The organism is Corallococcus carmarthensis (assembly GCF_003611695.1).
In the GTDB taxonomy this organism is placed as follows: Bacteria; Myxococcota; Myxococcia; order Myxococcales; family Myxococcaceae; genus Corallococcus; species Corallococcus carmarthensis.
Genome location: NZ_RAWE01000067.1, coordinates 1 through 44,421 on the forward strand (window position 1 = coordinate 1; position 44,421 = coordinate 44,421).

Sequence of the window (44,421 nt, forward strand, 5' to 3'; positions counted from 1 at the left end):
CCCTTCCCTCCCCGCCTCGCCCAAAAGCTTTGAAGCCGCGCAAAGCGGCCACACCTTCCGGGTGTGGCCCTCGCGGATCAGGTGGCGAAGCTAGGCACCCACCCCGGGACTGCCAACCGCCTCACCGTGGGAAAAACAGTGGAACTGCCCTCCAGAACGTCCACTGGTTGGCAACACCTCCGCCCACGACAGCGGAAGACTTCAGAATTTCGGAATCCGCAACGTCTTGCTGATCATCGCGCTGCCGCTGGCCACGTAGAGCAGCGCCAGCGGGTGCAGCTGGAGCGGACCCAGGTTCCACACCCCGCCCCACAGCGCGTCACCAATGCGGCCCTGCCACGTGGCCACCGCCAGCACCATCACCAGCAGCAGGCTGGTGGGGATGGGGGTGCCCTCGAAGTACTTCACCTTGCCGGTGCCGTCGGACAGCTCCGCGGAGGTGACGTTGAAGCGCGCCAGGCGGCTGATGCCGCACGCGACGAAGTAGAGCAGCGCCGCCACGTCCAGGTTGCCGCGCAGGCCCACCGCGAACGCCAGCGCCGCGGGCGCCATCCCGAAGGAGATGACGTCCGCCAGCGAGTCCAGGTCCGCGCCCAGCGGCGACTTGCGGAAGCGCCACCGCGCGATGCGGCCGTCCGCCACGTCCATCACCAGCGCCACCGGCATCAGGCAGAACGCCACCCACAGCCAGCGCATGTTGCCGGTCGCCAGCGCTTGCATGGCCGCCAGGATGGCTCCGGCCCCGGAGAAGCCGTTGCCGAGCGTGACGAAGTCCGCCAGCACGAAGGTGCGAATCATGGAGAAGTGGCGGCGCTGGCGGCGGGCCGCGGGCGGCGACGAGGGCTCGGGCGTCATGGCTCCCGTGTAACACACACCGTCTTTCCGGCTTTCCCAAACCCACGACGCGACGCATCCGGACGTTTCATCTCCGTGGAAAAGTCAAATCCCAGAAACATTGACCGGCGAATCGCCACCTTCCTAGTCTCCGGGCCGCCATGCCCGAGCACATCCCCGATAATTCTCCTCCTCGCGGAGGGTTCCGTGCTGTCCGGACCCGCCGTCTTTCTTTCTCCCTTCTCGCGTCCCTGGCGCTGGTTGCCAGCACCGGATGTGACGACGACAAAGAGATCGTCGACCCGAACCCGACGCCGTCCGCGCCGAAGTACACGGCGAAGATCAAGCGCACGTCGTACGGCATCCCGCACATCACCGCGGACAACTACGGCAGCCTGGGCTTCGGCCAGGGCTATGCCTTCGCGCAGGACCACGTCTGCACGCTGGCGGACCAGGTCCTGAAGGTGCGCAGCGAGCGCGCCCGCTACCTGGGCCAGGGCACGGGCAACAGGCACGTGGGCTCCGACCTGGCGTACCTGGCCATGGACGTGATGGGGCGCGCGCAGGCGGCCTTCCCCACGCTGTCCCAGGAAGTGCAGGACATGCTCACCGGCTACGCGGCCGGCTACAACAAGTACATCGCGGACACGGCCCCGGAGGCCCTCCCCGCCGAGTGCGCCAAGGCGGCGTGGGTGAAGCCCATCACCCCGGTGGACCTGCTGGCGTACAACACGGACCTGACGCTCATCGCGGGCATCAACGCGCTGGCGCTCACCATCCCTTCCGCCACGCCTCCCACCGTGAGCGCGCAGTCCGTGGACCCGAAGCAGGCCGCGCTGCGCCCCCAGCCGCCCTCGCTGGAGGAGCTCCAGAAGCTGAAGAACGCGGACTTCGGCAGCAACGGCTGGGCCATTGGCGGGGACCGCACCGACAACGGCAAGGGCATGGTGATGGCCAACCCGCACTTCCCCTGGGAAGGCGAGCTGCGCCTCTGGGAGAGCCAGCTCACCGTGCCGGGCCAGATGAACGTCTACGGCGTGGGCCTCATGGGCGTGCCGGCGGTGCTCATCGGCTTCAATGAGAACGTGGGCTGGACGCACACCTTCTCCGCCGGCCAGCGCGCGACCATCTACCAGCTGCAGCTCGTGCCGGGGAAGCCGACCGTCTACAAGTACGGCAACGAAGAGCGCGCCATGACCTCCAAGACCTTCACCATCCTGGTGAAGCTGTCGGAAGGGTCGCTGACGAACTACACGCAGACCGTCTACTTCAGCCACTACGGCCCGATGATGGCCATCCCGGACTCGTCGCTGCCGCAGGGCGTCCCCGCGGGCACGCTCGGCTGGAACAGCCAGACGGCGCTCACGCTGCGCGACGCGAACATCGACAACACCAAGTTCCTGGACCAGTTCCACGGCATGAACAAGGCCAAGTCCCTGGCCGAGTTCAAGGACGTCTACGCCACCCAGCAGGGCCTGCCCTGGGTGAACACGATGTACGCCGACAAGGAGGGCAACGCCTGGTACACGGACGCCACGCCCACGCCCAACCTCACCAAGGACGCGGCCGCGAAGTGGGCCACCGAGGCGACCACGCCCGGACTCACCGTCCCCTACCTCATCTACCAGGCCCTGGGCTTCGTGGCGCTCAACGGCAGCGACCCGGCCAATGAGTGGCAGGTGGAGCCGGGCTCGCGCAGCCCCGGCCTCGTGCCCTTCACCAAGGTGCCGCAGCTGGAGCGCAAGGACTTCGTCTTCAACGCGAACGACAGCTACTGGCTGGCCAACCCCGCCGCGCCCATCACCGGGTTCTCCCCGCTGCATGGCTTCGAGAAGGTGCCCCAGTCGCCGCGCACGCGCATGAACGCCAAGATCCTCACGGAGGTCTCCGCCACCGGCGCCTCCGGTCCGGACGGCAAGTTCACCTTCGAGGAGCTGAAGACGGCCGTGTTCAGCAACCGCAGCAGCATCGAGGAGCTGGTGCGCGCGGGCCTGGTGGAGCGCTGCACGGGCAAGACGACGGTGACCTACAAGGACACCACCGGCAAGGACAACGTCGTGGACATCAGCCAGGCGTGCGCGCTGCTGACCGCCTGGAGCGGCCGCTACGACGTGGACCAGAAGGGCGCGTTCGTGTTCCGCGAGTTCGTGGGCGCCTACCCCAGCCCGCAGCTGTTCAACGCGGGCCCGCTGTTCTCCGTCCCGTTCGACCCGGCCAACCCCATCGCCACGCCCAACACCCTGCCGGCCGCGCCCGCCACGGGTGATGACCCGGTGCTGGTGAAGCTGGCGCAGGCCGTGTTCACCATCAACCGCTCCGGCAACGCGCTGGACAAGACGCTGGGCCAGGTGCAGTTCACCACCCGCGCCGGCGCCCCCATCCCCCTGCAGGGCGGCATGGGCCGCGAGGGCGTCACCAACGTCGTGTCCTTCGGCGTCGCCCGGACCACGGTGTTCGACTTCGCCCAGCCCCACACGGCCACGTACAACACCAACACCCTGCTGGCCAAGGAGGGCTACCCCATCAACAACGGCAGCTCCTTCGTCATGGCGCTCCAGTTCACCGACGCGGGCCCCAACGCCAACGCCGTGCTGAGCTACAGCCAGTCCGGCGACCCGGCCTCCGCGCACTACGCGGACCAGACCCTGCTGTTCTCCCAGAAGCAGTGGCGCCCCATCCTCTTCACGGACGCGCAGATCGCCTCCGACAAGACCGCGGTGGAGACCACCGTCTCCGGCGGGTAGTCCTCACCGCCTGACAGCCTGAAGCCTCTCAAAGGCCCCGGGAGCCGCCGTGCTCCCGGGGCCTTCTTGTTTTCATTGGGATTCACCGTTGAAACTTGTCACAGGGAGCGGAATTCACAGACATGGCCGCCGGCCCCGGCGTCCGGGCCGAGCATCCTCCAGCGGACATCCAAGGGGGCCTCCGAGGCGAACTCACAGTCCGTGACGCCGTCAGTGATGTTCGGATGTGTCGTCTCAAGAATGTCAGCCTTCAGGGCTAGTTTCTTGACCGCGGCTGAAGAGCAGGATGTCCCTCAGGCCCAGGGAGAAAGCCCGGACGCGTACCGACCGGGACGGCCGCTGGGTCCGACACGAAGGAGTCGCGAACGCCATGGCACTTCCGGTCTACAAGACAGACGTCATCGACAAGGTGTTCTTCCTGCGCTGGGACGCTCCACCGACGCCGGAAGAGATTCAAGCGGTGTTCCAGAAGATGCAGGCCGCCTACCAGCAGCACCAGCAGCAGCCGCTGGTGCTCGTCACCATCGCGGGAGCGAAGTCCGCGGTCCCCAACAGCGAGCAGCGCCGGCACCTGTCCAACATGCTGTCGGACGCGCGGGCGCTGTTCTCGGAGATCCACGTCATCATCGAAGGCAACGAACTGCAGCACAACCTCCAGCGCGTCATCGTGTCGGGGATGCTCATCGTCACGCGCACGTATGACGATCAGTTCATCCGCGTGCACAAGAACGCGGACGGCGCGGCGGGCTTCATCGCCCGGCGGCTGGGAGTGGATGGAACGCAGGTGGTGAACGAAGCGCGGTCGCGCGGCGTGGTGATGTAAGTCCCCGGGGGGATTCGGGGGCCCTTCAAAGGGCCCCCGGCCCCGGAATGCAGCGCGCGGGCTTTTTCAGCCCCGGGCGCCCTGCCCCACCGGCCGGACCGGACGGGCGGCGCTGACGGAGCCGCGCACGTAGCGGTGGTCGAAGAGGTCCACGTAGAGGTACTCGGGCCAGGACACCATCGCGCGAGCCCCCAGCATCACGCCCCGCATGATTTCACTCACCATCAGCCCCGCGGCGGTGGTGGCGCCAATCACGCACGTGGGCGCGTGGCCCTTTCCCTGGTAGCAGGCGTCCATGTACTCCTGGAGCATGTAGCTGCCTAGGTGCGGGATGATCTTCGGCAGGTCGATGCGGCCGTCCGGGAGGATGAAGAGTTCCTCGTAGAGCGGCGCGTCCGGCTGGAAGACGTGGAGCGCGGCGCCAAAGCCCAGCATCAGCCCGGTCATGATGGGGATGCCCAGCTGGCGGCACGTCTGGTGGAGCGACTCCTTGGCGCGGGCGCCCGCGATGTCGATGACCTCCACCACGTAGTCCACCGGGGGCAGGCCGCCCAGGCCCTTGAGCACGTCCGCCACGTTGGCGTCGGTGATGCCCTCCTTCACCTTGTGCACGCGCAGGTCCGGATGGATGTCCCGGCACAGGCGCTCCACCACGTCCACCTTGTGCTGGCCCAGGGTGCTTTCGAAGCAGCCAATCTGCCGGTTGATGTTGTGGCGTTCGTAGACGTCGAAGTCCGCGAGCGTCAGGCAGCCGAAGCCCAGGCGCGTCAGGTCCACCGCGCACTGGCCGCCCGCGCCGCCCACGCCGGCGACGAGCACGTGGGTGCTGGCGAGCTTGTCCATGGTCTGCGGGTGGAGGACGCCCAGGTTGCGCTGGAAACGGGGGTTCACGTTCGTCATTGGAAGGGCTCCCTACTTGCGCATGCAGACGTAGAAGTTCTCGCCGTAGTAGTCGTCGCCGTCGGACACCAGCGCCTCGCTGAAGCCCACCTTCTTCAGCAGCTGGACGGCCTGGTCCGTGTCCAGGAAGGTGACCATCTCGTTGGGGTCCGTGGTGAGCTTCTGGGCGCAGGTGCGGTGGTGGTTCACCGCGCGCTGGAGGGACTCCGTCCACCGCCCCTGGGCCTCCCATTCCCGGATGGAGTTCTTCAGCACCTTCTCCAGGTCGGGCCGGGGGCGCTTGTTGCTCGTCATGCACAGCACGCCGCCGGGCTTCAGGTGCGTCCAGGCCTCGCGCAGCACCGCCTCCGGGTCGCGCACGTAGAAGAGGACGTTGTTCATCACCACCGCGTCCGCGCCCCCCTCCACCTCCGGGGGAAACACCGTCACGTCCCCGGGCAAGAGCGTCCAGCGCGCGCGCACGGCCTCCGGCTCCGTCGCGCGGCGGCGCACCGCCAGGGCGAGCATGGCCTGGTTGTTGTCGAAGCCGACGACGCGCTGGCCCCGGCGCACCAGCGGCTCGCTCACCAGCCCCGTGCCACACCCCGCGTCGATGACGTAGGCCCGCTCCCGGGTGTCCCGGAGGATCTTCTCGCGCTGCCGCTGGTAGCACGGCAGCTCGGGGATCATCTGATCGTAGCTGTGCGCGAAGTCATTCCAGATGTTGTCGACAAAGACGGTCTCGGGCATGGGTCCTCCCCCTCGCGGGGAGTCAGGGTGTGGCCTGGAGTTGTCCCCCGCTCCACCCCTCTCGGGCGATTGCCCCGCCGTCTTCCCCTATCATCCAGGACTTGCCTGTTTCAGATGTATGTGTTGGATTGAATGAACAAACACACCCTGGCGGGCCGGCGGGGATGTCCGTTCAGTCGCGGAGGACCCGCGCCATCCGTGGTGCGCATGTCTCAGCATTGAAGTACGCGGGGTGCCGCGTTATTTCACTCGGAGCGCGGCCGGAGCGGCTCTGGGTGGCCTTCACCGATGAAGCCTGCCCTGCGGGGCAACACCAACAAAATCAATGACTTGGGCCCTGGCGCGGAAGGTGCTCTTGGGGAGGCGTGCAGCGGAGGCGCCGGATGTCGTTCCCTGGCGCTTTCCTGCGTGGGGGACCCTCATGCGAGTCGAGGTCGGTATGCGTAGGACGTTGAGCCTGTGGGTGGTGATGGCGTTGTTCGTGGCACTGCGCGCGAATCCGGGGGAAGCGCGTGAAGAGACGTCTCAGGCGGAGCAGTGGACGCGCTCGCTGGTGTCGGCGGGCCTGGCGGCCTCCAGCGTGAAGCGGGAGGCGCTGGCCGGCGGACTGGCGCACTACACCTGGAAGGTGCGGGTGGGGACGGGGAAGTACGACGCCGTCACCGTGCACCGGGTGGTGCGTGAAGCCCGTCCCTGGATTCCGGCGCGCAGCAGCCGGGCCGTGTTCATGGTGCACGGGGACCTGTGGGGCTTCGTGCCCGCGTTCCTCACCAACACGTGCGTGTCCACGATGCCGGAGGACCGCTCGCTGGCGGCGTACCTGGCGAGCCAGGACGTGGACGTGTGGGGCCTGGACCTGCGCTGGGTGGGCGTGCCGGAGGCGGAGACGGACTTCCAGTTCATGGCGAACTGGAGCCTCCAGACGCACGTGAAGGACCTGGGCACGGGCCTGGCGCTGGCGGACGTCGTGCGGCGGCTGTCCGGCAATGGCGGCGAGGGCCGGATGTTCCTGCTGGGCTGGAGCCGGGGCGCCACCATCGGGTACGCGTACCTGGACGGGGAGGCGCAGCGTCCGCGCGCGCTGCGCCGGGTGGACGGCTTCGTGCCCATGGACATGCCGGTGCGCTTCGGGCCGGACGCGGCCCAGCAGCGGCAGTGGGCGTGCGAGCGGTACGAGGCGCTCCAGGCCGCCCGCGACGAGGGCCGCACGGAAGGCGGCCTGCTGGGGCCCGCGCCGGGGACGCCGGTGAAGCTCATTGGCCAGCTGGCGGCGCAGAACCCCAACGCGCCCTCCCCGCTCGCGACGCAGGGGGCCACGGGGCGGCCCCCGCCGACGAACCGGCAGTTCGCGGTCATCGCCGCCGGGGCCACCGCGGCCCTGCTCGCGCCGCTGCAGCCGCTGACGCCGGGCTACCACCTGGCCGGCAGCGTCCCGGACACCGCCGGTCTGCCGAACAAGACGGCCTACACGTCGGAGCCCACCCTGTTCGACTACCTCCGGTTGGCGGTCCCCTACCAGAGCCTCAACGAGGTGGTGGAGACAGAGGCGCAGCTGTGCGGCCTGGACGTGCCCTACGACGACCACCTGAAGGACGTGAAGGTGCCGGTGCTGTACATCGGCGCGGCGGGCGGCGTGGGCCGCTTCGGTGAGTACTCCACGCGCCTGCTGGGCAGCACGGACGTCACCCGCCTCATCGTGCGCAGCCGGCCGGAGGCGGAGCGCGCGCTGGACTTCGGCCACGCGGACCTGTTCCTCGCCCGGGACGCGCGCGTGCGCGTGTGGCAGCCCATCCTCCAGTGGCTGCAGGCCCACTGACGGGACGGGGCGGAGGGAGGGCTACTCCGCCTTCCACAGGCCGTGGCGCCGGGCCCGGCGGCCCAGCGTCACGGGGTCCATGCCCAGGGCCACGGCCGCGCGGCGCAGGACGCCGCCGTGGCGCTCCAGGGCCTCGCGGATGAGGTCGCGCTCCACCTGGTGGAGCCGGGCCCGGAGCGAGCCGTCCCCCGTGGGGTCCGCGCGGGGCACGGTGTTGTTGATGAGCGCGGGCGGCAGCAGGCGCCGGGTGAGCATCTCCCCGGGCCGCGACAGCAGCACCGCCCGCTCCACCACGTTGCGCAGCTCGCGCACGTTGCCCGGCCAGCCGTAGCCGTGCAGCACCTCGTCCGCGTCCGGGGCCACGCCCGTGGCGGAGCGCTTGAGGGTGCGGTTGAACTGCTCCACGAACGTCCGCGCCAGCTCCGGGATGTCCTCCGGGCGCTCGCGCAGGGGCGGGATGTCGATGGTGAAGCTGTTGAGCCGGTAGAAGAGGTCCGCGCGGAAGCGGCCGGTGCGCACCTCCTCCCCCAGGTCCCGGTTGCTCGCGGCCACCACGCGCACGTCCACGTGCCGCACCTGGGTGCCGCCCACCGGGCGGATGTCGCCCGTCTCCAGCACGCGCAGCAGCTTCGCCTGGAGGTTGGGCGTGGTGTTCTCAATCTCGTCCAGGAAGATGGTGCCGCCGTTGGCGAGCACGAAGAGGCCCGGGTGGTCCGACACCGCGCCGGTGAAGGCCCCCTTCACGTGGCCGAACAGCTCGCTCTCCAGCAGCGTCTCCGTGAGCGCGCCGCAGTCCTGCACGACGAGCGGCAGGTCCCCCCGGCCGGAGAGCCGGTGGAGGATGCGCGCCAGCACCTCCTTGCCGGTGCCCGTCTCCCCCTGCAGCAGCACCGCCACCCGGTGGGGGGCCACCAGGCGCACCATCTCCATCACCCGCTGCATGGGCGGACTGCGAAAGCCCACGTCCTCCGCGTGGCGGCCCGGGCCGCCCACCGGGGCCTGGGCCAGCGCGCGCTCGCGCATGAGGTTGCGCTCCAATTCCAGCGCCATGCGCCACTGCTCCGTGCGGAAGCCGTGCTCGCGCCCCGCCTGGAGCACCGCCTCGCGCATGGCGTCCGGGTCCGGCCACGCCCCCAGTGACCGGTAGATGCGGCCGGTGTTGAAGAGCGCCACCAGCCGCTCCGGAGCCGCCGGGGCGCAGTAGACGATGCGCGAGGCCAGGTCGCTGGGCGGCCCCGCGCCCGTGGGATCCACCTCCGCGCGCAACTCCGCCAGGGACTCCACCAGCGCGAGCGCCCGCGACTCGTCCTGGCCGCACACCAGGAGCGCCGCCATGTCACCACGCGTGAGCAGCGCGTGCACGTCCTCCACGGTGGCCGCGAAATGCGGTGTGGCCACGCCGTCCAGGGACTGACGCACCGCGCGTGACTCGTCATCCGAGGCGAAGGCGGCCACCACCTGCAGGTGGGACGTGGACAGGTAGCGCGCCAGCTTCACGCCGTCCGCCGCGTCGAAGGCGCCGAAGCTGATGCCCAGCGCCGCGACCGTGCCCCCGCCACTGGCGGTGTCATGGCGCCAGCGCACCGTGCCATGCACCCGCACGTGGGCGCCGGTGTCCGGCAGCGAGAAGGCCATCTCCACCGGCTCGTTCTCGTGCGGGCCCTCTGAAGGCCGGCGCGGCGTGGCGATGAGCCCGATGCCCGTCTCGCTGATGTTCACGGACCAGCAGCCATGCAGCGCCGGCTGGGTCACGACCTTCACGTACAACGGCTTGCGCTCGCTCCGAGCCACCTGCTCGGACCCGGAGCGCGTCATGGGGTGCGTCACTCGACCGGCCTCATGGCCGCGGCGCGGCGGGCTTCCTGGAAATCCACGGACATTTCGGGAGGGGTTTCTGCCTGATTCTCCCGTCATCGCAAGTCGGCGGCAAAGGGGGTGTCCGCCGGGCACGCCGCAAGTGGACACGGGTCCAAAATGCCCTGCCCGGAACGTGGGCTGGCGCGTCCCCACACCGAACCACAGCCCGCGGTGCGAACAGGCCGTGCTCCGGCGGTACGCATCCCACGCGACGGGCTGTATTGCTCATTCCGGCGGGTTGAAGGTTTTCAACCGGGACGTCTGAAATCAATGTCTGTCTTTCGGATTTGAACCTGCCCAGCATGCAGGCGGGCTCAACGTCGCTTGTGTTCGAAATAGAACTTCGCTATTCCGATTATCACCTTGGAGCACGGCAGGCTTTCCCCCTCTGCCGGATGGAGTACCCGAACACACGTCACGTTGTCTTTCTCCTCCCGTCGACACGGCCCTGTCGAACAGGTCCGGGAGCACGAGAGGGGATTGCCCCGCCGTAAAGCCAGACATCCCCCGGCCATGCCCCGTCTCCTGTCGTTGGAGCATGGCTTTTCATTGCCTGTCCTTTCCCCCTGGGTCAACCCCTTGAAGAAAACCCTCCTCCTGGTTGAAACGTTGTTCGTCCTGAGCGCCGTGGGTTGTGGCGCTCCGGATGGTTCCCTTCCGGTTGAAGACCGCCAGCCGTCGCTCGAGACGTCCGGCGAGGACCTCACCACCACCGGCTGCACACAGCTCACGCCCAGCGGCGTGAAGGCCAGCGGCGACGACGGCGCGGGCAGTGTCGCGGCGAACACGCTGGATGATCAGCTCACCACGCGCTGGAGCAGCCTGGGCAAGGGCCAGTGGATTGACTACGACCTGGGCGCCACCAAGGCCGTGGGCGCGGTGTCGGTGGCCTGGCACGAAGGCGCCACGCGGGCGAACACCTTCACCGTGTCCGTGTCGCCGGACGGCTACACGTATACGCAGGTGTACAGCGGCAAGAGCAAGGGCACGACCACCGCCGCGGAGACGTACAGCTTCACGTCGGTGAGCGCGCGCCGGGTGCGCATCACCGTGCAGGGCAACACCGTCAACGACTGGGCCAGCATCACGGAGGCGCGCCCGTGCTCCGGCACCACGACGACGCCGCCCCCCACCACCCCCAGCGGCATCATCTGGCGGGGCGACTTCGAGTCCGGCGACCGCAGCCAGTGGGACGGCACGCAGATGATGTCGGCGGACCGGCTGCAGGTGATTCCGTCGCCGGTGCGCGAGGGCGGCTTCGCGCTCAAGGCCACGGTGAAGCAGGGCGATGACCCCATCAACTCCAGCGGCAACCGCAATGAGATCTTCAAGCAGACGAAGGAGGCGACGGGCACCGAGTACTGGTACCGCTGGAGCACGCGCTTCGCGCCGGACTTCCCCAGCGTGAACACGTGGCAGCTCTTCACCCAGTGGCACCACGACGGGTGCTGCGGTTCACCGCCGGTGGAGTTCTACGTGTACGGCGAGGAGATGCGGCTCAACATCGGCGGTTCGCCGGGCACCATCGTCTGGCGCACGCCCCTGGTGCGCAACGCGTGGCATGACTTCATCTTCCACGTGAAGTGGTCGCCCAACGCCAGCGTGGGCTTCGTGGAGCTGTACTACGACGGCAACCTGGTGCTGCCCAAGCGCAACATCGCGACGCAGTACACCGGGCAGCTCAACTACCTGAAGATTGGCCTGTACCGGAACGACACCATCGCCCCGGTGGGCGTCGTCTACCACGACGGCTGGGTGATGGGCCGGACGAAGGACGACGTGCTGAACGCCAACTACCAGCTGAAGTGAAACACCGGCCGCGTGCCCCGGTAGGCGCCGGGGCACGCCCCGGGATAGGCTTTCAGGGCCCATCCCGAGGAGCCGTACCATGCGTCTGTGCGCCGCGCTGACCGCCGTATCCCTGCTGGCGTCCTGCACCACGACCTATGCCATTCCCAAGCCGGAGCTGGCGCGGCTGGATGGCTTCAGGGACGACAACGCGGCGCTGTTGAAGGAGCTGGGCGACGTGATGCTCAACCGCCCCAACGAGCGCCATCGCATGGTGCGGGACGTGGAGGGCAAGGCGCACCCGTTCAGCTCGGACACGCCGCTGGCGCTGGCGCGGGTCTCCGCCCAGGCTCAAGCGGAGTTCCAGCGCTTCATCGAAGTGGGCGTGGACGCCGACCGCTTCCGGGGCGTGCCGCTGGAGGGCTCCTCCTCCGGCGCCTCCGCGGCGCCGATCGAGGTGCCCCTGACGGAGGTGGACCACGCCCAGCTGCGCGAGTTCAGCCTGGGCAAGACGCTGCTGCTCACGGGCACCATCGGCGTCGTGTTGATGGGGTCGCTGGTGGCGGTGAGCATGCTCTTCAAGCCCACCACCGGCTCGGAAGATGACCGCCCGGGCGGCGTCATCGACCTGGGTCCCCAGCCCCGGGCGATCCCGGCGTCCTACTGACGCTGTTCGCTAGCGCGCGTCCGTGCGCTGGCGCAGCAGCCCTTCCTGGGCCACGGAGGCCACCAGCCGCCCGTCCCGGGTGAAGACGTGCCCGCGCGCCAGGCCGCGCGCGTTGCCGGCCCAGGGACTTTCGATGCTGTAGAGCAGCCAGTCGTTGACCTTCAGGTCGCCGTGGAACCACAGCGCGTGGTCCAGGCTGGCCATCTGGAAGCCCGGCTGGAGAAACGTCTGAGCGTGCGGCTGGAGCGCGGTGCCCAGCAGGTTGAAGTCGCTGGCGTACGCGAGCACGTACCGGTGCACCTGGGGCTCGTCCGGCATCGTCCCGTCGGCGCGGAACCAGACGTGCTTCACGGGCGGCTGGGCGGTGGGCTCGAAGGGGTCCACGTACGTCACCGGGCGCATTTCAATGGGCTTGGCGGAGAGGAACTTCTCCCGGTGCCGCTCCGACATCCGGCCCGCGTGGCGCCCCAGCAGCTCCAGGTCCGTGGGCAGGGATTCCGGCGGCGGCACGTCCGGCATGGTGGCCTGGTGCGTGAAGCCCGGCTCGTCACCCTGGAAGGACGCCATCAGCGTGAAGATGGGCTGCCCCTTCTGGATGGCCACCACGCGGCGGGTGGTGAAGCTGCCGCCGTCGCGCACGCGGTCCACGGTGTAGACGACGGGCAGGCCCGCATCCCCGGGACGCAGGAAGTAGCCGTGCAGCGAGTGCACCGTGCGCTGCGCCTCCACCGTCTGGCTGGCGGCGGACACGGACTGCCCCAGCACCTGCCCTCCGAAGAGCTGACGGAAGCCCAGGTCCTGGCTGGCGCCACGGAACAGGTTCTCCTCGATGGGCTCCAGCTTCAGGAGCCCCAACAGCTCGTCCAGCACCCGGCTCATGTACGTCCTCCCGTTTTGACGCACCTCGTCTCTACCCCAGCCCCGGGCCCCGGCGCGCGGGCCAATGTAGAGTGCGGCGCCTTTCTCCTCTGGAGGAGCCCATGGCCCCGCTTTCCCTGCCAGATGCCTTCCGGCGGCACCCGGCGGCCTGGGCCATGGCGGCCACGTTCGCGGCCAGCCTGCTCTTGCGCGGGCTGTATCTGGCGGGTTCGCCGGACCGGGACTGGCCCTTCTCCGTCTTCTTCGCGGGCGACGCGCGCTTCTTCCACACCGCCGCGGTGGACCTGGCGCGGGGCCGCGTGAGCCCGGCCGCCCTGCCCTACCACCCGCCCCTGTTCCCCGCGCTGTTGGGCTTCCTGTACCGGGTGATGGGAGCGCCCCAGGGCAGCGCGCTGCCGTACAAGCTGGCGCTCGCCTGTGTGGGGGCGGCCACGGTGGCCTTCTGTCAGGGCTTCTGGCGGCGCCTCCTGGGGTCAGCGTGGAGCCTGGTGGCGGCGGGGCTGTACGCCACGAGCTTCGGGTGGCTGGTGCTGTCCACCACGTACAGCAATGAAACACTGTCCGCGCTGTGGCTGTGTTTCACCTGCGCGCTGGTGCTGCGCATGGGTGGCGGGGTGCCGTCCTGGGCGCCGGTGCTGGGATTGGGCGCGGTGATGGGGTTGGGCACCCTCACCCGCGCGGAGCACCTGGGGCTGTGGCCCTTCCTGCTGGCGTATGCGTGGACCGCGCGCGAGCGCACCGGCGGCTGGAAGCCATGGGCCCTGCGCTGGGGCGCGGCGGTGGGCGTGTCCCTGCTGCTGCTCGTCCCTTCCGCGCTGCGCAACCTGGACACGATGCGCGAGCTGAACGCGCGGGCGCCGCACCTGGAGCCGCTGCCGGAGTGGGTGCCCGTCACCGTGTACGGGCCGCTCAACTTCGCGATGGCGAACCACGCGGGCGCCACCGGAGGCTTCACCCCGGCGCTGATCAACCAGGGCGGCAACAACGGCCAACTGGATGCGTCCCGCCCGGAGCACCGGCGCCTGCTGCTGCACGGCTACGCGGAGGGGCTGCGCTGGATGGTGGACGCGCCCGGGGACGCGGCCCGGCTCCTGTGGACGAAGCTGGACCTGTGGCTGGACGGCCTGCGCCTGGGCGTGGGCGTGTCGGACGTGCCCGGGGGCCTCACCGGAGAGCGCGCCCCGGTGGACGTGTTCGTCCCCGACGCCGGGTGGCTCAAATGGCCCCTGGCGGCGCTGCTCCTCGCCGGGATGCTGCTGTCGCTCAAGCCCGCGCACGCGCCCTTCCGGCTGCTGTCGCTGGTGGTGCTGCACCGGGTGCTCGTCACGCTCGCCTTCTTCGGCTACGCGCGCGGACTGCTCGTCGTCTTCCCCGCGCTCCTGCCGCTGCTGGTCCTGCCGCTGAAGGTCCTGGGCGAGCGCCACGCGGCCGTGGCCCGGAGGCTGCCCGCGCTCGCCGGGGCGCTGCTGCTGCTGCTGTGGGCGGAGGCCGCGTACGTCGCCACGCGCGAGACGCCCCGGCGCTTCATGGCCAGCGGCACCACCGACGCGGTGAACGGGAAGCTCATCCAGGACGACCGCGTCCGGCTCTGGCCCCAACCCTGAGCAGAAGCCCGGATGGAATACTGCGAGCGGATCAAAACGCTCCGCGAGTGGAATACCGGCCAGTGAACACTGCAAGTTCCTGATTTCGCTCTATTTCTTTAAATTCGAAGTTACTCAGGAATAACCGCAATTCATTTTTAAAAAGGGCCTGACCTAAGCAGGAGGCGCTCCGCCCCGGAGCCCGCCGGTCCCGTCCGGCGGCATCACCCGAGGAGACGTCCATGCGCCCCCTGCGGTCAGCGTTGTGTTGTCTTGCCCTCCTGGTGTCGTCCACGACGTACGCATTCCAACCTGCCCAGCCCGCGCAGCAGGGCGCGGTGGCGAAGAAGGCCTTCTTCAAGCCGGACCTGTACCTGCCCATCCAGAACGTGCCGCTGGAGAAGGCCCGCTCGTTGATGCCGCGCGCGGGCGCGGACAAGTGGGCGGGGTTCGTCACCCGCTTCGGCGGCAACGTGCAGGTGTACCTGGATCCGCTGTCCGGCATGCCCACGGGCATCCAGGGCAGCTTCCCGCTCATCCCCGGTGACGGCTTCCGCAACAACATCACCCTCGATGGCGTCCGGCAGGGCCTGGGCCGCTCGGTGGGCAGCGTGGACGAGTCGGTGGTGGGCGAGCTCGTCTTCAAGTTCGTCGCGGACCACCAGGACGCCATTGGCGTGGACCTGCTGCAGCTGGGCGCGCCGCGCGTGACGCAGGTGTCGGATTCGCTGTGGCAGGTGCACATCCCGCAGGTGGTGAACGGCGTGCCGGTGCGGCACGGCCGGCTGGCGGCCACCATCAGCCACGGCAACCTCGTCCTCCTGGGTACGGAGGCGTGGTCCAACGTGGCCATCGACCTGAAGCCCCGGTTCAGCGCGTCGCAGGCGCTGACGGCGGGCAGCACGTTCCTGGGCCAGACGCTGTCGCCCACCAGCCTGTGGCAGCCGCCCACGCTGGAGGTGGCGCCCTTCGCGCGCACGGGCGCGGCCTTCGGCCAGGGCTATGGCCACTCGCTGGTGTGGAGCTACGGCTTCTCCAACGCCGGTGAGAGCGAGCGCTGGAAGGTGACGGTGGACGCGAACTCCGGCGAGGTGCTCGCCGTGGAGGACGACAACCACTACTTCGACGCGCAGGTGAAGGGTGGCGTGTACCCGTCCACCAACATCGGCACCTGCACGTCGAAGGAGACGTGCGGCACGATGCAGCCCAACTCCCCCATGCCGTGGGCGAACACCGGCTTCGCGTCGCCCAACAACTTCACCGACGGCGCGGGCATCTACAACTACAGCTCTGGCACGGTCAACACGACGCTCGCGGGCAAGTACGTGAAGATCGCCGACAGCTGCGGCGCCATCAACGTGAGCTCCGCCACGGGCACGCTGGACCTGGGCGGCGTGAACAACGACCACGACTGCACGGTGCCCGCGGGCACGTCCGCCGGCAACACGCCGGCGGCGCGCTCCAGCTTCTATGAGCTGAACAAGATCAAGGAGGTGGCCCGCGGCTGGCTGCCCTCCAACACCTGGCTGCAGGGCCAGCTCACGTCCAACGTGAACCTGGCCAGCACGTGCAACGCGTTCTGGAACGGCAGCACCGTGAACTTCTACAAGTCCGGTGGCGGCTGCCGGAACACCGGTGAGATTGGCGCGGTGTTCGACCACGAGTGGGGCCACGGCATGGACAACTTCGACGCCAACGGCTCGCTCTCCAACTCCAGCGAAGGCTACGCGGACATCGCGGGCATCCTGCGCCTGCAGACGTCCTGCGTGGGCTACGGCTTCTTCCAGACGACGAACACGGGCTGCGGCCTCACGCCGGACGGCACGGGCTACAACCAGCAGGAGGCCCAGGTCGCGGGCCAGTCGTGGTGCAACCTGCGCTGCTCCGGCGTGCGCGACGCGGACTGGGCGGCGAGCGCGCCGAACATCCCGGCCACCCCGCAGAACTTCACCTGCCCGATGTGCTCGTCCGGCTCCGGCCCGTGCAGCAAGCAGGTGCACTGCGCCGCGTCCCCCGTGCGTCAGGCTGCGTGGGACCTGGTGACGCGCGACCTCACCGCCGCGCCCTTCAACTACAACTCCAACGACGCGTTCCTGCTGGGCAACAAGCTCTTCTACCAGGGCTCCGGCAACATCGGCACGTGGCACGCCTGCAACTGCACCGCCGGCACGTCCGACGGCTGCGGCGCGACGAACGGCTACATGCAGTGGCTGGCCGCGGACGACGACAACGGCAACCTGGCGGACGGCACGCCGCACATGACGGCCATCTACGCCGCCTACAACCGCCACAACATCGCCTGCTCCACGCCCGCGCCCACCAACGGCGGCTGCGCGGCGGGCCCCACGGCGGCCCCCACCACCACGGCCACCCCGGGCGACAGCCAGGTGAGCCTGTCGTGGACGGCGTCCGCGGGCGCCAACCAGTACTGGGTGATGAAGACGGAGGGCTTCGCGGGCTGTGACTTCGGCAAGGCGCGCGTCGCCACCGTCACCGGCACCAGCTACACGGACCCGGAGGTCGCCAACGGCCGCCAGTACTGCTACTCGGTCGTCCCCGCGAGCAGCAACGCGTGCTTCGGCCAGGCGTCCGCCTGCACCTGCACCACGCCCACCTGCGCGGCGCCCGGCGCGCCCACGCTGTCCACCCCCTCCTCCGGCGCCACCGGCGTGGAGCTGCTCGCGGTGCTGGACTGGGCGGACGTGACGGGCGTGTCCGGCTACGAGGTCCAGGTGGCCACCGACAGCGCGTTCACCAACGTGGTGCGCAGCGCGAACTCGCTGGTCGCCAGCACCTGGACGGTGTCCCCGGGCCTGACGGCCAACACGGCCTACTACTGGCGCGTGCGCGCGCTCAACTCGTGCGGCGGCACCAGTGCCTGGACCGCGGCGAGCAGCTTCACCACGCGCGGCTGCGTGAACCTGGCGGCCCCCACGCTGACGGCCCCCGCCAACGCGGCCACGGGCGTCGCCCTGGCCCCGGCGCTGGACTGGTCCGACGTGACGAACGCGTCCGCGTATGACGTGCAGGTGGCCACCGACAGCGCGTTCACCAACGTGGTGCGCAGCGCCACCGGCCTGTCCTCGAGCGCGTGGAACGTGACGCCCGGCCTGTCCAACCTCACGTCGTACTACTGGCGTGCGCGGGCCACCGACAGCTGCGGCGCGAGCGCGTACAGCTCCGCCTTCAGCTTCACCACCACCAACGTGTGCACGCCCACCGTGGCCACGTACAACGCGAACCTGCGCACCCCCGCCTGCGGCTCCGTGTGCGGCTGCGACACCGGCCCCACGCTGGTCAACGGGCGCGGCACGTTGTCCGGCGGCGTGGAACCCAACCAGCCCAACACGCTGGGCGGCACCTGCGCGGACGGCTCCACCGGCACCTACCACTCGGATGAGAGCATCGACCGCATCGTGCTCAAGACGGTGGACCAGGGCATCATCACCCCGGGCAAGCAGCTCACCGTGGACGTGACGGTGTGGTGCTACGGCACCAGCGACCAGCTGGACCTGTACTACTCGACGAACACCGCCACGCCGTCGTGGACGGCCATCAGCACCGGCCAGGCCTGCACCGCGGTGGGGCTGAAGACGTTCTCCTTCCCCGTCACCGTGGGCGCCACCACCGGCCAGCACGCCGTGCGCGCGCAGTTCCGCTTCAGCAGCACCGCCACCAGCGCGTGCGTGTCCGGCAGCTACAACGACCGTGACGACCTGGTGTTCAGCGTCAGCTCCGCGGTGGCCGCCAACCCCACCGCCCCGTCCGCGAAGCAGGTGCGGGGCCGGGCCCTGACGGCGCGCTAGTTCCACCGCGCGTCCCGCCGTTCCATGGGGGCTCCCGGGTCATCCCGGGGGCCCCCGTGCCTTTTCTGGGCCTCACCAGGTGAACACGACGGACGGCGCCGAGCGCTTCGCCGGCCCGTGGTGGACCATCTCGATGTTGTTGCCGTCCGGATCCAGCACGAAGGCCGCGTAGTAACCCGGGTGGTACTGGCGCTCTCCGGGCGCCCCGTTGTCGCGGCCTCCCGCGGCCAGCGCCGCCTGGTGGAAGCGGTGCACCATCTCCCGGTCCTTCGCCTGGAAGGCCAGGTGCACGCGCGCGGTGGGTTCGCGGTCGTTGCTGAGGAAGAGCTCGTCCGCGGCGAGGTGCCGCTCACTCTCGTTGAAGACCGGGATGCCCAGCACCTCCAGCACCGCGCGGTAGAAGCGCTTGCTCGCCTCCAGGTCCCGGACCTGGAGGTGAACGTGGTCGAACATGCGGCCGTGGTGCAGTTCCATGGTCTGCCTCCCGTGATTTCGCTGTTGCGTGTCTGTCCAACAACCAGCGGACCGGCGACCTTCAGAACGGCAATTCCCGCATGTCAAGGCGCACCCGCCCGGGAAGTCGCGAAAGCGGCAACAACCCTCCACAAAAGCGCGGGCACCTGGCGGCGGGACGACGCAGCTTCATGCGATAGTCCGCGCCACTTCGCTGTTCTTGCCTTCAGGAGGGTGCCGCGATGTTCATCGAAATCATCGTCCTGCCCCGTGAAGACGACGACCGGTCCCCGAAGCGTCGCCCGGCCAGGGCCTCCGCCAAGGCGTCCCCCCCGGCTCCGGAGAAACGCGGCCGGGCGGAGCTGGCCCAGGCGTGGCGTGACGAGGGCAAGGCCTTCCACGGCGCCGTCCTGGAGTTCATCAAGGCCCAGCACCTGCTGGGCGCGGTGAAGTGGATGAGCGAGCCGGGCCTGCTGCCCCAGGTGACGCTCGTCGCCTCGGACCGCGTGCTGGAGAAGCTCCAGTCGGAGCCCCGCTTCGCGGCTGGCCGCTCGCTGTCCATGACCCTGCAGACCTGAAGTCCCGCCGCCCCCCTTCACGGCGGCCTCCCCTTCCCCACTTTCTCGAAACCTGTTCGTGACACCGCGTGAGCCCTTCCGCGGTGCGCCGTGGCGTGGCCCGGGTGCGTCATCGTTGGCGGAAAAACCTGTCTCATCCTGTTTCACGATGCTGTCCGCCTTGACGGCCTCGTCTTGAATTCCACAGGATGCGCCCCCAACCCACGAGGTCTGGACACCCGGTCCGGACCGGACGTGGAAAGTCCCCGCCGTGCCTCCCGTCAGTGCGCCCCTCGCCTGGAATCGGAGCGGAACATGCGTTTGAAGAGATTGGCCCCCGTCGTCGTGTCGCTGTGTTGCGCCACCGCTTCCGCCGAACAGCCGCGTGACAAGGAGGTCTACATCACCATCGGTTCGGAGGCGGTGACGACGGTGCGCTCGTCGTTCCGCGCTTCGGCCGGGCCCGCGCCCACGCTGGTGCGCGAGGCGAACGGGGTGAGCGTGCTCAAGCTCACCGAGTCGCAGCTGGGCGACGTGTCCTCCATCATGCATGACCAGTATCACCGCTGCGCGGGCTTCATGGCGCACGACACGCAGGAGGCGGCGCTCGCGGCGCTCACGCCCACGCAGCCCACGCAGTCGCTGGTGAGCTACACGCTGGACAACGCGGCGGTGGTCAACGGGCTGTTCTCCGGCCTGCAGGAGGCCAGCCTCCGCGGCACCATCACCCAGCTGGCCAGCTACACGAACCGCTACTACAACAACTCCACGGGCGGCACGCAGGCGGCCAGCTGGCTGAAGAGCGCCTGGGAGTCCTACGCCACCGGCCGCAGCGACGTGAGCGTGCAGCTGTACACGCACTCGGGCTGGACCCAGCCCTCCGTCATCGCGACCATCACCGGCACCGTCTACCCGGACGAGGTGGTGGTGATTGGCGGCCACCTGGACTCCATCAACATCACCGTCGGCTCCTCCAGCCGGCCCACCGCGACGGCGCCGGGCGCGGATGACGACGCCTCCGGTGTCGCCACGCTGTCGGAGGTGTTCCGCGTGGCCATGGCGAAGGGCTACAAGCCGGCGCGCACGGTGAAGTTCATGGCGTACGCGGCGGAAGAGGTGGGCCTGTACGGCTCGCAGGCCATCGCGCAGGCGTACAAGACCGCGGGCACCAACGTGGTGGGCGTGCTCCAGCTGGACATGACCAACTACCGCGGCTCCACGTGGGAGGTGACGCTCGTCACGGACAACACCAACGCGGCGCAGAACACGTTCCTGGGCAACCTCATCGACACGTACACGGGCTACACGCGCACCAACATCACGTGCGGCTACGGGTGCTCGGACCACGCGTCGTGGACCGCGCAGGGCTACCCGGCGTCCATCCCGTTCGAAGCGCAGATGAACAACGACAACCCCAACATCCACACGGCCAACGACACGCTGGCCAACAGCACGAACGGCGACGCCAGCAACGCGCTGAAGTTCGCGCGCATCGGCGCCGCGTACCTGGCGGAGCTGGGCAAGGGCACCCTCCCGGGCCAGCCCTCGGACACCACGGCCCCCACCGTGGCGCTCACCGCCCCGGCGAGCGGCGCGACGGTGAACGGCACCACCAGCATCACCGCGACGGCCAGCGACAACGTGGGCATCAGCAAGGTGGAGTTCCTGGTGGATGGCGCGGTGAAGGGCACGGTCTTCTCCTCGCCGTACAGCTACGCGTGGGACAGCCGCACGGTGGCCAACGGCAGCCACACGGTGACGGCGAAGGCGCACGACAGCGCGGGCAACAACACCACCGCGACGGCGCGCACGGTGACGGTGGCCAACGTGTCCACGTCCGGCACCTACGACACCACGCTCAAGACGGTGCGGTGCACGGCGGCGGCGGCCACCTGCGACAGCGGCACGCTCTTCAACGGCCGCGGCTCCATGGGCCCGGAGGTGAACACGCCCAACACGCTGCGCGGCACGTGCGGCGACGGCAGCGAAGGCACCTACCGGAGCGATGAGTCCGTGGAGGCCGTCAAGGTGTCCACCGTGGACGGCTCCAACTTCGCCGCGGGCAAGCAGGTGAAGGTGGAGGCCACGGTCTGGGCCTACGCCAGCCCGTCGTCGGACCGGCTGGACCTGTACTACACGGCCAACGCCACCGCGACGACGCCCGTCTGGACGCTGCTCACCACCCTCACCCCGGCGGCCGCGGGCTCCCAGACGCTGTCCACCACGTACACGCTGCCCTCCGGCACCGCCCAGGCCGTGCGCGCGCAGTTCCGCTACGGCACCGGCAGCCCGGGCAGCGCGTGCGTCTCCAACAGCTACAACGACCGCGACGACCTGGTGTTCGCCGTCCAGTGAGCCTCACGGCGGTGACGTGAATTGAAGCGGAGGGGATCCGGGGCGTTCACCCGGGTCCCCTTCGTGTTTCAGGCCGCCTGGAGCCCTTCGATGGGCAGCTCCACCACGAAGGTGGAGCCCAGGCCCGGCTTGCTGTCCACGGTGATGCGGCCGCCGTGCGCCTCCACCACCTGCCGGGCAATCCACAGCCCCAGGCCCAGGCCGCCGTAGTTGCGGCCGGGCACCGCGCGCTCGAAGCGCTCGAAGATGCGCGCGCGGTCCTCCTCGCTGATGCCAATGCCCTGGTCGCGCACGGTGAGGCGCGCGGTGCCGTCCTCGGCGGCCACGCACACCGCGATGGGGCGGCCCTGGCCGTACTTCGCCGCGTTCGCCAGCAGGTTCGTCACCACCTGGTCGATGCGCTGCTTGTCATACCGGCCGACGAGCGGCGTGCCCGCGTCCAGCGTCACCGTCACGCCCATCTTCTCCACCTCGTCGCGCAGCCGGGCCACCGCCCTGCCCACCACGGCGGTGAGGTCCACGTCGTTCAGGTCCAACGCCAGCCGGCCCGTGGTGAGCTGCGACACGTCCAGCAGCGTCTCCATCAGCGCGTGCAGCCGCTGCACCTGCCGGCCGGCGGACTCCAGCGGGCTCTTCGCGCGGCCCAGCGCCTCGTCCCCCAGGCTGCGCTCCAGCCGCTCCAGGTGCAGGCGGAAGGCGGCCAGCGGCGTCTTGAGCTCGTGGCTCGCCACCGCCAGGAAGTCGTCCCGGGCCTGGAGGCTCTCGCGCAGCGACTGGGCGAGCAGCTCCTGGCGCAGGGTTTCGCGGCGCATGCGCGACAGCTCCAGCATGGAGCGCACGCGCGCCACCAGCTCCCGCGCGCTGAAGGGCTTCACCAGGTAGTCGTCCGCGCCCGCCTCCAGCCCCTCCACCGCGGACTCCTCCCCGGCGCGGGCGGACAGCATCACCACGGGGACGGCGCGCGTGGACGGCATCTCGCGCAGGGCGCGCAGGAGGCCGAAGCCGCCCAGCCGGGGCATCATCACGTCCGTCAGCACCAGCTCCGGCGGCTGCGCGCGCGCGGCCGCCAGCGCGGCCTGACCGTCCGTGGCCAGCGTCACGTCGAACGACGGGGACAGCACGCGGTCCACGTACTCGCGCATGTCCGCGTTGTCGTCCACCACCAGCACGCGGGCCCGGGGCGCGTCCCTGTCCCCTCCTTCCGCCAGCGGTGACGCGGCTTCCAGCGCGCGGGGCGCGGGCTCCGCGTCCGACCAGCGCTCGGCCTCCTGGAGGAAGGGGCGCACGCCCGGGGCGGTGGACTGCCGCTGGCGCGAAGCCTGGAGGCGGTCCGCGGGCAGGTGCGCATGGCCCCGGGGAATGCGGACGGTGAAGGTGGTGCCCCTGTCCTCCTCGCTCTCCACGGCCACGTCGCCCCCGTGCAGCGCCACCAGCTCGCGCACCAGCGCCAGCCCGATGCCGGTGCCTTCGTGGGTGCGGCTTCGCGCGTTGCGCACGCGGTGGAAGCGCTCGAAGAGGTGGGGCAGCTCCGCCGCGGGGATGCCCGTGCCCGTGTCGGTGACGCGCAGGAGGACGTCGTGGCCCCGGACCTCCTGCCGCACGACGATGCCGCCGTGGAAGGTGAACTTGAGGGCGTTGGAGAGCAGGTTGAAGACAACCTTCTCCCACATCTGCCGGTCCACGTAGACGGGCTCCGGCAGCTCGCCGCACTCCACGCGGAAGGACAGGCCGGTGCGCTCGATGGCGGAGCGGAAGTGGCCGGTGAGGTCGCGGGTGAAGACGGCCAGGTCGGTGGGCTCGAAGCTGGAGTCGATGCGGCCCGCCTCCAGCCGGCTGAAGTCCAGGAGCGTGTTCACCAGCCGCAGCAGGCGGCCCGCGTTGCGGTGCACGAGCTCCAGGTCCTTGCGCGCGCCTTCCGTCACCGGCACCTGCGCGAGCACGTCCTCCAGCGGCCCCAGCATCAGCGTGAGCGGCGTGCGGAACTCGTGGGAGATGTTGTGGAAGAAGGCCGTCTTCGCCCGGTCCAGCTCCGCCAGCGCCTCCGCCCGCTGGCGCTCCTCCTCGTAGGCGCGCGCGTTGCGCAGCGACACCGCCACCTGCGCGCTCAGCAGTTCGGAGAAGGAGGCGTGCCCCTCGTCGAAGGCGCGGTTGGGGGACAGCGCGGTGACCAGCACTCCCAGCGGCGCGGCCGTGCCCGCCCCGGCGAGCGGCTGGAGGAGGAGCGTTCCCACCGAGTCCCCGAAGGGGCCGCCCTCGAGGGCCAGGAGCGCCTCCAGACCGTCGCGCAGCACCCGCTCGCCTTCGAGCGCGCGCAGGTACGGGGCCGCCTCCCGCGAGTCCACGTCCAGCAGGACGGTCTTCGGGCTCAGCGGCCCACCGCGCTCGATGCCCACGGCCCCGCACAGCGTCAGCGACCGGCCATCCTCCGAGCACAGGTAGATGAGCGCGCACGGCACGTCCAGCGGATGATCCGCCAGGGCCTTCGCCAGGTCACCGCACGTCTTCGTCACGCTGCGCGTGTCCGACGCCTGGGCGGACAGGTCGCGCAACAGCCGCATGCGCCGCTCGCTCAGCACCCGCGGCGTCACCTCCGCGCACACCGCGAGCATGCCGCCGATGGCGCCCGTGTCGTCGTAGGCGGGCGCGTGGCTGACGTCGAAGTAGGACTCCTCGCGGTAGCCGCTGCGGTTGAGGAGCAGCCGGAGCGCGGGCACCCAGCTGGCGACGCCCGTCGTCATCGCCTCCCGCACCAGCGGCTCCAGCGAATCCCACGCCTCCGCCAGCGTGCCGCGGATGTCCGTGCCCAGCGCGGCCGGGTGCTTGTCGCCAATCACCAGCGAATAGGCGTCGTTGTAGAACTGGGTGAGCCGCGGGCCCCAGGTGAGGATCATGGGGTAGCGCGACCCGAGCAGCGTCTTCACGAGCATCTTGAGGCTCGTGGGCCAGGAGGCCACGGGACCCACCGGCGAGGCGTCCCAATCATGCGCGCGCACCAACGCGTGCATCTGGCTGCTACCGGTGAAGAGGGTCTCCGGAGTCTGCGGCGGAACGTCCTGATTCATCGCGGGCGCTGCTCCTCACGTCACGTCAGCGAGCCATTTCCCTATGCCGGGTTCCAATCGCTGCCCACTGGAAAAATGCCCATCCGTCCGGAGTGGAGCACCTTCCGGGGGCCTGGCTGGCCGCCTGCTTGGACAGGGCGGGCGGGCTGTCCTTCGCCGGGCACCGGTCTCACCTTGGAAGAGATGATGCCATCCCCCCAGGCCGAATCCCGGGTGCTGCGCGAGAAACATCCCACCGAGGGCGCGGAGCGCGGCCGGCTGTCACCCCGCCGCGAGGCCCTGCTCCAGGCGCGCATCAAGGACCTGTCCCTGCGGCTGGGGGGCACGCCCCTGGAGCGATACATCGCGCAATTACACGCGGAGCTGGAGGCGAAGGGGCTGTCCTTCAAGCCCCAGTGCTACCTGTCCGACGAATGGGGCTGTCCGTCGGGGGTGCCCGTCATCGGCCTTCCATTCTACCTGGCGGATCCGGAGCTCCTGTCCATCGAGGCGGAGCTGGGAGGCAGCGCGGAGACGGAGGCCGAAATCCTCATGTATCTGCGACACGAGGCGGGCCACGCGTTCAACTACGCCTACCGCCTCTATGACACGGACGAGTGGCGCCGCGTGTTCGGCGACTACGGCCGGCCGTATCAGGATGATTACAAGCCGCGGCCCTTCTCGCGCCGGTACGTCTTCCACATCTCCGGCTGGTACGCGCAGAAGCACCCGGACGAGGACTTCGCGGAGACCTTCGCCGTGTGGCTCACGCCGGGCAGCGACTGGGCGAAGCGCTACCAGGGCTGGGGCGCGCTCAAGAAGCTCCACTACGTGGAGGACATCGCGAAGCGGCTGGGCCGCACGACACCACCCGTGCAGCTGGCCGAGCCGGACTTCACCACCGAGGAGATGGAGGGCACCGTCCAGGACCACTACCGCCAGCGCGAGCTGGACGAGAAGGTGGACGTGGAGCTGCGCAACGCCTTCGACCACGCGCTGGAGGACATCTTCTGGGGCCCGGGAGAGGCGCCGGTGAGCGCGGCGACGCTGGTGCAGGCGGAACGCCAGCGCCTGCTGTCCACCGTGGGCCACTACGCGGGGGTGAGCCGGGGCGTGGTGCGCGCGCTCGTGGACCATCTGGCGGAACGCACCGCCGCGCTGAACCTCACCCTGCACCCGGACGACAGCCGTGAGGCGGCGATGCAGCTCGCGTCGCTCGTCACCGTCCTGGCGATGAACTACCTGCACACCGACCGTTTCTTCGAGGACTGACATGCCCGTGAAGGCTCTTCGCATCGCCGTCCTCCACTACCAGCCCAAGAACGACACCCCCGACCCCGTGGTGACGCAGGTGAGCGCGGCCCTGCGCGCGGCCGGCCATGAACCGGTGGACGTGCGCGTGGATGAAAGCGTCTCCGACCTGGTGCGGCTCGTCACCCGCGCCCGCGCGGACCTGGTGTTCAACCTCTGCGAGACGTTCGCGGAGGACTACCGGCTGGAGGTCAACGTCGCGGCGGTGCTGGAGCTGGCGCGCATGCCCTTCACGGGCTCCGGCACCGCGGGCCTGCTGCTCGCGCAGGACAAGGTGCTCACCAAGCAGCTGCTCCAGTTCCACGGCGTGCTCACGCCCCGGTTCGCCACCTTCGACGGCATCTCCTTCCAGGCGAATGGCGACCTGTCCTTCCCGCTGGTGGTGAAGCCCGCACGGTCGGATGCGTCCATGGGACTGGGAGTCGAGAAGGACATGGAGGGGCTGGCGCGGCGGGTGAAGAAGATCCGCGAGGAGTACGACGACGAGGCGCTGGCGGAGGAGTTCATCGAGGGGCGCGAGCTGTACGTCGGCGTGGTGGGGGACGCGGCGAAGCCGGAGGTGCTGCCGGTGGTGGAGCTGGACTTCGGTTCGCGGTGGAACCGCAAGCGGATGAAGATCGCCAACCGCGAGGTGAAGTTCGGCCCGGAGACGCCGGGCAGTCCGCACCTGGTGCTGCCCACGGACCTGTCGGACGAACTGGCGGGCCGCATCGGCCGCGCGGCCGTCACGGCGTTCCGCGCGCTCAAGCTGCGGGACTACGCGCGCATCGACTTCCGCGTGTCCAGCCGCACGAACGAGCCCTACCTCCTGGAGGTGAACCCCAACCCCTACCTGGAGACCCAGTGCGAGGTGGCCATGGGGGCGAAAGAGCGCGGCCTGAGCTACGAGGCGCTGGTGCAGCGCATCGTGGACACCGCGGCCCGGCGCCACGGCCTGGGAGTGGCCACCAAGGCCACCGCCGGCGCGCCCGCCCGGGACGCCGCCCCCGCCCCGCACTGACGCGAGGGCCGGCCGTCCTGTCGCGCCAGTGACGCCCTCCCGCCCCGGGCCCGGATTCCGGTGGCCCGGCCGGGGGCGTTGCTCTATGGGGGATGGGTGATTCGCCGTCAGTTCCTGGACCATGCCAAGGCCGTGGCCCGCTTCGCGCCCGTGCGGCCCGCGGTGAAGGCCGGCCTCCGGGCCGCGCTCGCGTTCTTCGTGCCCACCGTGGTGGGCACCGCGCTGCACCTGCCCGGCGCGCTGTGGCTCGCGGTGGGCGGCTTCAACACGTCCTTCGTGGACAAGGGCGGCTCCTACCACGCCCGCTTCCGCGCCATGGCCAGCACGGCGCTGGCGGCGGCGGTGTCCGCGGTGCTGGGCGGCCTGGCGGGAATGCACCCCGCGCTGGCCATTCCCGCCACCGTGTTGTGGGTGACGGCGTGGAGCTTCGCGGGCGTGTACGGCGCGGCGGCGAACCTCACCGGCAACATCGCCGCCACCACCTTCGTCATCTCGCTGGGCCTGCCCGCGGCCTCGGCCCTGGGCGCGCTGGAGTCCGGCCTGGCGGTGCTGGGGGGCTCCGCGTGGGCCATGGTGCTGTCGCTGGTGCTCTGGCCCATCCGCCCCTACCGGCCCGCGCGCAAGGCGGTGGCGGCGTGCTTCGACGCGGTGGCGGACTACGCGGAAGGGCTGTCGCGCACCGTCCAGGGCGCTCGCGAGGACGCCTGGCAGACCCTCATCCAGGAGCAGCACGGGCGCATCCGCGAGGTGCTGGAGGTGGCGCGCACCACGCTCGCGGCCACGCGCCAGGGCCGGGGCGAGCGCGGCCGGGGTGAGCGGCTGCTGGTGCTGCTGGAGGCCGCGGACGCGATGTTCATGGGGCTCATCGCCCTGGGTGAACAGCTGGAGAGCCTGGGCCCGCCGGTGAGCGGTCCGTCGGCGGACCCTCGCGCGGCGGTGGCCGTGGCGCTGCTGGAGTGCGCGAACACGGCGCGGGACCTGGTGGTGCTGGTGGAGCAGGAGGGCCGCAGCCGCAGGCCCCAGCCGGACTGGGACGGCCGCGCGCTGCGCGACACGCTCACGGACCTGGACGCGCGCGGACTCGTCACGCGGCTGGAGCGGGCGCGGCTGTCGGACATCGCGCGGCTGCTCACGGAGATGCGCGAGCGCGCGGACGTGGCGCTGGACACCGCGTGCCGGCTGCCCGGCCCGCTCACGGGGGCCCCGCCTCCGGCGCGCGAGCTGGCGGAGGAGTCCCATGCATCCCTGATGGATCCGGTGCGCGCGCACCTCACGCTGGACTCGGAGGTGCTGCGGCACGCGCTGCGCGTGGGCCTCACCACCACGGCGGCGGTGTGGATCGCCAGCGTGTTCCGGCCGAACCACGGCTATTGGGTGACCATCACCGTCCTCACCATCATGCAGCCGTACACCGGGCCCACCTTCCTCAAGGCGCTCCAACGGGTGCTGGGCACGGTGGTGGGCGGCCTGCTGGCCATCGCGGTCGCGTCGTGGCTCCAGAACCCGCACGCGATGATGGGCCTGCTGTTCTGCACCGCGGCCCTGTGCGTGAGCCTCATCCCGCTCAACTACGGGCTGTTCACCGTCTTCGCCACGCTCACCTTCGTGCTGCTGGCGGAGATGGGCAGCGGGGACTGGACGCTGGCGCCGGTGCGCATCGTCAACACGCTCATCGGCGGAGGGCTGGCGCTCGCGGGCACGTTCTTCCTCTGGCAGCGCTCGGAGGAGGAACGCTTCCCGGCGCAGCTGGCGGATGCGCTGCGCGCGGACCGCGAGTTCTTCGACGTGCTGGCCCGCGCGTGGCAGCGCGAGGGGCCCCCGGACGCGTCGGCGCTCACGGAGGTGCGCCGCAAGCTGGGGCTGGCCACCATCAACGCGGAGACATCCTTCCAGCGCCTGCTCAACGAGCCGCGCTGGCGCACGGAGGCGGTGGAGCCGCTGATGACGCTGCTCGCCTTCACCCGGCGGTACGCCGCCGTCTGCACCCTCCTCGCGTCACGGCGCTCCGTGCCCTCCACCCCCGCGGTGCAGGAGTCCCTGTCGCGCTTCGCACGCGCCATGGACGCGAGCATGGAGGACCTGGCGGACTCGGTGCTCCACAACCGCCGCCCCAAGCCCCTGCCCGCCTTCGACGCGCTCATCGGCTGGAACGTCCCCACGCCAGACGAAGCCGGGGCCGCGCTGGGCGCCGAAGCCCCCCTGCTCCAGTCCCAGCTCGAACGGCTCGCGCGCCAGCTCGCCGTGCTCCACACCGCCGCCACCCGCCGGCTGGAGTCCCTGCCCCTCGCCACGGCCGACGCACGGCCATCCACGATTAACGGGCCATAGCAGAACAACTTGAATAGACTGCTCGACTCCCCCTTGGTGTCCGGAGTCCCGCATGTCCCCCTGGTTGTCCCGTGTCCCCCTGCAGGGCCTGCTGCTGGCCGCCTCCACCCTCCTGCCGCCCGCCGCGAGCGCGGCGAACGAGACGGTGCGGGTGTGGCTGACGACGACGTCGGGCAGCACGCTGTCGAAGAAGCTCAACGCCGAGGCGAACAAGGTGTTCGCCACGGAAGCCGGCAGCGCGACGGCCATCGACGTGAATGACGGCGTGACGTACCAGACGGTTGACGGGTTCGGCGGCGCGCTCACGGATGCGTCCGCGTGGCTCATCTTCAACTCGCCGCAGCGCACGGCCATCATGAACGACCTGTTCAGCGTGGGCGCGGGCTCGGGCCAGAGCGCCATCCGGCTGCCCATGGGCGCGTCGGACTTCTCGCGCAACAACTACACCTACGACGACACCTGCTGCGACCTGAACGACTTCTCCGTGGGCCACGACGCGGCGTACATCCTGCCGCTGCTCCAGCAGGCGCGCGCCATCAACCCGGAGCTGAAGGTGTTCGCGCTGCCGTGGAGCGCGCCCGCGTGGATGAAGTTCAACAACTCGCTCACCGGCGGCGGCTACCTGCGCAATGACCTGTACGGCCTCTACGCGAACTACTTCGTGCGCTTCGTGCAGGCGTACCAGGCGAACGGCGTGCCCATCCACGCGCTGAGCCCCCAGAACGAGCCGCACAACGCCAACGGCGGCTACCCGACGATGCAGATGGAGTCCAACGACCAGTCCATCTTCACGGCCCAGCACCTGCGCCCGGCGCTCAACGCCGCGGGCTTCAACGGCGTGAAGCTGCTGGCGTGGGACCACAACTGGTACGACGGCACGGGCCCCGCGGGCTACCCGCATGAGGTGATGGCCTACAACGGCGGGCAGGCGCAGAACGCCGTCGCGGGCGTGGCCTACCACTGCTACGAGAGCCCCGAGGGCAGCTACAGCGTCCAGTCCGCCTTCCACACCGCGTACCCCGCCAAGGAGGTGCACTTCACGGAGTGCACCGGCGGCTTCTGGGCCACCAACGCCGCCGCGAACCTGGAGTGGGCGCTGCAGAACAACCTCTTCGGGCCGCTGCGCAACTGGTCGCGCACGTCCTTCTACTGGAACCTGGCGTTGGACCCGAACCACGGGCCGCGCGTGGGCGGCTGCGCGGACTGCCGGGGCATGTTCACGGTGGACAACGCCACGGGCACGTACACGCGCAACGAGGAGTACTACGCGTGGGCGCACCTGGCGAAGGTGGTGCGGCCGGGCGCGGTGCGCGTGGGCGCCACGTCGCTGGGCAACAACAACATCGAGACGCTCGCCTTCAAGAACCCGGACGGCTCGCACGCGCTCGTCGCGCTGAACTCCAACGACGGCGCCACGCTGTCCTTCAAGGTCCGCTGGGGCGGGCAGGCCTTCGAGTACACGCTGCCGCCGCGCTCGGTGGCGTCCTTCCAGTGGGGCGGGACGTCCGGCACGCAGGGGCCGTGGTACCGGCTGATCAACAAGGCCACGGGCAAGTGCGTGGACATCGTGGGTCCGTCCGCGGCGGACGGCACCGGGCTGCACCAGTGGGCGTGCCACACGGGTTCGAGCCAGCAGTGGGCCCTGGTGGCCACCGACAGCGGCTATTCGCGGCTGGTGTCGCGCTACAGCGGCAAGGTGGTGGACGTGGCGGATGTGAGCAGCGCGGACGGCGCGCGCGTGCAGGAGTGGTCCTGGGCGGGCGGCGCGAACCAGCAGTTCAAGCCCGTGGCCACCACCGGCGGCTACACCCGCTTCGAGGCCCGCCACAGCGGCAAGGTCCTGGACGTGAGCAACTGCTGGACGAGCGGCGACGGGGCCGCCCTCCAGCAGTGGGTCTGGTCCAACAACGACTGCCAGCAGTTCCGCCTGGAAGCCATGCCCTGATCAGGGCACCGTCGCGAGGAACGCATCGAGCAGGGCGTTCACCTGCTCGGGCGCGTCCAGCCGCACCCAGTGCCCCGTGCCCGTCACCTGCTTGAACGGCAGCCCCGGGAACAGGCCCACGCCGTGTCCTGGAAGCCTGCGTCCGGCGGCCTGCCTGGGGAAAGGCGGACGTCTCCAGCGCAAGTTCCGTCCGGCGGACAACACCCGGCAGGACGTCCGCCACACTCCGTCGGCTCTTTTTGGATGCGAGTGGTTCCATTCCCCGCCCGTGCCTCCACCTTGAGGGGGCACAGGCCCGTGAACTCCTCCGCTCCACAAGACCTCCAGGGTGCCCGTCCCACCATCACGGTCCTCAACGTCAACGACGACCCGGCGACGCTGTACCTGCTGAGCCTCACGCTGAAGCAGGGCGGCTACCAGGTGCTCGAGGCCACGGGTGGGCGCGAGGCGCTCCGGCTTGCCCAGGGGCGGCCCGACCTGGTGCTGCTGGACGTGCACATGCCGGACATCGACGGCTACGAGGTGTGCCGCCGCCTGCGCGCGGACGAGTCCACGCACGACCTGCTCATCGCCCACCTGTCGTCCGTGTCCGTGCGGCGCGAGGACCGCGTGCGGGGGCTCGCGCAAGGCGCGGATGCGTACTGGACGCGGCCGCTGGGCGAGGACGAACTGCTCGCCAACATCGAGGCGCTCCTGCGCCTTCAGGCCCGCGCCCGGGACGCCGTGCGCGCGCGCGACAGCTTCCTCCGCATCGCGGCGCATGAGCTGAGGACGCCCCTCACCGTGCTGCGCCTCAACCTGGAGCGCGCGGTGGAGATGGTGGTGAACGACGCGGAGGCGCACGGCCCCGTGGAGAAGCGCCTGACGCCCGCGGTGCGCCAGCTCACGCGGCTGCAGAACCTGGTGGACAACCTGCTGGACGTGTCGCGCCTGTCCACGCAAGAGATGGCGCTCCAGGTGGACACGGTGGACTTCTCCCAACTGGTGCGCGAGCAGGTGGAGCGCTTCCAGGCCCCCGCCCGCAGCGCGAACGTGGAGCTGGAGACCGTCCTGCCCGGCGCGCCCGTCCTCCTCTTTGGCGACCGGCGCATGCTGGAGCAGGCCGTGGGCCACCTGCTGTCCAATGCCGTCAAGTTCGGCCAGGACCGGCCCGCGAAGGCGCGCCTGTCCACGCACGAGGGCCAGGCGGTGCTGGCGGTGGAGGACCAGGGCGTGGGCATCGCGCCGGAGGACCAGGAGCGCATCTTCCGCCGCTTCGAGCGGGTGCCGTCCGCCGGAAGGTTCGAAGGGCTGGGCCTGGGGCTCTACCTGGCCCGGGAGATCGCCGCCGCGCACGACGGCACGCTGAGCGTGAAGAGCGCCCTGGGCCAGGGCGCGTGTTTCGAACTGAGGCTGCCCCTGCATCGCACCCAGCGGTACTGACATCCCAGAGGAGAAAGATTCGTGGCGAACAGCGAAGCTTCGGACGGTGGCAAAAAGTCCGACGAAGGAAAGAGCCCGACGAAGCGGCTCGTCACCGGAGTGCCCCGCCTGGACTTCATCACCAAGGGCGGTCTCATCCAGGGCTCCTCCTACGCCATCATCGGGCCCCCGGGCTCCGGCAAGACGGTGCTGGCCAACCAGATTGCCTTCCAGCACGTGCAGAACGGCGGCAAGGCCCTCTACGTGACGCTGCTGTCGGAGTCGCACGGGCGCATGCTGGAGAACCTGTCGCAGATGACGTTCTACGACGCCAGCGTCATCCCGGACCGGCTCCAGTACCTGAGCGGCTACCGCGACCTGGAGCGGGACGGGCTCAAGGGCCTGCTGGAGCTCTTGCGCAAGAACGCCCAGGTGCACGGCACCACGCTGCTCATCATCGACGGCATGGACGCGGCGAAGGAGTTCGCCCGCTCGGACCTGAGCTTCAAGCGCTTCCTCCAGGACCTGCAGACCTTCTGCAGCATCCTGGGGTGCACCACGCTGCTGCTCGCCCCGCATCACGAGGGGGAGATCCACCCGGAGAACACCGCGGTGGATGGCATCTTCGAACTGTCGCTGTGGCTGCACGGGCCCCGCGCGGTGCGCGAGCTCATCGCCATCAAGTTCCGCGGCGGGCCGTCACTGCTGGGCCGCCACGAGGTGGAGATCTCCAACCAGGGCATCCTCATCCACCCGCGCACGGAGGTGCAGTTCGCGCACCCCGCCGCGGAGGGGCGCGAGGACCGCATCCGCATGCCCTTCGGCATTCCCCGACTGGACGAAGCCCTCCGGGGCGGGGTGCTGTCCGGATCCACCACGCTGCTGCTGGGCGCGCCCGGCACGGGCAAGACGCTCCTGGGGCTGAACTTCCTCCTCCAGGGCGCGCGCGAGGGCCAGCCGGGCGTCTACTTCGGCTTCTTCGAAACGCCCCCCCGCCTCATCGAGAAGGCGGAAGGCACCGGCATGGGGGACCTCAAGAAGTACGTGGACGAGGGCCTCATCGAAATCCAGTGGCAGCCACCGCTGGAGCACAACATGGACTCGCTGGCGGAGCGGCTGCTGGAGCGCATCGAGGAGCGCAAGGTGGACCGCCTGCGCCTGTTCATCGACGGCGTGTCCGGCTTCCGCTCCGCCGCCGTGTACCCGGACCGCCTGGGCCGCTTCTTCTCCGCGCTCACCCACCAACTGCGGATGATGGACGTCACCACGCTGTATTCCGATGAGACGCCCCTGTTCAGCCCCGGCGTGGACATGCCCCAGCCGGAGGCCGCGTCCACCGTGGAGAACGTCATCCTGGTGCGCTACGTGGAGCTGCGCTCGCAGCTCTACCGGCTGCTCTCCATCATGAAGATGCGTGAGAGCGCCTACGACAGCGGCATCCGCGAGTTCTCCATCAGCGAGAAGGGCATCCAGGTGGCGGGCACCTTCGAGAGCGCGGAGAGCATCCTCACCGGACACGCGCGCCTGTCCGGTGGCGAAGCCTCCCGGCCCGGCCGCGTGAAGGCCCCCCTGGGCGCGAGCAAGAAGCAGGGCCGCAAGGCGCCCGCGAAGAAGAAGCCGGCCGCGAGGAAGGCCCCGGCGGGCACGTCCCGGCGGAGGCGTTCATGAAGACCGTGCTCGTCGTGGACGATGAGCAGGACATCGCGGAAGCCATCCAGGCCATCCTGGAAGAGGAACAGCTGCGCGTCGTCATCTGCGGCAACGGCCGCGAGGCCCTGGCCAGACTCAAGGACGAGAAGCCCGACCTGGCCATCATCGACGTGATGATGCCCGTGATGAACGGCTACGAAACCATCGACGCCATCCGCAAGGACGGCACCCTCCACTTCCCCATCCTCGTCATGAGCGCCATCCAGCCGCCCAAGGCCAAGGCCGAGGAACAGCAGTGGGCCGGCTTCCTCAAGAAGCCCTTCTCCCTGCGCGACCTGGTGGACACCGTGGAGCGGCTGACGTCGTCGTAGGTCCAGCTCTCACTTTTTCAACGCAAAGCACCCGCACCGGGCAGGCAGCCGGCGCGGGTGCTTCCGGTTGAAATCGAAATATCGCGCGCGCACAGTGAGGCCACCTGACGCGGCGCATCCATGCACACTGAAGTCGAGACGAATCCCCCCCGTGAGCCCGGCCTGTTCCGGCTCACCTGGCCCATCTTCTTCGAAATCTTCCTCTTCATGCTGATGGGCACGGCGGACACGCTGATGCTCAGCGGCGTGTCGGACGCCGCCGTGTCCGCGGTGGGCGTCGTCAACCAGTACGTCTTCATCTGCATCCTGGTGATGGAGGTGGTGAGCCACGGCGCGTCCATCGTCGTGTCGCAGTACCTGGGCGCGAAGCGCGGCGCGGAGGCGGCGCGCATCGCGGCGCAGGCCATCACGATGAACTTCCTCTTGGGGCTCGCGGTGAGCGGCGGGCTGCTGTTGTCCGCGGACACCATCCTGGGGCGGATGAACCTGGAGCCGCGGACGCTGGCGTACGCGAGCACCTACTGGCACATCGCGGGCGGCTTCCTGTTCCTGCAGGCGCTCATCAACGTCTTCTCCAGCCTCATCCGCACGTACGGCTTCACGCGGCAGTCCATGTACGTGGCCATGGGCATGAACGTGGTGCACGTGGCGGGCAACTGGGTGCTCATCTTCGGGCACTTCGGCATGCCGGCGCACGGCGTGGCGGGCGCGGCGATGTCCACCGTCTTCAGCCGCGCGATGGCGGTGGGCGTCTTCGCGTGGATGCTCTGGCGGGTGATGGACGTGCGCATGCAGCCGCGCAACTTCGTGGCGCTGACGCGCGACTACGTGCGGAAGATTCTGCGAGTGGGCGTGCCGTCCGCGGTGGAGCAGATGACGTACCACGCGTGCCAGACGGTGTTCCTGTACTACGTGACGTACCTGGGCCCGGTGGCGCTGGCGTCGCGGCAGTACGCCAACGCCATGTCCCAGTACGTGTTCCTGTGCAGCCTGGCCATCGGCATGGGCACGTCCATCATCGTGGGACGGCTGGTGGGCGCGAAGCGTTCACAGGACGCGTACGCGCGCGTGCTCAAGAGCCTCAAGTGGAGCATCGGCATCACGGTGGCGGTGGACGTGACGGCCATCCTCTTCCGCGAGCCGCTCATCCGCCTCTTCACCCACGACGGCGACATCCTGCGGATGACGTCGCAGGTGCTGGTGCTGAGCCTGCTGCTGGAGACGGGCCGCTCGTTCAACCTGGTGCTGGTGAACGCGCTGCGTGCCGCGGGTGACGCCACCTTCCCGGTGATGATGGCGATGCTGTCCATGGTCTGCATGAGCCTGCCCCTGGGCTACTACCTGGTGTTCCACCTGCAGTTGGGGCTCGCGGGGGTGTGGCTGGCGGTGGCCGCGGATGAGTGGACGCGCGGCCTGGCCATGTGGCTGCGCTGGCGAAGCCGCGCGTGGGAGCGCCAGTCGCTGGTGTCCCCGGCGGAGGCGCCGGTGGTGATGGCGCACTAGCGGCTTCCACGCGTCGACAGGTTTCGGACACGGGGTCTACGATGGCCCCGTCATGCCCACGCGCCTGCGCATCATCCACTTCGACGTGTCCCAGGGAGAGTCCTCCCTCATCAGCCTGCTGCCCGCGGGCGGCACGGAACGGCACATCCTCATCGACGGCGGCAAGCTGGGCCGCGGCCGGTACGTGCTGCGCATCCTGAAGAAGCTGGGCGTCACGAAGCTGGACGCCGCCGTGTGCACGCACCCGGACGGAGACCACCACGAGGGGCTCACCCCGGTGGTGGAGGGCCTCACCGTCACGGCGCTCTACGCCCCCGCGCACGTCTCCGACAGCCACAAGTACGACAAGCTCAAGCTCGCCTGCGGGCTGCACGGCACCACCTGGAGGGACGCGGCCGTCGGCAACAAGCTCATCGACGCCAACGACTGCCTGCTGAAGATCGTCCACGTGGGGCGAGGCACCGTGAGTGACGACAACCCGGCGAGCATCGGCTGCACGCTGAAGTTCCACGACTTCACCTACTTCACCGCCGGGGACCTGCCCTACGAAGACGAGGAGCGCCTGGGGCTGGGCCACATGTGCGCGTTCAAGTGCGGCCACCACGGCGCGGAGACGAGCACCTCCGCGAAGTTCGTGAAGGCCCTGAAGCCCACCGCCGCGTTCATCTCCGCGGGGCACCACAACCACGACCATCCCCGCCAGTCGGTGTTGGACATCCTCTGCGGCTCGAAGCCGCTGCAGCGCTTCTATGTCACCAACTGCGAGCCCGACCGGACGGGCTTCGTGGGCCGCAGCGGCGCGAAGCCCAAGGGCTTCGCCGCCAGCGTCCGGCCGAGCGGGGTGCTGGGCCACCTGGTCCTCTACACCGACGACACGCTCGCCCAGCAGCACGACGGCACGGGCGTCACCTTCCGGGTGGCGCACCCCTCGGATCCGGGAACGGGCTTCGCCTGGAAGTGGTACGCGCACGTCTGCACGAAGGAGAACCACGTCCCGGAGACCGCGCCGCCGCCAGTCACGTCGCCCTTGAGCGACACGGAGCTGCCGGTGTTCGACCTGGTGACGCTGTCCACCACCATCCAGGCGCTGCGGAACACCACGCCCACCTACAGCTTCGCCAACCTGGTGAGCGACTCCCAGTCCCCGTACTTCAACATGCCCGGCAGCCCCATCCGGGACTTCGTGAAGGACCCGGACAACTTCCTGAAGGACACCAGCTCCAAGAAGCGCAAGAACAGCGGCAGCACCGCGCCCAAACCCAAGCGCGTCTACGTCCACCCGAATGACACCCAGCGCATGGCGAAGTGCGTGTGGTGCGACAGGGCCGCGGGGAAGACGGTGAAGTACCTGGCCACCTGCGGCTGCGACATGGACTGGTACGTGTGCCCCCGGTGCAAGGACCAGGAGGACGACGAGGTCCCCTGCGACGACTACCTCATCTCCGCCTGAGCGGGCTCGCATTCCCGCCTCCAGGTGCACGCCTGCCCAGCACGCCTGCACGGGGCGGCCGGGCGGGCGTGTCCCAGGGGGCCCCTTCCCCCGGACGCGTGGCATCCCACTTTTGGTGGGCCGCGTTTCGGCCCAACCCGGGAGAGGTCCATGCTCGCAGTCGTCTACAAGCAGAACAGCCAGGTGAAGGTGGAGGAGGTCGAGGACCCCAAGGTGGAGGCGCCCACCGACGCCATCATCCGCGTCACCTCCGCCGGTATCTGTGGCAGCGATCTGCACATGTACGAGGGCCGCACCGCGTCCAAGGCCGGACAGGTGTTCGGCCATGAGAACATGGGCGTCGTGGAGCAGGTGGGCCCCGGCGTGACGAGCATCAAGAAGGGCGACCGCGTGGTGCTGCCCTTCAACATCGCCTGCGGCACCTGCTTCGACTGCGTGCGCGGCCGCACCGAGGCGTGCCTCATCGCCAACCCGGAGGCGCCGCACGCGGGCTACGGCTACGCGGGCATGGGCCCGTACCGGGGCGGACAGGCGGAGCTGCTGCGGGTGCCCTGGGCGGACTTCAACTGCCTGAAGCTGCCCGGACAGCCGGGCGACGACCTGGAGGACGACTTCCTCCTCCTGTCGGACGTGTTCCCCACCGCCTACCACGGCACGGAGCTGGCGAACGTGCGGCCGGGCGCCACGGTCGCCGTCTTCGGCGCGGGGCCCGTGGGCCTGCTCGCCGGCTACTGCGCGCTGCTGCGCGGCGCCTCGGAGGTCTACGTGGTGGACAGCGTCCCGGAGCGCCTGGCCAAGGTGAAGGAGATGGGCGCCATCCCCATCGACTTCACCAAGGGCGACCCGGTGAAGCAGATCATGGACCTGCGCCGCGGCAACCCGCTCATCATGGGCGCGCTGCGCTCCGGTGAGGAGAAGGCCCTGGGCGTGATGTGCGGCATCGACGCCGTGGGCTACCAGTCGCGCGACAACAAGGGCGCGGACGCGCACGGCGGCCGGGAGAAGCCCACCCAGGTGCTGGAGCAGCTGGTGGAGCTGGTGAACCCCACGGGCTCCATTGGCGTCGTGGGCGTCTACATCGCGCCGGATCCGGGCGCGAAGGACGAGAACGCCAAGCAGGGCATCTACCCGCTGCCGTGGGCCAAGGTGTTCGACAAGGGCATCACCGTGGGCACCGGCCAGACGCCGGTGAAGCGCTACAACTACTTCCTGCGCGACCTGATCATCGCGGGCCGCGCCAAGCCTGGCATGATCGTCAGCCACCGCCTGCCGCTGCAGGACGCGCCGGACGCGTACAAGAAGTTCGACGCCCGCAAGGACGGCTACACCAAGGTCATCCTCAAGCCCCAGCTCAGCCCCAAGGCCCGCGCTTAAGGCCTCACCGGCTCCAGGCCCCAGGGTGCGCGTGCACCCCGGGGTCCTGGCGGTATAAGGTTTGACGGTGGACGCCCTGGACAAACCCTCGACCCTGCTGGTGGTCGAGAGCTACGACGACCTGCGCGAGGCCCTGGCGGCCCTCCTGGTGCTGGAGGGCTACACGGTGATGTCCGTGGCCACGGCCACGCAGGCGCTGGACGTGCTGTCCCAAATCCCCCAAATCCCCTCCCTGGTGCTGCTCAGCCTGATGCTGCGCAACCCGGAGGATCAGCGCTTCCTCGCCCGGCTGCGGAACCTGGACCTGACGTCGCGGCTGCCGGTGCTGGCGCTCACCGCGGACCCCGACCTCCAGGCGGCCCCGCCGGGGACCGTGGGCCTGCTGGGCAAGCCGGTGCGCACGGAGGTGCTCCTGGCCGCCGTGGACCGCTACCGGACCCGGCACTGAGGGCCCGTCCACAGGGGCGGATGTAGGCATGGAAAGGCCGCAACCGTGGGCGGCAAGGGTCGATAATCCATCAACGTCCACCGGCTCGGTGGTTCGAGGGGGAGACCCATCATGTCCAGAATCGGTGAATCCATTGGCGGCGCCATCGCGGCGCGAGTGCAGCAGGCCCTGACCCCGGAGGTCCGCCCGACGCCTCCGCCGCCCGCCGCGCCCGTCGCGCGGCGCCCTTCCGACACCTTCGAGTCCGCGCCCGCCGCCCGTCGTGGCGGCCCCGCGCTGGGGGGTTCCACTCCCGCGGCCACGCCCACCCCGGTGGGCACGTCCGGCACGGCGGTGCAGACGAACGGCACCACGGTGGCGGACTACCAGGTGGGTCCTCCCCGCCGCCCGGACATCCACCACGACAACGGCTTCCTGCAGAACCCCAACGACCCCAACGACCCGAACCCCATCCCCACGGAGAGCCCGGGCCTGGGTGACTACGCGGCGCTGGCCGAGTGGGAAGTGAAGCTCCGGGGCGCGCGCGCCCTCCAGGGCGTTCCGGGCGTGCCGCACAACAACATCCCGGATGGCCTGGACACGTACGACCACTTCCTGCACGGCAACGGGGCGGACCGGCACTTCGACTACGAGCGCTTCGTCAGCACGGACCCCGCCGGCCAGGCGGTGCTCACCAACTCCACGCGTGACACGCAGCAGGCGGCGGAGGCCACCTACAACCAGATGATCGCGCAGGACCCGTCGCTGGCCGGCAAGCCGGTGACGTTCCAGATCACCGGTTCGCAGATTGGCGTGGGCTCCAGTGAGCAGTTCCCCTACCCGGAGACGGAGAACTGGCAGAAGGCCATTGGCGGCCACTCCATCTGGAACAGCGCGACCGTGACGGTGTACCCGCCGGAGACGCCGGGCGGGAAGCCCCGCTTCGAGATGGACATGACGCTCCACGCGGAGGACCGCTACAACTTCAACCCGGGCCAGCAGGACATCAACACCGGCACGCCGGACGCGGCCAACGGCCGGCTGGAGCGCACGGGCCTGGGGCACCAGTACACCAACTACGGCACGCTCCAGCGCCATGTGACGTGGGACCAGGGGAGCCCGGAGAATGCGACGTCGCGTCCCATCGGTGGCCGGTAGGCACACGCTCGCTACCACCCTGCTGCTGGGGTGTGTTTCGCTGGCCTGCGACAAGCCCTCAGGGGGGAGTGCATCCATGACGACAGAGACGGCCGCACCGGCGGCGAAGACGGGGACGGACCTGGAGACGCTGGAGAAGACCGTGACGCTGCCGCGCCGCCCCCAGGCGGTGCAGTGGCGTCACTCTCCTCGAGGCATCCCGGGCGGACTGGGCCCCACGGACACGCAGTTCCTGGCGGTGCTGGAGTACCCGGCGGCGGAAGGCCAGGCGCTCCAGGCCGCGCTGAAGCCCACGCGGCTGACGGTGAAGGTGGATGACGGCGGGTGGCTGCCGCAGGCCACCCGCGACGCCCTGAAGGGGGCCACCGCATACGACGCGGCGCCCTTCTTCAAGGGCTCGCTGCGCCAGGGCACCGTGTTCCAGCTGCCCCAGTCCAACACCTTCGTGCTGGTGCTCTTCAGCAGCTGAGCCCGCACGGATAGAACGAAGCACCAGGGGCCCGGCCGCGAACGCTCGCGACCGGGCCTTTGTTTTTCGCGCGCTACGGCGTGCCTTCAGGCCGGGACTTCTTCGTGGGCGTCGTGCCGTGCCGCGCGGTGCGCTGCGCGCCGGACGTGTCCCCCGCGCCGCTGTCCGCGCCGCTGATGATGGCGCTCACCAGCAGGAAGGCGTTGAGGCGCAGCTGCATGAAGTTGTTCTCCACCTTCGGCGGCTGCTGCATGCGCAGGGTGCGGTCCTCGCCCTGCTGGTGCTTGGGCCACTCGGTCGCGGACGCGGGCGCGCCGGTGCGGGCGAACTGGAGCAGCCAGCCGCTCACCTGGCGCGAGTACGAGCGGTCCTCCTCGGAGAGCACGTCCTGCGTGGGCGGGCAGCGGGCCACGGTGTCCAGGAAGTACGGGACGTCCGAACCGTGGGGGACGCCGTCGGGGAACTCCGGGCGCAGCTCCTTGGCGGTGTATTCGAAGTAGTAGCGCCACGCGTGGGAGACCTTCTGGTGCAGGTCCGCGACCTGCCGGGGGATGAGCGTGAAGACGATGTCGCGGCACACCTGCCGGGCCAGCTCCTCGTCGGGCGTCACCCCCGGGTAGAGGATGCCGATGGGCACGTTCTGATCGCGGAGCGCCTGGAGGATGTCCATGGGGTCGCGGCCCATGGCCTCCATCACGCTCACGTCGTCGCTGGTGCTGCCCAGGATGAGCGGCACGCGCGCCTGCTGCTGGGCCTTGAAGGTGGACAGGATGGACTGGGGCATCACCGTGTCGCCGCACACGGCCACGGGCGCCAGGGAGTGCTCCGGCGGCTGCGACCAGAAGGCGTCCGCGGGCAGCTTGCGCAGGCGCTCCGGCGTCGCCTCCGCGTCCGGCACGCCCATGCCCCGGATGAGCGCCTCGCCCTTGGGCAGCGCCTTCTCCAGGGGCACCTCGTCCAGGCCGTACACGCTCATCGCCACGCCCCGGTGGAAGTAGGGCCGCGCGGCCTCCATGCAGAAGAGGGACAGCACGCTCTTGGCGCCCGCCGACTGGCCAATGAGGGTGACGTTGTCCACGTCCCCGCCGAACTTCGCGATGTTGCGGTTCACCCACTGGAGGGCCGCGACCTGATCCAACAGGCCGAAGTTGGCCGCGCCGCCGCCGGGCTCCCGCTGCAGCGCCGGGTGGGCCAGGAAGCCCAGGTGGCCCAGGCGGTAGTTGAGCGTGACGAGGATGGCGTCCCGCGACGCCACGGGCACGCCGGTGTACGGAGGCAGGCCGCTGGCGCCAATCACATACGCGCCGCCGTGGATCCACACGATGACGGGCAGCTTCGCCTGGGCGTCCACGCGGGGCGTCCAGACGTTGAGGTAGAGGCAGTCCTCGGCCATGGGAACCGGGTCGCCGCCACCGCCCGCGATGCAGGCCTCACGCGACTGGAGCGAGGAGTGGCCGAACTTCGACACCTGACGGATGTGCTTCCAGGGAATGACCGGGGCGGGCGGACGCCACCGCAGCGCGCCCACGGGGGGCTGGGCGTAGGGAATGCCCTTGAAGGCATACACCCCATCCTCGACAATGCCTTGCAGTTGACCTTCGACGGTGCTGACGACCGGAGCGGACTGCTGGACCATGTTTGGAACCCCCCACGAGACCCGGCACGCCAGGAGCCGGGCGGAAGCGAAGTAGAGGGTTGGCCCATGCAAGTCAATGCGATGGACCTCAAAGACAATCACCCGTCCGCAAGGCGACGGACCCCCAGACCGCGGAGCATCAGGGCAATGCCATACCGAGTTCCCGCAGCAGCAGGCGGGCGACGGCCTCGTAGTCACCGTCGAAGTGGTGTCCTCCCTTGAGCAGCAGGGCGTGGGTGCCGGGCACGCCGGCCAGCGTGGGGCAGAGGCTGTCGGACAGCTCCTGGTCGCCGTAGAGGCAGAGCACCGGCGTCCCGTTCAAGGCGCGCACGTCCGGGAGCACCGCGTTCGTGGGCCGGCCCTTGCCGCCAAAGAGGTCGGTGACGTGCACCTCGAACTCCGCCTCCTTGCCGGGCGCGAACAGCGCGACCAGCCGCACACGGGCGCGCAGCTCCTCCGGCAGGCGCGCCGCGATGGCCGGCACGACATCCGCGCCGCGCGAGTACCCCACCAGCACCACGCGCTGCTTGCCCCATCTGGCCAGGAAGTGGCGCAGCGCGCGGGCCACGTCCGCGGACGTCTCCTCCGGCGTGCGGCGCTTCCAGAAGTAGCGCAGCGAGTTGAAGCCCACGACGGGGATGCCCTGCTCGGCCAGCGACTCGGAGACGGACTGGTCCAGGCTGGCCCAGCCGCCGTCGCCGGTGACGAAGAGCGCCAGTGTGTCGCCCTGGGTGTCGGACGTCGCGGGGACCTCCACCAACGGCAGCCCGTTCACGGACGCGTCGCCCGTGAGCCCTTCACCGCCCGCGTCCGGTGGTGGCGCGGACGTGGACACGGGGGGCAGGTGCTCCGCGGCGAGCGGCACCCCGGCGGCCTCATGGGCGGCCAGGAGCGGCCCCTGCCACGCGGACACGGGCATGCGGGCCAGGCCCGGGCCCGGCACCCGCAGCACGCGGCTTGTCTTCAGCGTGCGGGTGAAGTCGTGCGCGGCCTTCACCGGGTGGTCAGCGTCGTGGTCCGCGACGAGCAGCACCCACGGCTCCGTCAGCGCACGCGCCGGGGCCAGCCGCTCGCGCGCGCCCGGGGCCACGCGCGAGCGCACGAGCCCCGCGCCCGGACAGAAGGCCGCGGTCGTCGCCAGCTCCGGCGTGAAGTCCACGCTCACCGCGCCCCGGAACGTCCCCGGAGGGGCCTGGGCCAGCGCCGCGTAGGCCACCGCCGCGCCCGTGCCCTCCCCCACGAGGACGGGGTGCAGGTACTCGGGCAGCATCGCGTGCTGCTGGTAGCCCTGGCTCAGCACCTCCAGGTCGCCCGCCGGGTACGCGCACCGCGTGCCCTTCTCCAGCGCGCGCAGGTAGGCCTTCGCGTCCACCGCGAGCACCAGCGCGCCGTGCGAGGCCAGCGCCAACGACAGCTCCGAGGCCCGGCCCTGATCCGCCGGCCCCTCCGCCAGCAGCAGCACCACCGTCGTAGGCGCGCCCGGAGGCGTCACCACCGTGACGTGGCCGAAGCGGCCTCCCGGGTGAAGCGTCTCCACGGCCGGCGCGGCGGAGGGAACGGGGGCGG

The 44,421-nt window shown here is 70.0% G+C and carries 32 protein-coding genes; 22 read left to right on the forward strand and 10 right to left on the reverse strand.

Annotation, left to right across the window (positions count from 1 at the left end; genetic code table 11):
* Positions 1–201 precede the first annotated feature (201 nt).
* On the reverse strand, positions 202–855 hold the full coding sequence (locus D7X32_RS19440) for a CDP-alcohol phosphatidyltransferase family protein (protein ID WP_120604063.1): 654 nt from the start codon (positions 853–855) through the stop codon (positions 202–204).
* 140 nt (positions 856–995) lie between these two features.
* On the opposite strand from D7X32_RS19440, the gene D7X32_RS19445 reads away from it, so the two are divergent.
* Both D7X32_RS19445 and D7X32_RS19450 read left to right on the forward strand, forming a co-directional pair.
* Complete coding sequence (locus tag D7X32_RS19445) at positions 996–3,578, forward strand: acylase (RefSeq protein ID WP_120604064.1); 2,583 nt, start codon at positions 996–998, stop codon at positions 3,576–3,578.
* Positions 3,579–3,948: 370 nt separating this feature from the next.
* Positions 3,949–4,401, forward strand: a complete 453-nt coding sequence (locus tag D7X32_RS19450) for a DofA protein (protein ID WP_120530077.1) — start codon at positions 3,949–3,951, stop codon at positions 4,399–4,401.
* Positions 4,402–4,467: 66 nt separating this feature from the next.
* On the opposite strand, the gene D7X32_RS19455 is transcribed toward D7X32_RS19450, so the two are convergent.
* Positions 4,468–5,301, reverse strand: coding sequence for a ThiF family adenylyltransferase (locus tag D7X32_RS19455; protein ID WP_120604065.1), 834 nt, complete (start codon positions 5,299–5,301; stop codon positions 4,468–4,470).
* 12 nt (positions 5,302–5,313) lie between these two features.
* Positions 5,314–6,030, reverse strand: coding sequence for a class I SAM-dependent DNA methyltransferase (locus tag D7X32_RS19460; protein ID WP_120604066.1), 717 nt, complete (start codon positions 6,028–6,030; stop codon positions 5,314–5,316).
* A 439-nt stretch (positions 6,031–6,469) separates the two neighbouring features.
* On the opposite strand from D7X32_RS19460, the gene D7X32_RS47560 reads away from it, so the two are divergent.
* The gene (locus D7X32_RS47560; RefSeq protein WP_120604067.1) at positions 6,470–7,846 is read left to right on the forward strand and encodes an alpha/beta fold hydrolase; all 1,377 of its coding nucleotides are present in this window, start codon (positions 6,470–6,472) and stop codon (positions 7,844–7,846) included.
* Positions 7,847–7,867: 21 nt separating this feature from the next.
* Here D7X32_RS47560 and D7X32_RS19470 read toward each other — a convergent pair whose 3' ends face one another.
* Complete coding sequence (locus D7X32_RS19470) at positions 7,868–9,661, reverse strand: sigma 54-interacting transcriptional regulator (RefSeq protein WP_120604068.1); 1,794 nt, start codon at positions 9,659–9,661, stop codon at positions 7,868–7,870.
* Positions 9,662–10,282: 621 nt separating this feature from the next.
* Here D7X32_RS19470 and D7X32_RS19475 point away from each other — a divergent pair.
* Together D7X32_RS19475 and D7X32_RS19480 are read left to right on the forward strand one after the other, a co-directional pair.
* Positions 10,283–11,512, forward strand: a complete 1,230-nt coding sequence (locus D7X32_RS19475) for a heparin lyase I family protein (RefSeq protein ID WP_120604069.1) — start codon at positions 10,283–10,285, stop codon at positions 11,510–11,512.
* Between the two features lie 79 nt (positions 11,513–11,591).
* Entirely contained in the window at positions 11,592–12,158 is a 567-nt protein-coding gene (locus D7X32_RS19480; protein ID WP_120604070.1) for a hypothetical protein, read from the forward strand.
* Positions 12,159–12,167: 9 nt separating this feature from the next.
* Here D7X32_RS19480 and tesB read toward each other — a convergent pair whose 3' ends face one another.
* Entirely contained in the window at positions 12,168–13,037 is an 870-nt protein-coding gene (gene tesB / locus D7X32_RS19485; RefSeq protein WP_120604071.1) for an acyl-CoA thioesterase II, read from the reverse strand.
* Positions 13,038–13,138: 101 nt separating this feature from the next.
* Between tesB and D7X32_RS19490 the strand changes: the two genes are divergently transcribed.
* Complete coding sequence (locus D7X32_RS19490; RefSeq protein WP_120604072.1) at positions 13,139–14,641, forward strand: ArnT family glycosyltransferase; 1,503 nt, start codon at positions 13,139–13,141, stop codon at positions 14,639–14,641.
* A gap of 221 nt (positions 14,642–14,862) precedes the next feature.
* Positions 14,863–18,426 (forward strand): glycoside hydrolase family 78 protein, encoded by a 3,564-nt coding sequence (locus D7X32_RS19495; RefSeq protein ID WP_120604073.1) that lies wholly within the window; start codon positions 14,863–14,865, stop codon positions 18,424–18,426.
* 72 nt (positions 18,427–18,498) lie between these two features.
* Here D7X32_RS19495 and D7X32_RS19500 read toward each other — a convergent pair whose 3' ends face one another.
* Positions 18,499–18,900: a VOC family protein gene (locus D7X32_RS19500; protein ID WP_120604074.1), complete on the reverse strand. Its 402-nt coding sequence runs from the start codon at positions 18,898–18,900 to the stop codon at positions 18,499–18,501.
* 221 nt (positions 18,901–19,121) lie between these two features.
* On the opposite strand from D7X32_RS19500, the gene D7X32_RS19505 reads away from it, so the two are divergent.
* Together D7X32_RS19505 and D7X32_RS19510 are read left to right on the forward strand one after the other, a co-directional pair.
* Positions 19,122–19,457, forward strand: a complete 336-nt coding sequence (locus D7X32_RS19505) for a hypothetical protein (RefSeq protein WP_120604075.1) — start codon at positions 19,122–19,124, stop codon at positions 19,455–19,457.
* A gap of 294 nt (positions 19,458–19,751) precedes the next feature.
* The gene (locus D7X32_RS19510; protein ID WP_120604076.1) at positions 19,752–21,791 is read left to right on the forward strand and encodes a M20/M25/M40 family metallo-hydrolase; all 2,040 of its coding nucleotides are present in this window, start codon (positions 19,752–19,754) and stop codon (positions 21,789–21,791) included.
* Positions 21,792–21,859: 68 nt separating this feature from the next.
* On the opposite strand, the gene D7X32_RS19515 is transcribed toward D7X32_RS19510, so the two are convergent.
* A complete protein-coding gene (locus tag D7X32_RS19515; protein WP_120604077.1) occupies positions 21,860–24,853 on the reverse strand; it encodes a hybrid sensor histidine kinase/response regulator in 2,994 nt (997 codons plus the stop codon).
* 183 nt (positions 24,854–25,036) lie between these two features.
* On the opposite strand from D7X32_RS19515, the gene D7X32_RS19520 reads away from it, so the two are divergent.
* The 4 genes from D7X32_RS19520 to D7X32_RS19535 all read left to right on the forward strand — a co-directional run bounded on the left by D7X32_RS19520 (position 25,037) and on the right by D7X32_RS19535 (position 31,416).
* Complete coding sequence (locus D7X32_RS19520) at positions 25,037–26,104, forward strand: putative zinc-binding metallopeptidase (protein ID WP_244239088.1); 1,068 nt, start codon at positions 25,037–25,039, stop codon at positions 26,102–26,104.
* A gap of 1 nt (position 26,105) precedes the next feature.
* Positions 26,106–27,143: a D-alanine--D-alanine ligase family protein gene (locus tag D7X32_RS19525; RefSeq protein WP_120604078.1), complete on the forward strand. Its 1,038-nt coding sequence runs from the start codon at positions 26,106–26,108 to the stop codon at positions 27,141–27,143.
* Positions 27,144–27,239: 96 nt separating this feature from the next.
* Positions 27,240–29,471 carry an FUSC family protein gene (locus tag D7X32_RS19530; protein ID WP_244239089.1) on the forward strand — a complete coding sequence of 744 codons (2,232 nt, stop codon included), beginning with the start codon at positions 27,240–27,242 and terminating at the stop codon, positions 29,469–29,471.
* 52 nt (positions 29,472–29,523) lie between these two features.
* Positions 29,524–31,416, forward strand: a complete 1,893-nt coding sequence (locus D7X32_RS19535) for an RICIN domain-containing protein (protein WP_120604079.1) — start codon at positions 29,524–29,526, stop codon at positions 31,414–31,416.
* Here D7X32_RS19535 and D7X32_RS47850 read toward each other — a convergent pair whose 3' ends face one another.
* The gene (locus D7X32_RS47850; protein ID WP_369333693.1) at positions 31,417–31,536 is read right to left on the reverse strand and encodes an alpha/beta fold hydrolase; all 120 of its coding nucleotides are present in this window, start codon (positions 31,534–31,536) and stop codon (positions 31,417–31,419) included.
* 177 nt (positions 31,537–31,713) lie between these two features.
* Here D7X32_RS47850 and D7X32_RS19545 point away from each other — a divergent pair, with 177 nt between their 5' ends.
* The 9 genes from D7X32_RS19545 to D7X32_RS19585 all read left to right on the forward strand — a co-directional run bounded on the left by D7X32_RS19545 (position 31,714) and on the right by D7X32_RS19585 (position 41,219).
* Positions 31,714–32,838 (forward strand): hybrid sensor histidine kinase/response regulator, encoded by a 1,125-nt coding sequence (locus D7X32_RS19545; RefSeq protein WP_244239090.1) that lies wholly within the window; start codon positions 31,714–31,716, stop codon positions 32,836–32,838.
* A 21-nt stretch (positions 32,839–32,859) separates the two neighbouring features.
* Entirely contained in the window at positions 32,860–34,485 is a 1,626-nt protein-coding gene (locus D7X32_RS19550; RefSeq protein ID WP_120604081.1) for a DUF7125 family protein, read from the forward strand.
* On the forward strand, positions 34,482–34,838 hold the full coding sequence (locus D7X32_RS19555; RefSeq protein ID WP_120604082.1) for a response regulator transcription factor: 357 nt from the start codon (positions 34,482–34,484) through the stop codon (positions 34,836–34,838). The genes D7X32_RS19550 and D7X32_RS19555 overlap by 4 nt, the downstream gene beginning before the upstream one ends.
* Positions 34,839–34,958: 120 nt before the next feature.
* Entirely contained in the window at positions 34,959–36,341 is a 1,383-nt protein-coding gene (locus tag D7X32_RS19560; RefSeq protein ID WP_120604083.1) for an MATE family efflux transporter, read from the forward strand.
* A gap of 52 nt (positions 36,342–36,393) precedes the next feature.
* Complete coding sequence (locus D7X32_RS19565; RefSeq protein WP_120604084.1) at positions 36,394–37,791, forward strand: ComEC/Rec2 family competence protein; 1,398 nt, start codon at positions 36,394–36,396, stop codon at positions 37,789–37,791.
* Between the two features lie 150 nt (positions 37,792–37,941).
* Positions 37,942–39,165 (forward strand): glutathione-independent formaldehyde dehydrogenase, encoded by a 1,224-nt coding sequence (locus tag D7X32_RS19570; RefSeq protein WP_120604085.1) that lies wholly within the window; start codon positions 37,942–37,944, stop codon positions 39,163–39,165.
* A gap of 67 nt (positions 39,166–39,232) precedes the next feature.
* Entirely contained in the window at positions 39,233–39,613 is a 381-nt protein-coding gene (locus D7X32_RS19575; protein ID WP_158625717.1) for a response regulator, read from the forward strand.
* Positions 39,614–39,724: 111 nt separating this feature from the next.
* Positions 39,725–40,750, forward strand: a complete 1,026-nt coding sequence (locus tag D7X32_RS19580) for a hypothetical protein (protein WP_120604087.1) — start codon at positions 39,725–39,727, stop codon at positions 40,748–40,750.
* A gap of 76 nt (positions 40,751–40,826) precedes the next feature.
* The gene (locus D7X32_RS19585; protein ID WP_120604088.1) at positions 40,827–41,219 is read left to right on the forward strand and encodes a hypothetical protein; all 393 of its coding nucleotides are present in this window, start codon (positions 40,827–40,829) and stop codon (positions 41,217–41,219) included.
* 73 nt (positions 41,220–41,292) lie between these two features.
* Here D7X32_RS19585 and D7X32_RS19590 read toward each other — a convergent pair whose 3' ends face one another.
* On the reverse strand, positions 41,293–42,855 hold the full coding sequence (locus D7X32_RS19590; RefSeq protein ID WP_120604089.1) for a carboxylesterase/lipase family protein: 1,563 nt from the start codon (positions 42,853–42,855) through the stop codon (positions 41,293–41,295).
* Between the two features lie 139 nt (positions 42,856–42,994).
* The coding region (locus tag D7X32_RS19595; protein ID WP_253900006.1) for an AcvB/VirJ family lysyl-phosphatidylglycerol hydrolase at positions 42,995–44,421 on the reverse strand (1,427 nt) is incomplete at its 5' end.

Excerpts from the sequence above, each read along its gene's own strand:
- D7X32_RS19440 (WP_120604063.1), bottom strand. The coding sequence starts at position 855 with ATGACGCCCGAGCCCTCGTCGCCGCCCGCGGCCCGCCGCCAGCGCCGC.
- D7X32_RS19445 (WP_120604064.1), top strand. The coding sequence starts at position 996 with ATGCCCGAGCACATCCCCGATAATTCTCCTCCTCGCGGAGGGTTCCGT.
- D7X32_RS19450 (WP_120530077.1), top strand. The coding sequence starts at position 3,949 with ATGGCACTTCCGGTCTACAAGACAGACGTCATCGACAAGGTGTTCTTC.
- D7X32_RS19455 (WP_120604065.1), bottom strand. The coding sequence starts at position 5,301 with ATGACGAACGTGAACCCCCGTTTCCAGCGCAACCTGGGCGTCCTCCAC.
- D7X32_RS19460 (WP_120604066.1), bottom strand. The coding sequence starts at position 6,030 with ATGCCCGAGACCGTCTTTGTCGACAACATCTGGAATGACTTCGCGCAC.
- D7X32_RS47560 (WP_120604067.1), top strand. The coding sequence starts at position 6,470 with ATGCGTAGGACGTTGAGCCTGTGGGTGGTGATGGCGTTGTTCGTGGCA.
- D7X32_RS19470 (WP_120604068.1), bottom strand. The coding sequence starts at position 9,661 with ATGACGCGCTCCGGGTCCGAGCAGGTGGCTCGGAGCGAGCGCAAGCCG.
- D7X32_RS19480 (WP_120604070.1), top strand. The coding sequence starts at position 11,592 with ATGCGTCTGTGCGCCGCGCTGACCGCCGTATCCCTGCTGGCGTCCTGC.
- tesB (WP_120604071.1), bottom strand. The coding sequence starts at position 13,037 with ATGAGCCGGGTGCTGGACGAGCTGTTGGGGCTCCTGAAGCTGGAGCCC.
- D7X32_RS19490 (WP_120604072.1), top strand. The coding sequence starts at position 13,139 with ATGGCCCCGCTTTCCCTGCCAGATGCCTTCCGGCGGCACCCGGCGGCC.
- D7X32_RS19495 (WP_120604073.1), top strand. The coding sequence starts at position 14,863 with ATGCGCCCCCTGCGGTCAGCGTTGTGTTGTCTTGCCCTCCTGGTGTCG.
- D7X32_RS19500 (WP_120604074.1), bottom strand. The coding sequence starts at position 18,900 with ATGGAACTGCACCACGGCCGCATGTTCGACCACGTTCACCTCCAGGTC.
- D7X32_RS19505 (WP_120604075.1), top strand. The coding sequence starts at position 19,122 with ATGTTCATCGAAATCATCGTCCTGCCCCGTGAAGACGACGACCGGTCC.
- D7X32_RS19510 (WP_120604076.1), top strand. The coding sequence starts at position 19,752 with ATGCGTTTGAAGAGATTGGCCCCCGTCGTCGTGTCGCTGTGTTGCGCC.
- D7X32_RS19515 (WP_120604077.1), bottom strand. The coding sequence starts at position 24,853 with ATGAATCAGGACGTTCCGCCGCAGACTCCGGAGACCCTCTTCACCGGT.
- D7X32_RS19520 (WP_244239088.1), top strand. The coding sequence starts at position 25,037 with ATGATGCCATCCCCCCAGGCCGAATCCCGGGTGCTGCGCGAGAAACAT.
- D7X32_RS19525 (WP_120604078.1), top strand. The coding sequence starts at position 26,106 with ATGCCCGTGAAGGCTCTTCGCATCGCCGTCCTCCACTACCAGCCCAAG.
- D7X32_RS19535 (WP_120604079.1), top strand. The coding sequence starts at position 29,524 with ATGTCCCCCTGGTTGTCCCGTGTCCCCCTGCAGGGCCTGCTGCTGGCC.
- D7X32_RS19555 (WP_120604082.1), top strand. The coding sequence starts at position 34,482 with ATGAAGACCGTGCTCGTCGTGGACGATGAGCAGGACATCGCGGAAGCC.
- D7X32_RS19560 (WP_120604083.1), top strand. The coding sequence starts at position 34,959 with ATGCACACTGAAGTCGAGACGAATCCCCCCCGTGAGCCCGGCCTGTTC.
- D7X32_RS19565 (WP_120604084.1), top strand. The coding sequence starts at position 36,394 with ATGCCCACGCGCCTGCGCATCATCCACTTCGACGTGTCCCAGGGAGAG.
- D7X32_RS19570 (WP_120604085.1), top strand. The coding sequence starts at position 37,942 with ATGCTCGCAGTCGTCTACAAGCAGAACAGCCAGGTGAAGGTGGAGGAG.
- D7X32_RS19580 (WP_120604087.1), top strand. The coding sequence starts at position 39,725 with ATGTCCAGAATCGGTGAATCCATTGGCGGCGCCATCGCGGCGCGAGTG.
- D7X32_RS19585 (WP_120604088.1), top strand. The coding sequence starts at position 40,827 with ATGACGACAGAGACGGCCGCACCGGCGGCGAAGACGGGGACGGACCTG.
- D7X32_RS19590 (WP_120604089.1), bottom strand. The coding sequence starts at position 42,855 with ATGGTCCAGCAGTCCGCTCCGGTCGTCAGCACCGTCGAAGGTCAACTG.